This window comes from Endozoicomonas sp. 2B-B (assembly GCF_053470045.1).
In genome coordinates, this window is record NZ_JBLZMU010000001.1 from 2,089,899 (window position 1) to 2,143,378 (window position 53,480).

70 protein-coding genes and 1 tRNA gene (2 of these 71 cut by a window edge) are annotated in these 53,480 nt (G+C 49.0%); 52 read left to right on the forward strand and 19 right to left on the reverse strand.

Annotated elements, in window-relative coordinates; translation table 11 throughout:
- The 3 genes from ACOMHB_RS08345 to ACOMHB_RS08355 form a co-directional block, all read left to right on the forward strand.
- Positions 1 to 5,071, forward strand: partial view of a hypothetical protein gene (locus tag ACOMHB_RS08345; protein ID WP_448216246.1) — the 3' end only. Its footprint begins 6,035 nt before the window's first position; only the last 5,071 of its 11,106 coding nucleotides appear in the window; its start codon lies off the left edge, out of view; it ends in the stop codon at positions 5,069 to 5,071.
- Between the two features lie 35 nt (positions 5,072 to 5,106).
- Positions 5,107 to 5,475, forward strand: coding sequence for a PilZ domain-containing protein (locus ACOMHB_RS08350; RefSeq protein WP_422132897.1), 369 nt, complete (start codon positions 5,107 to 5,109; stop codon positions 5,473 to 5,475).
- Between the two features lie 94 nt (positions 5,476 to 5,569).
- Positions 5,570 to 6,208: a YigZ family protein gene (locus tag ACOMHB_RS08355; RefSeq protein WP_448216247.1), complete on the forward strand. Its 639-nt coding sequence runs from the start codon at positions 5,570 to 5,572 to the stop codon at positions 6,206 to 6,208.
- A gap of 127 nt (positions 6,209 to 6,335) precedes the next feature.
- Here ACOMHB_RS08355 and ACOMHB_RS08360 read toward each other — a convergent pair whose 3' ends face one another.
- The 6 genes from ACOMHB_RS08360 to ACOMHB_RS08385 all read right to left on the reverse strand — a co-directional run bounded on the left by ACOMHB_RS08360 (position 6,336) and on the right by ACOMHB_RS08385 (position 9,045).
- A complete protein-coding gene (locus ACOMHB_RS08360; protein WP_448216248.1) occupies positions 6,336 to 6,509 on the reverse strand; it encodes a helix-turn-helix transcriptional regulator in 174 nt (57 codons plus the stop codon).
- A gap of 99 nt (positions 6,510 to 6,608) precedes the next feature.
- On the reverse strand, positions 6,609 to 6,875 hold the full coding sequence (locus ACOMHB_RS08365) for a hypothetical protein (RefSeq protein WP_448216249.1): 267 nt from the start codon (positions 6,873 to 6,875) through the stop codon (positions 6,609 to 6,611).
- Between the two features lie 10 nt (positions 6,876 to 6,885).
- Positions 6,886 to 7,116 (reverse strand): DNA cytosine methyltransferase, encoded by a 231-nt coding sequence (locus ACOMHB_RS08370; RefSeq protein ID WP_448216250.1) that lies wholly within the window; start codon positions 7,114 to 7,116, stop codon positions 6,886 to 6,888.
- Positions 7,116 to 7,940 carry a hypothetical protein gene (locus tag ACOMHB_RS08375; RefSeq protein WP_448216251.1) on the reverse strand — a complete coding sequence of 275 codons (825 nt, stop codon included), beginning with the start codon at positions 7,938 to 7,940 and terminating at the stop codon, positions 7,116 to 7,118. Before ACOMHB_RS08375 ends, ACOMHB_RS08370 begins: the two co-directional genes overlap by 1 nt.
- 5 nt (positions 7,941 to 7,945) lie before the next feature.
- On the reverse strand, positions 7,946 to 8,131 hold the full coding sequence (locus ACOMHB_RS08380; protein WP_448216252.1) for a hypothetical protein: 186 nt from the start codon (positions 8,129 to 8,131) through the stop codon (positions 7,946 to 7,948).
- Positions 8,128 to 9,045 (reverse strand): BRO family protein, encoded by a 918-nt coding sequence (locus tag ACOMHB_RS08385; protein WP_448216253.1) that lies wholly within the window; start codon positions 9,043 to 9,045, stop codon positions 8,128 to 8,130. The genes ACOMHB_RS08380 and ACOMHB_RS08385 overlap by 4 nt, the downstream gene beginning before the upstream one ends.
- Before the next feature lie 45 nt (positions 9,046 to 9,090).
- On the opposite strand from ACOMHB_RS08385, the gene ACOMHB_RS08390 reads away from it, so the two are divergent.
- Genes ACOMHB_RS08390 through ACOMHB_RS08400 form a run of 3 tightly spaced genes read left to right on the forward strand, consistent with a single transcriptional unit; the run spans position 9,091 to position 10,306 of the window.
- Positions 9,091 to 9,390, forward strand: coding sequence for a type II toxin-antitoxin system RelE/ParE family toxin (locus tag ACOMHB_RS08390; RefSeq protein WP_448216254.1), 300 nt, complete (start codon positions 9,091 to 9,093; stop codon positions 9,388 to 9,390).
- Positions 9,391 to 9,393: 3 nt separating this feature from the next.
- Positions 9,394 to 9,675: an addiction module antidote protein gene (locus tag ACOMHB_RS08395; RefSeq protein WP_448216255.1), complete on the forward strand. Its 282-nt coding sequence runs from the start codon at positions 9,394 to 9,396 to the stop codon at positions 9,673 to 9,675.
- A gap of 55 nt (positions 9,676 to 9,730) precedes the next feature.
- Positions 9,731 to 10,306 (forward strand): BrnA antitoxin family protein, encoded by a 576-nt coding sequence (locus ACOMHB_RS08400; protein ID WP_448216256.1) that lies wholly within the window; start codon positions 9,731 to 9,733, stop codon positions 10,304 to 10,306.
- Between the two features lie 4 nt (positions 10,307 to 10,310).
- Here the strand turns inward: ACOMHB_RS08400 and ACOMHB_RS08405 are convergent, their stop codons facing one another.
- The 5 genes from ACOMHB_RS08405 to ACOMHB_RS08425 all read right to left on the reverse strand — a co-directional run bounded on the left by ACOMHB_RS08405 (position 10,311) and on the right by ACOMHB_RS08425 (position 12,987).
- A complete protein-coding gene (locus ACOMHB_RS08405) occupies positions 10,311 to 11,252 on the reverse strand; it encodes a recombination-associated protein RdgC (protein WP_448216257.1) in 942 nt (313 codons plus the stop codon).
- Between the two features lie 13 nt (positions 11,253 to 11,265).
- A complete protein-coding gene (locus ACOMHB_RS08410; protein WP_448216258.1) occupies positions 11,266 to 11,856 on the reverse strand; it encodes a 3'-5' exonuclease in 591 nt (196 codons plus the stop codon).
- A gap of 9 nt (positions 11,857 to 11,865) precedes the next feature.
- Entirely contained in the window at positions 11,866 to 12,048 is a 183-nt protein-coding gene (locus ACOMHB_RS08415; protein ID WP_448216259.1) for a hypothetical protein, read from the reverse strand.
- A 132-nt stretch (positions 12,049 to 12,180) separates the two neighbouring features.
- Positions 12,181 to 12,615, reverse strand: a complete 435-nt coding sequence (locus ACOMHB_RS08420) for a hypothetical protein (protein ID WP_448216260.1) — start codon at positions 12,613 to 12,615, stop codon at positions 12,181 to 12,183.
- A 9-nt stretch (positions 12,616 to 12,624) separates the two neighbouring features.
- Complete coding sequence (locus ACOMHB_RS08425; protein ID WP_448216261.1) at positions 12,625 to 12,987, reverse strand: response regulator transcription factor; 363 nt, start codon at positions 12,985 to 12,987, stop codon at positions 12,625 to 12,627.
- 198 nt (positions 12,988 to 13,185) lie between these two features.
- Here ACOMHB_RS08425 and ACOMHB_RS08430 point away from each other — a divergent pair, with 198 nt between their 5' ends.
- The 3 genes from ACOMHB_RS08430 (at position 13,186) to ACOMHB_RS08440 (ending at position 14,326) form a co-directional block, all read left to right on the forward strand.
- Entirely contained in the window at positions 13,186 to 13,629 is a 444-nt protein-coding gene (locus ACOMHB_RS08430) for a hypothetical protein (RefSeq protein WP_448216262.1), read from the forward strand.
- Positions 13,630 to 13,739: 110 nt separating this feature from the next.
- A complete protein-coding gene (locus tag ACOMHB_RS08435) occupies positions 13,740 to 14,042 on the forward strand; it encodes a type II toxin-antitoxin system RelE/ParE family toxin (protein ID WP_257282143.1) in 303 nt (100 codons plus the stop codon).
- Complete coding sequence (locus ACOMHB_RS08440) at positions 14,039 to 14,326, forward strand: addiction module antidote protein (protein ID WP_257282142.1); 288 nt, start codon at positions 14,039 to 14,041, stop codon at positions 14,324 to 14,326. The genes ACOMHB_RS08435 and ACOMHB_RS08440 overlap by 4 nt, the downstream gene beginning before the upstream one ends.
- A gap of 66 nt (positions 14,327 to 14,392) precedes the next feature.
- On the opposite strand, the gene ACOMHB_RS08445 is transcribed toward ACOMHB_RS08440, so the two are convergent.
- Positions 14,393 to 14,887: a helix-turn-helix domain-containing protein gene (locus ACOMHB_RS08445; protein WP_448216263.1), complete on the reverse strand. Its 495-nt coding sequence runs from the start codon at positions 14,885 to 14,887 to the stop codon at positions 14,393 to 14,395.
- A gap of 135 nt (positions 14,888 to 15,022) precedes the next feature.
- Between ACOMHB_RS08445 and ACOMHB_RS08450 the strand changes: the two genes are divergently transcribed.
- The 39 genes from ACOMHB_RS08450 (at position 15,023) to ACOMHB_RS08640 (ending at position 41,160) form a co-directional block, all read left to right on the forward strand.
- Entirely contained in the window at positions 15,023 to 15,256 is a 234-nt protein-coding gene (locus tag ACOMHB_RS08450) for a hypothetical protein (RefSeq protein ID WP_448216264.1), read from the forward strand.
- A 123-nt stretch (positions 15,257 to 15,379) separates the two neighbouring features.
- The gene (locus ACOMHB_RS08455; RefSeq protein WP_448216265.1) at positions 15,380 to 16,429 is read left to right on the forward strand and encodes a hypothetical protein; all 1,050 of its coding nucleotides are present in this window, start codon (positions 15,380 to 15,382) and stop codon (positions 16,427 to 16,429) included.
- Between the two features lie 17 nt (positions 16,430 to 16,446).
- Positions 16,447 to 17,148, forward strand: coding sequence for a Rha family transcriptional regulator (locus ACOMHB_RS08460; RefSeq protein WP_448216266.1), 702 nt, complete (start codon positions 16,447 to 16,449; stop codon positions 17,146 to 17,148).
- Positions 17,149 to 17,161: 13 nt separating this feature from the next.
- The gene (locus ACOMHB_RS08465; protein WP_448216267.1) at positions 17,162 to 17,401 is read left to right on the forward strand and encodes a hypothetical protein; all 240 of its coding nucleotides are present in this window, start codon (positions 17,162 to 17,164) and stop codon (positions 17,399 to 17,401) included.
- Complete coding sequence (locus ACOMHB_RS08470) at positions 17,398 to 17,877, forward strand: hypothetical protein (RefSeq protein WP_448216268.1); 480 nt, start codon at positions 17,398 to 17,400, stop codon at positions 17,875 to 17,877. Before ACOMHB_RS08465 ends, ACOMHB_RS08470 begins: the two co-directional genes overlap by 4 nt.
- A complete protein-coding gene (locus tag ACOMHB_RS08475) occupies positions 17,874 to 18,185 on the forward strand; it encodes a hypothetical protein (protein WP_448216269.1) in 312 nt (103 codons plus the stop codon). The genes ACOMHB_RS08470 and ACOMHB_RS08475 overlap by 4 nt, the downstream gene beginning before the upstream one ends.
- A gap of 94 nt (positions 18,186 to 18,279) precedes the next feature.
- Complete coding sequence (locus ACOMHB_RS08480; RefSeq protein WP_448216270.1) at positions 18,280 to 18,903, forward strand: hypothetical protein; 624 nt, start codon at positions 18,280 to 18,282, stop codon at positions 18,901 to 18,903.
- Between the two features lie 106 nt (positions 18,904 to 19,009).
- Positions 19,010 to 19,192: a hypothetical protein gene (locus tag ACOMHB_RS08485; protein ID WP_448216271.1), complete on the forward strand. Its 183-nt coding sequence runs from the start codon at positions 19,010 to 19,012 to the stop codon at positions 19,190 to 19,192.
- A 366-nt stretch (positions 19,193 to 19,558) separates the two neighbouring features.
- Positions 19,559 to 19,634 (forward strand) — tRNA-Met (locus tag ACOMHB_RS08490).
- A gap of 80 nt (positions 19,635 to 19,714) precedes the next feature.
- Positions 19,715 to 20,107 (forward strand): M15 family metallopeptidase, encoded by a 393-nt coding sequence (locus ACOMHB_RS08495; RefSeq protein ID WP_448216272.1) that lies wholly within the window; start codon positions 19,715 to 19,717, stop codon positions 20,105 to 20,107.
- A 2-nt stretch (positions 20,108 to 20,109) separates the two neighbouring features.
- A complete protein-coding gene (locus ACOMHB_RS08500; RefSeq protein ID WP_448216273.1) occupies positions 20,110 to 20,586 on the forward strand; it encodes a hypothetical protein in 477 nt (158 codons plus the stop codon).
- Positions 20,586 to 20,831 carry a hypothetical protein gene (locus tag ACOMHB_RS08505; RefSeq protein WP_448216274.1) on the forward strand — a complete coding sequence of 82 codons (246 nt, stop codon included), beginning with the start codon at positions 20,586 to 20,588 and terminating at the stop codon, positions 20,829 to 20,831. The genes ACOMHB_RS08500 and ACOMHB_RS08505 overlap by 1 nt, the downstream gene beginning before the upstream one ends.
- Entirely contained in the window at positions 20,828 to 21,784 is a 957-nt protein-coding gene (locus ACOMHB_RS08510; RefSeq protein ID WP_448216275.1) for a hypothetical protein, read from the forward strand. Before ACOMHB_RS08505 ends, ACOMHB_RS08510 begins: the two co-directional genes overlap by 4 nt.
- Positions 21,781 to 22,044 carry a hypothetical protein gene (locus ACOMHB_RS08515; protein ID WP_448216276.1) on the forward strand — a complete coding sequence of 88 codons (264 nt, stop codon included), beginning with the start codon at positions 21,781 to 21,783 and terminating at the stop codon, positions 22,042 to 22,044. Before ACOMHB_RS08510 ends, ACOMHB_RS08515 begins: the two co-directional genes overlap by 4 nt.
- On the forward strand, positions 22,041 to 22,298 hold the full coding sequence (locus ACOMHB_RS08520; RefSeq protein WP_448216277.1) for a hypothetical protein: 258 nt from the start codon (positions 22,041 to 22,043) through the stop codon (positions 22,296 to 22,298). Before ACOMHB_RS08515 ends, ACOMHB_RS08520 begins: the two co-directional genes overlap by 4 nt.
- Before the next feature lie 16 nt (positions 22,299 to 22,314).
- Positions 22,315 to 22,686, forward strand: coding sequence for an HNH endonuclease (locus ACOMHB_RS08525; RefSeq protein ID WP_448216278.1), 372 nt, complete (start codon positions 22,315 to 22,317; stop codon positions 22,684 to 22,686).
- A gap of 87 nt (positions 22,687 to 22,773) precedes the next feature.
- Entirely contained in the window at positions 22,774 to 23,277 is a 504-nt protein-coding gene (locus ACOMHB_RS08530; RefSeq protein WP_448216279.1) for a phage terminase small subunit P27 family, read from the forward strand.
- 9 nt (positions 23,278 to 23,286) lie between these two features.
- The gene (locus ACOMHB_RS08535) at positions 23,287 to 24,981 is read left to right on the forward strand and encodes a terminase large subunit (protein WP_448216280.1); all 1,695 of its coding nucleotides are present in this window, start codon (positions 23,287 to 23,289) and stop codon (positions 24,979 to 24,981) included.
- Positions 24,982 to 24,984: 3 nt separating this feature from the next.
- Complete coding sequence (locus ACOMHB_RS08540; RefSeq protein ID WP_448216281.1) at positions 24,985 to 26,199, forward strand: phage portal protein; 1,215 nt, start codon at positions 24,985 to 24,987, stop codon at positions 26,197 to 26,199.
- Positions 26,189 to 26,845, forward strand: a complete 657-nt coding sequence (locus tag ACOMHB_RS08545; protein WP_448216282.1) for an HK97 family phage prohead protease — start codon at positions 26,189 to 26,191, stop codon at positions 26,843 to 26,845. The genes ACOMHB_RS08540 and ACOMHB_RS08545 overlap by 11 nt, the downstream gene beginning before the upstream one ends.
- Before the next feature lie 2 nt (positions 26,846 to 26,847).
- A complete protein-coding gene (locus tag ACOMHB_RS08550) occupies positions 26,848 to 28,062 on the forward strand; it encodes a phage major capsid protein (RefSeq protein WP_448216283.1) in 1,215 nt (404 codons plus the stop codon).
- Positions 28,063 to 28,113: 51 nt separating this feature from the next.
- Positions 28,114 to 28,353, forward strand: a complete 240-nt coding sequence (locus tag ACOMHB_RS08555) for a hypothetical protein (protein WP_448216284.1) — start codon at positions 28,114 to 28,116, stop codon at positions 28,351 to 28,353.
- A complete protein-coding gene (locus tag ACOMHB_RS08560) occupies positions 28,353 to 28,673 on the forward strand; it encodes a head-tail connector protein (protein ID WP_448216285.1) in 321 nt (106 codons plus the stop codon). Before ACOMHB_RS08555 ends, ACOMHB_RS08560 begins: the two co-directional genes overlap by 1 nt.
- Positions 28,670 to 29,008, forward strand: a complete 339-nt coding sequence (locus ACOMHB_RS08565; protein WP_448216286.1) for a phage head closure protein — start codon at positions 28,670 to 28,672, stop codon at positions 29,006 to 29,008. The genes ACOMHB_RS08560 and ACOMHB_RS08565 overlap by 4 nt, the downstream gene beginning before the upstream one ends.
- Positions 29,008 to 29,448, forward strand: coding sequence for an HK97-gp10 family putative phage morphogenesis protein (locus ACOMHB_RS08570; protein WP_448216287.1), 441 nt, complete (start codon positions 29,008 to 29,010; stop codon positions 29,446 to 29,448). The genes ACOMHB_RS08565 and ACOMHB_RS08570 overlap by 1 nt, the downstream gene beginning before the upstream one ends.
- Positions 29,445 to 29,801, forward strand: a complete 357-nt coding sequence (locus ACOMHB_RS08575) for a hypothetical protein (protein ID WP_448216288.1) — start codon at positions 29,445 to 29,447, stop codon at positions 29,799 to 29,801. The genes ACOMHB_RS08570 and ACOMHB_RS08575 overlap by 4 nt, the downstream gene beginning before the upstream one ends.
- Before the next feature lie 32 nt (positions 29,802 to 29,833).
- Entirely contained in the window at positions 29,834 to 30,256 is a 423-nt protein-coding gene (locus ACOMHB_RS08580) for a hypothetical protein (RefSeq protein ID WP_448216289.1), read from the forward strand.
- Positions 30,256 to 30,603, forward strand: a complete 348-nt coding sequence (locus ACOMHB_RS08585; protein ID WP_448216290.1) for a hypothetical protein — start codon at positions 30,256 to 30,258, stop codon at positions 30,601 to 30,603. Before ACOMHB_RS08580 ends, ACOMHB_RS08585 begins: the two co-directional genes overlap by 1 nt.
- Before the next feature lie 44 nt (positions 30,604 to 30,647).
- Complete coding sequence (locus ACOMHB_RS08590; protein ID WP_448216291.1) at positions 30,648 to 30,797, forward strand: hypothetical protein; 150 nt, start codon at positions 30,648 to 30,650, stop codon at positions 30,795 to 30,797.
- A 2-nt stretch (positions 30,798 to 30,799) separates the two neighbouring features.
- The gene (locus tag ACOMHB_RS08595) at positions 30,800 to 32,833 is read left to right on the forward strand and encodes a hypothetical protein (RefSeq protein ID WP_448216292.1); all 2,034 of its coding nucleotides are present in this window, start codon (positions 30,800 to 30,802) and stop codon (positions 32,831 to 32,833) included.
- Positions 32,830 to 33,195: a hypothetical protein gene (locus tag ACOMHB_RS08600; RefSeq protein WP_257282109.1), complete on the forward strand. Its 366-nt coding sequence runs from the start codon at positions 32,830 to 32,832 to the stop codon at positions 33,193 to 33,195. Before ACOMHB_RS08595 ends, ACOMHB_RS08600 begins: the two co-directional genes overlap by 4 nt.
- The gene (locus ACOMHB_RS08605; RefSeq protein WP_448216293.1) at positions 33,188 to 33,751 is read left to right on the forward strand and encodes a hypothetical protein; all 564 of its coding nucleotides are present in this window, start codon (positions 33,188 to 33,190) and stop codon (positions 33,749 to 33,751) included. The genes ACOMHB_RS08600 and ACOMHB_RS08605 overlap by 8 nt, the downstream gene beginning before the upstream one ends.
- The gene (locus ACOMHB_RS08610; RefSeq protein ID WP_448216294.1) at positions 33,748 to 35,298 is read left to right on the forward strand and encodes a phage head spike fiber domain-containing protein; all 1,551 of its coding nucleotides are present in this window, start codon (positions 33,748 to 33,750) and stop codon (positions 35,296 to 35,298) included. The genes ACOMHB_RS08605 and ACOMHB_RS08610 overlap by 4 nt, the downstream gene beginning before the upstream one ends.
- Before the next feature lie 59 nt (positions 35,299 to 35,357).
- On the forward strand, positions 35,358 to 35,714 hold the full coding sequence (locus ACOMHB_RS08615) for a hypothetical protein (RefSeq protein WP_448216295.1): 357 nt from the start codon (positions 35,358 to 35,360) through the stop codon (positions 35,712 to 35,714).
- Positions 35,715 to 35,743: 29 nt separating this feature from the next.
- Entirely contained in the window at positions 35,744 to 36,289 is a 546-nt protein-coding gene (locus ACOMHB_RS08620; protein WP_257282105.1) for a DUF1833 domain-containing protein, read from the forward strand.
- 28 nt (positions 36,290 to 36,317) lie between these two features.
- A complete protein-coding gene (locus ACOMHB_RS08625) occupies positions 36,318 to 36,755 on the forward strand; it encodes a C40 family peptidase (protein WP_448216296.1) in 438 nt (145 codons plus the stop codon).
- A complete protein-coding gene (locus ACOMHB_RS08630) occupies positions 36,718 to 40,134 on the forward strand; it encodes a host specificity factor TipJ family phage tail protein (RefSeq protein WP_448216297.1) in 3,417 nt (1,138 codons plus the stop codon). Before ACOMHB_RS08625 ends, ACOMHB_RS08630 begins: the two co-directional genes overlap by 38 nt.
- A complete protein-coding gene (locus tag ACOMHB_RS08635; RefSeq protein ID WP_448216298.1) occupies positions 40,131 to 40,433 on the forward strand; it encodes a hypothetical protein in 303 nt (100 codons plus the stop codon). The genes ACOMHB_RS08630 and ACOMHB_RS08635 overlap by 4 nt, the downstream gene beginning before the upstream one ends.
- The gene (locus ACOMHB_RS08640) at positions 40,423 to 41,160 is read left to right on the forward strand and encodes a hypothetical protein (RefSeq protein ID WP_448216299.1); all 738 of its coding nucleotides are present in this window, start codon (positions 40,423 to 40,425) and stop codon (positions 41,158 to 41,160) included. The genes ACOMHB_RS08635 and ACOMHB_RS08640 overlap by 11 nt, the downstream gene beginning before the upstream one ends.
- Here ACOMHB_RS08640 and ACOMHB_RS08645 read toward each other — a convergent pair whose 3' ends face one another.
- Positions 41,161 to 41,460 carry a hypothetical protein gene (locus ACOMHB_RS08645; RefSeq protein WP_448216300.1) on the reverse strand — a complete coding sequence of 100 codons (300 nt, stop codon included), beginning with the start codon at positions 41,458 to 41,460 and terminating at the stop codon, positions 41,161 to 41,163.
- A gap of 184 nt (positions 41,461 to 41,644) precedes the next feature.
- Here ACOMHB_RS08645 and ACOMHB_RS08650 point away from each other — a divergent pair, with 184 nt between their 5' ends.
- A complete protein-coding gene (locus tag ACOMHB_RS08650; RefSeq protein ID WP_448216301.1) occupies positions 41,645 to 41,848 on the forward strand; it encodes a hypothetical protein in 204 nt (67 codons plus the stop codon).
- Between the two features lie 33 nt (positions 41,849 to 41,881).
- Here ACOMHB_RS08650 and ACOMHB_RS08655 read toward each other — a convergent pair whose 3' ends face one another.
- Positions 41,882 to 43,069 (reverse strand): tyrosine-type recombinase/integrase, encoded by a 1,188-nt coding sequence (locus tag ACOMHB_RS08655; RefSeq protein ID WP_448216302.1) that lies wholly within the window; start codon positions 43,067 to 43,069, stop codon positions 41,882 to 41,884.
- 209 nt (positions 43,070 to 43,278) lie between these two features.
- On the opposite strand from ACOMHB_RS08655, the gene sbcB reads away from it, so the two are divergent.
- Complete coding sequence (gene sbcB, locus ACOMHB_RS08660; protein WP_448216303.1) at positions 43,279 to 44,703, forward strand: exodeoxyribonuclease I; 1,425 nt, start codon at positions 43,279 to 43,281, stop codon at positions 44,701 to 44,703.
- Between the two features lie 6 nt (positions 44,704 to 44,709).
- On the opposite strand, the gene ACOMHB_RS08665 is transcribed toward sbcB, so the two are convergent.
- The 3 genes from ACOMHB_RS08665 to ACOMHB_RS08675 all read right to left on the reverse strand — a co-directional run bounded on the left by ACOMHB_RS08665 (position 44,710) and on the right by ACOMHB_RS08675 (position 48,383).
- Positions 44,710 to 45,216 (reverse strand): response regulator, encoded by a 507-nt coding sequence (locus ACOMHB_RS08665; RefSeq protein WP_448216304.1) that lies wholly within the window; start codon positions 45,214 to 45,216, stop codon positions 44,710 to 44,712.
- Between the two features lie 450 nt (positions 45,217 to 45,666).
- The gene (locus ACOMHB_RS08670; RefSeq protein WP_317142683.1) at positions 45,667 to 46,320 is read right to left on the reverse strand and encodes a response regulator transcription factor; all 654 of its coding nucleotides are present in this window, start codon (positions 46,318 to 46,320) and stop codon (positions 45,667 to 45,669) included.
- A gap of 626 nt (positions 46,321 to 46,946) precedes the next feature.
- Positions 46,947 to 48,383, reverse strand: coding sequence for an aspartate ammonia-lyase (locus ACOMHB_RS08675; protein WP_448216305.1), 1,437 nt, complete (start codon positions 48,381 to 48,383; stop codon positions 46,947 to 46,949).
- 393 nt (positions 48,384 to 48,776) lie between these two features.
- Here ACOMHB_RS08675 and ACOMHB_RS08680 point away from each other — a divergent pair, with 393 nt between their 5' ends.
- Together ACOMHB_RS08680 and ACOMHB_RS08685 are read left to right on the forward strand one after the other, a co-directional pair.
- A complete protein-coding gene (locus ACOMHB_RS08680) occupies positions 48,777 to 51,104 on the forward strand; it encodes an inositol phosphate phosphatase SopB (RefSeq protein WP_448216306.1) in 2,328 nt (775 codons plus the stop codon).
- Between the two features lie 74 nt (positions 51,105 to 51,178).
- Complete coding sequence (locus tag ACOMHB_RS08685) at positions 51,179 to 51,649, forward strand: outer membrane lipoprotein (RefSeq protein ID WP_448216307.1); 471 nt, start codon at positions 51,179 to 51,181, stop codon at positions 51,647 to 51,649.
- 17 nt (positions 51,650 to 51,666) lie between these two features.
- Here ACOMHB_RS08685 and ACOMHB_RS08690 read toward each other — a convergent pair whose 3' ends face one another.
- A complete protein-coding gene (locus tag ACOMHB_RS08690) occupies positions 51,667 to 53,259 on the reverse strand; it encodes a glycosyltransferase family 39 protein (RefSeq protein WP_448216308.1) in 1,593 nt (530 codons plus the stop codon).
- Positions 53,241 to 53,480, reverse strand: partial view of a ChbG/HpnK family deacetylase gene (locus ACOMHB_RS08695; RefSeq protein WP_448216309.1) — the final stretch only. 567 nt of this gene lie beyond the right edge of the window; 240 of the gene's 807 nt are visible here — the last part of the coding sequence; the start codon falls outside the window, past its right edge; it ends in the stop codon at positions 53,241 to 53,243. Before ACOMHB_RS08695 ends, ACOMHB_RS08690 begins: the two co-directional genes overlap by 19 nt.

Below are 53,480 nucleotides of genomic sequence, written 5' to 3' on the forward strand. Positions count from 1 at the left end.
ACAGCTGGGAGTCGCTCTCAAGCCGCAGGCGGGCCATTCTCTGGAAGAGCAAATGGTCAGGGATCCGCAGATCTGTGACAGACTCTTAACTCTGCTGTCCAGTTTACAGGAGCAGCATGAAGGGATTGTTAAACAACCCGGGTCCGCAAATTTAGCAGCAGGGGCAACGCAATGGGTTGACTTCAGCTATGCCGATGCCTCCTTGGTGGGGCTCAGTCAGATCAGGGATGAATTTGGATTACCCGCGACACCGACCATGACAAAGGTGCTCAGAACCCTTCAAAAGGAGCTGAAAAGACCCGGATCACTGGTTCTCACCATGGCTGTCAGGCAGCACAAAGAGAATTACGAAACCCGAAAAGAGCGAGAGACGCGCAGGCTCAAGCTGGAAAGACAGTGCACAGAGTTGTTGGCTCAGGAAACCAGGCTCGAGCCGAAGCAGAAGTTCAGGGGCCTTACTCATGATGATGACTTTACCCAAGCTGTTGAACACCCTCATCAAGCCGAAATTGCCTGCTTTCAGCCAGATTCACCGGTACCTCTGGCAGAAGCTTCAGGTCATGTTCAGACTCAGGCTGGCTTCAGGGTGAGCGCTCTTACCCAGAACCCTAACTGTCTGATAAACAGTTTCATGAATGGTTTTAATAAGGTTGCTCTTCATAAAACCAGCCTTGTTACCGGTGACCGATACATTGAATTGTCTGAAGGTGCCCAATGCCGACCTTCACTGGTGTTTCACTCCAAAGAGGGTCAGCACTGGCAGATTCAGCTGGATGGACGAACCTGGTCTCTGGATCCTGCTTTTCTTCATGAGCATCCCAATTTCGAAGTTCCCTTTCAGGTCAGCAAGGAAGGAAGAGAAAAAAAGCGGGACTGGATTCCCCTGAAAAGTGCTTCGGGACAAACCGTCCTGCTGGTTGCTCAGAAAACACCTTCAGATCAGCAGTGCTTTATGTATGAACTGGGTTCCAATGATCAACTGATCCCGGTGCCAATCCGGGGGGAAAACCCCAGAAGCGAGCTGATTAAAGCGAACTTACTGAGTAAAGCTTGCTTACTGAAGCCAGACAGTACTTCACCATCAAGATCACGCAAAGATTATCCGCCTGAAGTCCTTGAGCTTGAATCGCTGAAAAATACCTGGCTACCGAGTGCTTCCCTCAAGCAAATTGATGAATGTTACAAGAAAGTTGTTAAGGAAGTGGATCATCAATTACTGAAACCGCCTTTTACCTGCACACCTTGTGATGGACGTGTCAGAAGCCTGCCTGTTGAGCTTCCGGTGGTGAGAAAAGTGGCTCAGGAAAAATCAAGGAAGCCGGAAACCGGTGCCCATCAGGAAACGTTTCATCCAGAACAGTTTTCGCCCTTTACTGTCAATGCCAGTTTCGGCCATGTCAGTGAAGCGTTTCTGAAAGCCAGGAGGGAGTTGCTGGTTGATAGTGCTCATAGTGTCACTAAAAGTGTCACTGAAAGTGTTATTAAAACGCTTGAAGGAGAACAAAAAGCGTTTCAGGAACAGGTATTTAAAAACCTGTCAGTCTACTCTGGTTGCGAGTTGCAAACCCAGGGACCCCGTGGGATACCTGATCCGAAAACGCTAAAAACCAACAGGCAGTCGGTTTTGAGCCATTTTGAAAAGGTCATCGTCAACAACAGAAAGCACTGTGTTCGTACACTTCAGTTAAAAAAAGCTTTGGAAAAAGGTCTGGTCAGCTACATTCGTAATGCTTCTGAAAATGATGTGCAGGGTTTTTCTGATGGCGAGCTTCTGGATCATGCCATTCGTAACTTTGAGAAGGGACTGGCTCCGGGTGGTAATGATGTTGACGGGTTTATCAAACGCATGTCGCAGCTGATGCTGGTGGATATTGACCTTGAGCAGAGCAGCCTGATAGGTCAGCGCCTTGAGGCGCTTAAAAGTGAGTTGGTGGATCTGGACTTTGCCGCCTTTGAGCAGGTGAGTGAGCCCCACGAATACATCAGGCGTTGTCAGGAATGGAATCTGGATATGGCTCTGCTGGCATCCAGACAGAGCAATCTGAATAACCGAATCAGCAGTTACGAGAATACCTTGCTGGATACTAAAAACCTGGCCCTTTTGTCGTTCGAAAGAAGGCATCACATTGTCTTGTCACCCGACCAGGCCGACGAACTGGCTGTTACACTGGACGGTGTCAGCCAATGGGCCGATGGCCATGAAGTTGCCATGATGTCTCATAAGGGCACTGGCTACGGTAAAAGTACACTGCTGCTGGCGCTGACGGATCACGCTTCGGCCCAGTTAGGTGCTGATACGGACCGTTCGATTATTGTCATGGCTCCAAAGACCAATCAGGCAGAACTGGATAAAGGCTTGCGTGAGTACTACGCCCGCAAGGGGCAGGACTATCGCCGATTGGATCTTGAAACCTGCTTTGCACCTCCCTGTGAGTTATCCGTCGCCCGGTTGGTAGAGGTTGAGAATACCCTGCTGGGGTTACCTGCCGGAACTTCGATTAATGACAGAGTATCCCTGCTGGCTCAGGGGCGAGTGCCCGTGGGCGCCTCAATCACAGATGTGCAGATTCTGATGCATCTGAAGCAGGCCTTGCTGGACGCTGAAAGTTTCATTCAGGACAAGCAGGCGATACTGGCAAAATTGGATGACTGTCTTGACTTGCTCAAAAACTCTATGGTGTTTGCCGACGAGTTTGACAGTGAGATGGTGCCTCATACCGAAGCTGAGTCGATATCAGTGGCTCAGACCGTGCAGGCAGTGATCAGAGGGCTTGGCTATGCCTTTGAAGTAGAGCCCCGAAGTATCAATCTGAAACATTCTGAATTTCTGTTTGGATGTAAAGCCCGGCATTTACTCTCAGCAACTTTGGGAACCTTGTACTGTGCAGCTTTGGCCAGTGCTTCAGGCACCGCAGAAGAAGTGCGTCACAAAGCAAGAACAGACCCGGTGACCACCAATCAGCGTTTCTGGCACTTCATTTCTCTGTCGGAACCGGTGTTTTTCAGCTCTTCCGACCCGCAGGGCAGGAACAAGATGCTGACGGATGTTTTGCACAGGGTAGGCCCAGAGCCCCAGATTATTTTCTTTGATGGCGCTGAGTCGGGTGATGAATGTACGACAAAGGCGCATCAGATGAGTCGGACTTTGAATCAGGAACGACTGGCCATGGGGGGCGTTCAGAAGTCTGTTATTTACTATGACCATGATAAGAATCTGCAGATGCAGTATCAGGATGATCCGGTCTATGGGCAAGGAGCTTCAGCTTCCCGGGAAACCATTACCCAGCTCAGACGTATGGGTGGACAGAGTACCGATGGTTACCTGAGCAAAGAGCAGTCTGTGGGCACTGACATGCCCCAGGGGAGTGCCAGTGTAGGTATTTTTCATGGGCTGGTGGGGCAGGCCGGTGGCGAAGCCAATGAAAACTATCTGGTTCAGCAGCTTGGCCGTCTTACCCGTGACAGCAAGGACTTGCACAAGGCACAGAGAGTGTTCATGGCGGTGGATCTGGATGCGGTTAAAGACATCAAAGGTGCCGACGTACAGAAAGAGGCATTTATGGAGGCTTTGAACGCGTTGGATGAGTCCATGCAGGCTGAAGAAAATCTGTTTCCTGAGGGCATTGATAACGCTTCTCCCGCTTTGAAAAAAGTGGTTGAGCAAACAGTTACCTTGCCTGTTCAGAAAACAGAAGAAGGCGAGAGTGGTTATTTGCAGAGCCTGCCACAAATAAGAGCCCAACTGGCTGAGATGGCTAAAAAAGAGTGGGCAGAGCTGGGTCTCTCTCAGGCAGCATTTCAGGAGCTGATTGAACTGAAAGTCCGCCAGTGGGTCTGTAAGAATGCATGGCTTGAACTTGTGGCTGTGGATATTGCCAGTCGTGAGAAAAGTCATCATACCCTGAGCTGTGAGAAAGAGTTGATGCAGGCCAGAACCAACAGTCATCTGGATAAAGTGTATGCTGCGGAGCATCACTGGTTGAATGATGAAGCGGTCAGTTTGGTGAATGGACTGGATATGAAGGCGATGGGAATTCCCACGGAAGCCATTCCTGTTGTGACCAGCAACCTCAAGTCAGAAGTTACAGACTTTCTCAAATCCATTGAGAGGCGTTTTGTTCTGCCGGGAACCTATCAGGAGGATCTGGTCGAAACAGCGGATGCAAAACCCACACGTGAATGCCTCAGTGGTTACTTCAAGCAGTTAAAGAGTGAAGGCATTAAGCTTGATGGCAAAGATATGGTGAGTGAGACCAATAAAAAATTGATCCGTGAGAGCGATGTCGCTTTAGAAGAGGCTCTTACAAGAGTCACTGAACTTCACAATGTAGTGAAGAGTTTAAATGACAAAGCTCTGGGCGCTAAGCTTTTCGAGGACATTATGGCTTCCCTTCAGGCCAGCAGGCGAAAGCTGAGTGGTGCAGGGGGGGCGCGGGAGGCGATGCAAACGGAGGCCACCATTCAGAGAGCGTACAGCGATATGATGAAGGCTGTCATGAAAGTCATAGTTTATCAAATTAAACCAGCAGACCTTGAAGCATTAGAAAAGCGAATAATGGACGTGATCACTCAATGTGTTGAACTTAATCATAACCTGCGGCTGTCTCTGTACAAGAATCCCATTGGTCCTGACGTAATCAAAGCGATGGGTTTCGGTCGACTTAAAGAGTTCGCTGCCAACCCTCAAAAGTTCAGGTGGCGGAGGAAGGGGCCGCAAGGTCAGTGGACGCTGATTGGGAATACCAGTCAGAACGTTATGGATTGCGATAAGGCCGAAGGTCATTTCGAGATTAAAGACGGTTATATCTCCAACAAAGCTCAGTTGAACCGCTTGCAGACCCAGGCTGCTTCCCTTAGTGAGCGGCAGGCTGAGCTGGATCGTGCCGTCAAGTTGTGCCAGCACCCGGTCAAAAACGAGTTCAGGGGCTGTGTGGATGAAGTGGAAAGAGCATTAATGCAGCAGTTTGATGCTTTTACCAGAGAACAGAAAAAGATCACAGAGCGAGAGCAGGAGTTAATGCTGAAACAGAGTGAGTTAAGGCAGAGCAAGTTGTACAAGGTTCTGGTTTAAATTTTTACAGGTTGGGCAGTAAAGGAATACAGATTATGTCTATGGTCCCACGCGGCAAGGAGCGTCGCAGCATCAAGCGTCACCAGTTGAATGATTATTTGACCATTTACAACAGGAACACGCTCAAGGAAATGGGAAGTATTGGCAATATCAGCAGCAATGGTCTGATGCTCATCAGTACGGTACCGGTTCTCATTGGTGCGGTTTACAGCATGAGAATTAAGCTGCCTGGCCCGGATGAAGAGAAAAACTATATTGACTTTGATGCCCGGTGTCACTGGTGCAAGCCCGACGTGGGTCCGGAGTTTTTTGATTCTGGCTACAGTATTGTCAGTGCAGGGCATGATATTATTGATCTGGTTGAAGTGCTCAAGGAGTACTTTTCTTTCACTGAGTGCCCATAGATTTAGCGGAAAATAAGGTCAACGATCACTGGGTTGATTGTTTTCTGCTTTGTCTTGTGCATTCACATCGCCCTGACTGCAACAAGAGAATTGAATGTCCAGCCAGCCCTCCGGCCGCTATCGGGTGCCAGACCTCTTACCCGAAACCTCTTTTGAGCGGGAAACGGAAGTCAAGCGAAGCCGTTTTATTACTTTCCTGTCCAGAGTGGCCTCAAGAGCCGAAGCACTCTCCTTCCAGCAATCTCTGAGAAAACAGTTTCCTGACGCCTCCCATCATTGTCTGGCTTTTATAGCGGGCCCTCCCGAGGGGAATACCGTCATGGGATTTGATGATGACGGTGAGCCCGGTGGCACGGCTGGCAGGCCCATGCTAAATGTTTTGCAGCATAGTCAAATCGGAGAAGTCGCTGCCGTCGTGGTACGCTACTTTGGTGGTACCAGGTTGGGAGCCGGAGGATTGGTTCGGGCTTATGGCTCATCAGTTCAGGCCGCCGTCGAACAGTTACCTGTGGTTGAATGCGTTCCCATGGTTCGGGGAACCGCAGTGCTGGATTATGCCAGCGAACAGGCTTTTCGACACTGGCTCGAATCTTTGTCAGGACAGATCATTGATTGTGACTATACCGACCAGGTTGTTATCCAGGTTAAATTGCCTGAAGCGAACCGGATGGACTTTGCTTCCAGAATTACTGAATCCCTGAAGGGGAAGATTGCATTAAATTGGCAGGAGTGAACATGCTGAGAAGTTTCTACTGGCACGATTACGAAACCTGCATTCTAATCAATTGATTTTAAAGCCTTTAATTTTTTTCTTAAATAAATCTGTACACACATATGTACACAGTTTTGGATTGGCCGAGTTAAACTCGGCCTTGTTCCTCTTCCCATTTTTTAATCTTTTCCAGTGAATAATATCTACCGGAAATAGGATTTGGAAAGCCCTTCTTTTTTCTCCAGTTGTACAGCGTGACGCTGCTGGAAAATCCATAGCGATCTTTCACTTCCTTGACGTTCAAAAATTCTTTGGCTTGCATAGCTTCTACCTTCTCAATAGTTATACCAATAACGGCTGAACAATCCCTTCAGCCAGTATCAAATCCATAGCTTTATCATCACTTCACAAATGACCCTCCTCATGACGCTTTTTCCCTTTCCTGGTGCTTTGCGAAGACATAGCGGACTACTACTTCGTTAGATTCTTTCAAGAGCTCATTTGGGACATGGCAATACGCATAATGACCAAGACAGTGCGCTGTGACCCAGGTTTGAATATTGTTAGGAATAACAGGTTTAAGTTCCTCGTAATGTGGGTATCCACCATCAGCCAATAACTGATCAATATCCGGTGTTATGTCCCGTTGGCTGTCTGCCGCAGTTTCGAAAAAATCACATTGCATCATGGTTCTGTCTCTATGCAGCTTGTTCTTTGGCTGAGCTGATCATGTTGGCCCTGACCAGAGCCTCTGAAAATTGAGGTGGTACTGCATTACCACACCGGGCCACCTGATTGGTTTTTGTCAGTTTTCTACCTGTTGTGTCCCGGTCAATGATGTAGTCCTGAGGAAACCCGTTTGCGTTATAGAGCTCTCTGGGTGTCAGCATCCTCATATTAATTAACTCACCGATTTCTTTAATATCCATCAGCGCCTTTTCCCCATGATCGTTCCATAAACGACCTGATCATTTTCTTTGGCTTTGAATTTCAATATCTGTTTATCGCTGTTGACTGAAACTTCAACTTCATCCAAGCGGTTTAAGAGGTTGAAATAATTTGGGTTCAGTCGCATACCAAGAAACTCTACTGAATGATGTTCTTTGTAAGTCTTTCCTGAACCGTGGCAGTAAAAACAGCTTTCCCCCTGCGCTGGTGCCATGAAACCACCTTCACCAAGACAGGTTTTACACTCTGCTTCATACCCATTGTAATCACTCTCAAAAGACACATAGCCGTGGCCTTTGCACTCCGGGCAATCTTTAGAACCCGATTCAAAACTCTGGCAATAAAAGCACTCATCATGTTTTGGAATAGTGATTTGTTCCGGCAGTGGCACGTAGTGATCGACCGGTTCAAGCAATGTGCTGAAGTGCTCCAGAATTCGATCGTCAACAGGGCCGTCGGACTGGGCTGCGCAGTAATTAGCACGTAGAGGTACTGTAATCGCTACATGACCGTTGCTCGCCACGGTTCTGCCATTGAGATTAAAGGGTTGGTGAAGAAATTCTTTGTGGTGACCAGGGTGGGCGGTCCATTCTTTCAAATTGATTTTATCAGCTGAAGTCTCTTCTTCTGTTCCAGCCGCCATATCTTCAATCACTTCATCCAGAATCGCTTCCGCTTCCGGACTGTTACACTGCTCAATACGCATGCAGTAAGCCTCTGAATAATCATTATTAAGGTGGTCATAGCCGTTCAGTTCGCTGGTGGGCTTTTCGAGTCCAGAGCGGGAGCATTTTGCAGTTTCCATGCTGTTCACCCCCTCAACCAAACATCATACTGACTGACATACCCACTCACAGATCGGTCAGGCCGCTTGGACTCAAAGCCCGGTTGCTGCTTAATAACTCCACCCGCTTTCAAAAACTCATCCACCTGCTTCTGGATGCGGGCTCTCAAGGCGGCCTTCTGCTCAACGGTGCGGTGCTCGTTATTGTTCATATCTTCCTTCTCGCTATCTCGTTAAGGGCTTCGATCTTGCAGATGTGGATCTGCCACGCCTCCATGCTGTCGGAGAAGTGCTCACACAGGGCGTTGTATTCGATAATGGCGCCCTCGATGGGCAGGCCTTGCTGCTGGAGAAAAGCAAACAGCTTTGGCAACAGCCGGATCTGTCGGAAGTGACTGCTGAGAAAGTAGTCGTTGCTGAACTCGGCTTTTTGTGTGGCCGGGTTCCATACGGCCAGGGCCTCACGACCAAAGCTGACGGAATCAAAATCTTTTGCCGGTGTGTCGGTCAGGTGGTCGAGCACATCCAGTACCCATTTTCTGAACGCTTTGGCTTTTGGGGTTCTGGCGAACATGGCGATCAGGTGGCAGCCACGGGGGGAGAAAATCCTTGTTGTGCTTTGAAGATTTCCCGACGTACCCAATTTGACTACGTCGACCATATCGCTTGAAAACTCATCTGAATTACGTTCGTAAATCTTGGTAACTGAATTGCTGGTCTTGTAGCCAAGAGCGTTAGAAAGATCAGAAGAGGTAAGGCATGGACGTCCTTTGTGATCGACAACAGTTAATTCTGTACCTTCAAATTCCAGACGATCAGGCAGGAGAGAGTTAGACATGTGAGATGCCCCCTTTGACGGATTTTTTAAACCGCCTCCCAGAGGTACCAATCTCATAATGGAGGCGAATCGAGCAGGGTTGGTACTACCGGCGCCAAAGGATCCCGGCCAGCCTGAAGGCTGCCCCACTCGACCCACCATAAAGAGGTAAGCACAAGAGTTACGCACAAAAAAAGCCGCAATAGGAAAGGGCGACTTGTGCGCCTTTAGCATAAACGGGGTACCAATCCCGGTGCCGGATTTTGCCAGCACCCCCTGAGAATAGCGGCTGGTGGACGAGGGTGTCAAGAACATCCCTCTGGTTTTAGGTGGCTTGTTGGCTACAATAGCTTTATGAAATACGAAGTGACTCGAACGCGGGAGTTTATCCGCTGGCAAGCCCGCCTGAAGGACCGTCAAGCCCGCAGGGCGGTTACCATGCGATTGGTTCGTGCCCGTGCTGGACACTTGGGCGACACCAAATCGTTGGGTGGTGGTGTCAGTGAAATGAGAATTTTTGTAGGCAAAGGTTACCGGCTTTATTTCACGATCCGTGGGGGGCAGCTGATTGTGTTGCTTTGTGGTGGCGACAAGTCCAGCCAGTCCAGAGACATAGAAAAAGCCAGACAGATCCTGAAAGACCTGGAGGAATAAACAATGAGTTTGAAATTGACACCCTTTGATCCTTTCGACCATGCCCTGACCGATGAAGATATTCCATGGTTTCTGACAGAGGCTTACCTTGATGAGGACCCCGCTGTGTTCATCATTGCCCTTGGGGATGTTGTAAAGCACAAAGGCGTGGCCGAGCTGGCCGAGCAAACAGGACTGAATCGCGAAAGTCTTTACAAGGATTTCAACGGCAAGACTCAGCCGAGCTGGGATACGATTCACCGCATTCTCAAGGCGCTCGGTGTCGTTTTGCAGATGGCGGCCTGAGTTGGTTGAACTTTTGTGCCCTTGATAAAAGCCAATAAACGGTAGATTAAACGTTATGCCGAAGCTTAGACCGGGCACTATATGGCCAACTGATGAAGAAGAGGCCTCCATCAATGAAGGTATTGAGGCCGACCCTGACACGTATGAGCTGACGGGCGAGGAGTTCAAGCAATTCCGACCAGTGGGGCGAACCAGGGCCGGAATCAAGACTAAATCCGGTCGGTGGCTTGAGCTGAACACCGACGAAGAAGAGGCAGCCATCAATGCGGGCATTGCCGCTGATCCTGACACGTACGAACCTACGGACGAGGAGTTCAAGCAATTCCGACCAGTGGGGCGAACCAGGGCCGGAATCAAGACTAAATCCGGTCGGTGGCTTGAGCTGAACACCGACGAAGAAGAGGCAGCCATCAATGCGGGCATTGCCGCTGATCCTGACACGTACGAACCTACGGACGAGGAGTTCAAGCAATTCCGTCCAGTGGGGCGACCCAAGGCCGAAGAGACCAAGGAGCGGATTACTATCCGGCTGTCACCCGAGGTGGTTGAATTTTTCCGAGCCACTGGCAAAGGCTGGCAGACCCGTATGGACGACGCCTTGCGTGAGTACGTGGTCAGGCATTCAGGGTAGCGGTTCATGCTGGCTCACCCTGATGAGACTCCAGCCCGCCAAAGGCGTGGGTCCAATCCTCCAGAAAGCACCTGAAGAAGTAGGTCATCACCTGGTAATCATGGAATGCCTGTTCTTCCGCAGTGTCTGCCTCCCGGCTGTCCTGCTCATCCTGAAAAATTCCGTGATAACGAATCTGGGATACTCTGAAATCTTCTTGCAGCTGGCAACTGAAAGCCTCTTGCCAGTCAACAGACAGTTTGCTGACCATTTTGCCTGCTGCCAGATGTTCACCGATCGCTATACTACCGGTCAGCTCTTCGTTACGTGCCGTGATGGTGGCGGCATCGTCACCGGGCTCACGCAGTGTGCAGTTGTAACTGATCGCAAAGCCATTGGCCGGTGTCTGGTAGCTCAACCACTCAGTCAGAACATGACAAGGCAGGTTCTTCGTGTCGGGTAGTACAATGGGCAGGCTGCCCAGGCATTCACGCAGGGCACTGGTGATCTCTTCTGCTGGCTTGAACGATGAAGCGTCCACCAACAGCCAGCCTTTATCTTTGTCGATGTAGGCCAGTGTTTCCTTCTGGCGGGTGAAAGCTTTGTGCAGAAGCTCCATGATAATGTCGTCTTTCAAAGAGCGACGTTCTTTGCTGTATACCTGGCGAGATTCCAGAGTTTCAATTTCTTCTAAACGCTCTTCAAGTCGGTCCCTGATGACGGAAGAGGGCAGTATCTTCTCTTCCTTGGTGGCACGAATCAGAAGGCAGTTGCCATATTCATGAACCAGAGCTGATGTGCCGTTAGCAAGAGCGGGACTGAAACCGTAAGTACTGAACTCCTGAGAATCACAATTTCTGGCGGTTTTGGCTTTGAGCTTTTCTTCCAGCTCTGTTGCCGACAGATCAAACGGTTGGGTGAAGCGGTAAATCACCAGATTTTTAAACAGGATGTTTTGGTATTTCATGGTGTTCACTTCCTTATGCTGCAGTCAGTGGCTGGTGGCCAGAAAACAAACGCTGCCAGATCACACTGACGTACTGAGCCTGAAAAATGGCGTCGTCGAGGGCGTTGTGGTGCTCACCATCGCGCTTCATATCGTATTTAGGATCGATCCCCAATTCCCTGCCCAGCATCACCATGGTTCTGACACAGGTGTCTTTACTGAAAGACCATGGCTGTTTAATCCAGGTCTTGTTAAAGGCTGTGGATAAAATGGCGTTGTCGTAGGACGGACCATTGCCCCAGACGTGAACTTCACCTTGTTCTGAATGCTGTTCAATGAAACCTTTAAAGTTAATCAGCGCATGTTTAAGGCTTTCACGCTGCTCGTCATTGAACACGGCTCTGGCTGCATCGCTCTGCTTCATCCACCATTCAACGGTGGAGGCGTCAATTTCGCCACCAAAGTACTGAGAGCTGGAGAGCTTGATCGGCTGGTAAAACGACGCCCCGATGTTGCCCGTCCAGGGGTCAAAGAAAACAGCGCCAATACTCACCAGTGCAGCACTGCTTGATTTACCTGCCGCTTCAATATCGACCATCAGGTGTTTGGTGGTTCGGGGTGTCATGGGTATTCCTTATTCTTTCCAGAGTCTCTCAATAACGGCTTGAATCTCGTTGGCTTCCTGTTCTTCAAGCCATTGCATCAAAAAGCGTTCAGCGTTTACCGGGCCAGCAGTGTCGGCAGCAGGTGGGTATCTGTTCCTGACCTGTACCGCCACAATGACGGCAGTGGTCTTTTTTCTGTGGCTGGCCGACACACAGCCCACTAACAGGTTTCTGGTTCTGGCTGGTGGGCCTTGTGTCGGACAAAGCCTGTTGCAACCCAGTCGCTTTCACGCTTTTTGCAGCTCCAGCGGGCAACCATGCCGCAGTCGTGCAATTCCCTGATTTCATCCAGCAAATCCTGAAAGCTCTTGGCTGTTATCTTTCCCATGATCCTGGTCCTTGTTGTTATTGGTTTCGATTAACCACAGCACGTTGTTTCTTAATTCAATGAGTCTTTGCAGGCGATCAATTCTGTCGTGGATATCGCGGTGAGTTTCACTGGTTATGTTGCCGTTCCTGATGTCGTCAAGATCTTTGCCGACTTTCCAGTGAGTCCCATCTGCCAGTGCCGTCAACTCTCTTTCAATCTCGTTCAGAGTGGTGGTGCAGATTGGCTGATTGTCCGAGGTATCGCTGAGCGCTTTAACAAAACTACGATACTTTTCGTATTGGCTTTTAAATAGCTGTGATTTTTCATTAATGATTGTGAATGTATAGGAATTTGATTGAGCCCATTCCTGCAAACGCTGAATCATTTCGCTTCTGTTTTCTGTGGTCATCGTTTTTCCCTATGTCCGGATTCCAGCCAGTTCGTGCAGTTCTCTTGAGCGTCCAGCTCTTGCCATTCTTACGGCCGGTGGACGGGGTGGGCGGCGCAGGGCGTCCATTTTTCCCAGACTCAGCAGGCAGAACAGAATACAGAGCGGTGTGATCCAACCTTGATGAATCGCTATGGCCACCAGCTCGCACCGGTTACGGGCGCCTGTTTTTTCTGTGGCGGTGAGCCAGAAGCGCTTCACTGTCGTGGGTGCGCAGTTCATCTCCCTGGCTGCTTCTTTGTGGCTGTCGCCTTCTGCAGCTCTGGCCACCGACTCGGTTTCTCTTTTGGTGAGTTGGTGGTTGGGGTTGTGTTGCCAGTGAATCCTTTTCATAAGCTTGTCTGTCAATGTTTTATAACTTTATTTGGTAATAATATATTTACATTTATAGCGAGTTCAGGATTCAAAAGCAAGCATAAAAGTTAACAATATATTTCTTTTTTTTATTCGAAAGCAGGCTCGCAGGCAATTTATGCTCTATCTTTCCAGGCTCACTGATCAAAAAAAGATTTACGAGCAGGTGTATACTCAATGCGGATAAAGTTACCGATACTGACCGAAGCCCTTGAGCAAGCAGGTACAGAACAGGAGCTGGCTATTAGGGCCAGTTGTGAGGTGTGCGCTATGGTAGACGGCTACCGACGGGAGATGACACGAATGTTTGAGCATTTCGAACAGCGTTTAAACCGCCATATTAATGACGTCGTCGGTCAGGCGTTGAGCCGGATTGATGAGCACATTATTCATATCGGCAATGTTCAGATGGAGCAGCACAGGCAGATTCAGGGGATGATGAATGGCATGTCCTTTCTGAATCAGCGGCAGGATCGGATGGAAGGGCGACAGGATCGGATGGAGGCTCGGCAGGATAGAATGGAAGTGGATATCAAGGATTTAAAACAGGGCCAGGCACGGATCGAGAAAAAAGTAGAGTATATGGACAGCAAGCTGGATGAAATTCTGAAAAGGGTTTAATGCTCTTGGTAGTGGCCGCCCAGAGCGACAATTTAGATATGGATATCGTAAAATTTATAAATCAACCGATCCTTCTGGGTGAGAGGACGTGACCAGAGACCGTTAGGACCATGCTTAAAGTTCAGAAGACGAAACAGTTTGCAAAATGGATGACAGGGCTCAAAGATCAGCGTGCAAGGTCCGCCATAGCTGCCCGAATTGACCGGCTTGCCTTCGGTCAGTCGGGTGATGCTAAGCCGGTCGGCATGGGTGTTAGTGAGTTGCGGATCCACATTGGAAAAGGTTACCGGGTTTACTACAAACAGCAGGGCAAGTATTTGTTCATCTTGCTTTGCGGGGGTGATAAAGCCACCCAGCAACGAGACATAAAGATGGCGAAAGAATTGGTGAAGCTAATAGAGGAACAGTCATGAAGAAAGTAGAACTCTACGATTATGACCCGGCAGACGACCTAACTACTCCTGAGGCGGTTGAATATTTTATGGCTGAAGCGTTTAAGACAAATGACGCCGCCTATATAGCTCATGCTTTTGGTGTGGCTGCCAGAGCCAGGGGAATGACGGCCATTGCAGAGCAGACTGGCCTTTCCAGAGAACAGCTATGCAAAAGCTTTAGTGAGCAGGGGAACCCTACCCTCAAGACTATTATTGCCCTCACACAAGCACTGGGGCTTACACTGACACCTAAAGCTACCTGACCTCTCTAACCGGCTGGTGGCCTTTGCATAGACCACAAACGCCCAATGAGTCAGCAATTTACCTTCTCAAGCTTGTGATTGCTGCAGGTATTCCGTAATCGCCTGTTCAAGCATCGACAGCAGGGTTTTATTGTTTCGGCCGCAGTCAGCATTTTTCAGGATCTGGCCCGTCAGTGCATGAATGGCAGAAATCTGGCCGATCAGATCGGAGTCGTTCTTTACCTCATAGGCGCTGCTGTGTTGGGAGATATGTTTGTTTGCCAATTCGAGCGCTTCTGAGATGACGGCTTCATCCGCTTCAGTCATGCTGCCCTTTCCAGTGATAAGCCATATAGGGTTAACGTTTAGAAATGTAGCAATCTTCTCCAGCTTTTCATTAGAAGTGCCGTTAACGTTCTTCTCTATTCTGACTATGCCTTGCCTGGTCATACCCACAACGTTAGCAACATCGCCTTGTGTCACCTTGCTCGCTTTACATGGCGTACCTCTCTCTTTAGCTGTGGCTCTGGCGTGAGATAGTCGTTCTCCAAGTGTTTCCAAGGTGTATACCAGCAATTTCAATCCCTAGATTCTGCCTAAATGGTAACTAATCGTCACCGAAATAATAAATTACTTCTATACTTCTTTCGGCGTAGTTATTGATCTTTCGGTAAATAAAATATTAACATTTAAGCAAATGGAGACTAAGAAGCAGCTATGACAGTCACGGTAGACCAGATTATTAAGCACTTTGGAGGTAAAGGGCGGGGGGCTATCAGTAGAACGGCTGAAGCGCTTGGCTGTTGTCGGCAATACGTAACCATCTGGAAAAAACGCGGCTACGTTTCAGGCCCGATGGCAGATGTAATTGAGCTGAAAAGCAACGGTAAGTTCAAGGCGATTGTGCTTCGAGAACAGGCCCGGGAGAGCAAAGGCAAGCGGGTTCATTGAGGCATTAGAGCGGAATAAGAAGACGAATAGGGAAGATGAAAACCCCGGTCAATTAGCTGTGGAGGCTAACCGAGGCTTTCATGCAGGAGATTCAATTATGGGAAGAAAAGCGTTGGAATGCAAATGGGGGGTTGTCTGATGCCAGACAGGGACATGAACATTGCATTGCCGGATCTCAGTCAGTTATTAAGCAGGCCCATTGCCTTCCAGCGTCCTTACGCTGTGATTGCCGGGTCTGCTGCTGGTGGACTGTTTCTGAGTCAGGCGGTGTATTGGTCCGATCGTTCACAACATGAAGGAGGGTGGTTTTATACGTCACAGGATGAGTGGCACGAGCAAACCATGCTCAAACGTTCAGAGCAGGAAAGAGCCCGAAAAGAGTTAAAAAAGGCGGGTGTACTGGAAGAGATCAGGAAGGGGAATCCTGCCCGATTGTGGTACCGGGTGAACAAAAATCAGTTGAATCTGCTTTTATATAAAACCATTGAAAAACAACAGTTTGCAGAATCCGACAAACAAGAATGCAGGATTCAACAAACAAGAATGCAGGATTCAACAAACTGCCCTGAGAGCAGTCTTTCAGAGCCTGCTTTAGAACACGAAAAAAACCAAGTAAATCAACAGATTGCAGAATCCGACAATCAAGACTTTTTGCAGGAAAAACAGCAGTTTGCAGAATCCGACAATCAAGATTGCAGGATTCGACAAACAAGATTGCAGGATCCAGCAGACTCTCTTACAGAGAATACAACAGAGAGTAATACAGATATTTCTGATACTGATTCTGATGACGCGCACGAGTCGCCCGACGGTGTGCCTGGTGTTTTTGGTTCTCACCTGATTCTCGATTGCCACCCGTACCTTTACTGGTTCCTGAGATTCATGGAAGACAAACACAGCAAAGGGTCGGCCAGCACCCAAACATTCGCTGAACGATTGGGCCAGTTTGGTCTGGAGGGTGGGTATTGCCAGGAGACCCTGAGTAATTTTCTCACTGCCCAGCGGGCCAGTGTTGACCGTTTCCTGATGCAAACGGATCACTCAGCGGATGAGGTCTCGGTATGGCATGAGCTGATTCAGGACTGGGATGACAACGCCCATGGGTTTATTCAGGAAGCGGACAGCTGTCTTGAATCTCATCGGGAAAGCTTACTGGCCCGCTGGGCTGCTTGAGCTGAACACGGAGCAGGATGATGACCAGCGCACTGAGTATCCATTCACTGAACGACGCCAGCCAAACCATGAGCAGCCGCGAGATTGCCCAGCTGTGCGGCATGAGACACGACAATGTGCTGAGAACGGCACGGCAGCTGGTGGAAATGGGGGTTACTCAATCTGAGGAGACCCAGGAACAACACCCGCAGAACCAGCAGCTTTACCCGGTTCATCGTTTGAACTTCAGGGATTCCGTCATTCTGGTGGCCAGATTGACACCGCAGTTTACTGCGCAGCTGGTGGATCGTTGGATGGATCTGGAGAAAGGGAGCGATCAGCCTGCACTGCTTGAACTGCAAGAACAAATGGCTCGACTGGCTCAACAGGTTGAGCAGCAGAAGCAGTCGATCAAGGCATTGGAAAGCTCTGGTCGTGTCATTCGTCAGGTTCAGCATCAGCCTGTGGTCAAGCCCTATCGCTCTGATCTGAAAAGTACGACACAGGTTGCCAAATCTCTGGGGATAACTGCTGTAGCTCTGAATCAGTTTCTGAGGGAATCGGGGGTCAAGATGAAGTGTCAGGACCTGCCCACCGTGAAATACATGGACTGGTTTGAGTGCTATGCCGGTACCAACACCATGAATGGTTACACCTATGAGCAATGCAAGATCAAGCCAGAAGGGGTTCTGGGCATTACTCAACTTTGGAATGAAGTTCAGGCTGAGTTAGCCAGCTGAGGGAGTGAAGACTATGGCAGGTTGCAGAAAGCTGGATAAAAAGCGCCAGCAGAAAAAGGACCTTATCAAGAAGCTGTATTTGCAGGAGGGCTTCTCCAGTTCTCAGATTTCGGAGATTACTGGCATACATCGCAGAACGGTCAATGGTTACCTGGGGAAAATTCGAAAAGAACATGAGCAAAGATCTGTTCTGGAGCAGGTCGGTGAAGATCGGGTTAATCAGGTGTTGATGATGTCGTGGGGGGCTGCATGACGAAATATCCGTTAGTGGTGGGCATCGATCCGGATCTGGTTAAGAGTGGGGTCGCTGTTGTTAAGGATGGAGTCCTTACCGAGCTGAAGAACCTGAATTTTTCAGAACTCAGGGGCTTTATAAAAGCGCATCCTCAAGCCGTGTTCGTTCTTGAAGATGTGGAAATCAATAAACCCGTCTTTGACCGGAAGGTGAACGCTCAGGCAAATCTCAGGATCGCTCAGAATGTTGGCATGGTGAAAGGCGTCGCCCGACTGATTGCTGAGTATCTAACCGAACAGGATTGCTTGTTCACCATGATGAAACCTCTCACGGGTCACGCCAAGCATGCCAAGAAAAACGCTGACTACTTCAATCGCCTGACAGGCTGGGAGGGAGGAAGAAGCAACGAAGATAACCGCGACGCTGCCATGCTGGCAATATACGGTGTCTTGCAGGGAAAGTTGATCATCCGGCCATCAGAGGTGCCCCATTGATCGAGCGGGGCAAAAGCCATCGTATTCAAAAACGACTGCTCAAGAAGTGCAATTCTCCTTTTTGTGATCAGGGGCAGGTAAAGGGGATATGTGGCTCTTTCAACACTTGTGTTCAGTGTGATGGTGCCGGGCTGGTGGATGCTGAGACAGGTAAGGCTCTGCCAAGTAATGAAATCATCAGACAGTTGATGATAAAGCTCATAGAAGAAAAGCGACTTAACGAGTTTCTCAGAAAAAAGAACAGCGAACTCTGGAAGCAGATACCGGAAGAGCGAAGAGTGTATCCAGAGAAGTCGAGAAAAGATTGAATCATCGGGATTGGGGGGAAGGGAGCATGCAGTTCATCGCCAATAGCAAGCAAATAATCATAAAAATGATTGAGGGGCACAGGAGGGACGCATATTGAGCATGTATCCAAGCGTTGGGGGCGCTCTGATTAATGCTTTTAATCCCTCATTGTTCGATAGTTACAAAAGTGCAGGCTGGCAAAAACTGGCTTCTGCACTGGCTGACAAATACCCGGAACTGGACACTTCAGTACCAACCAATAAAAGCTTTGAAGAAGACCGGTTAAACCGCACTGACTGGGCCACCCAAGCGGGTATGACAGCAGGATTACTGAGACAACATCTAAACCCTGCTGATTATCACCTGTTGAAAATGCGCTACACCCATGACGGCAAAGATATAGAAACGGGCAGTGATGCCTTGTTGCTGAAGATGACGGATAACCTTCAGCTTGCCTTGGTCGAGGGCTGGCCAGTACTGAGACACGAGCTGATCAGACAAAGAATGATTCGCGCCAGTGTCTTGAAGAATGAGATCCGGCTGCAGTACATGGCGCTCAGGGCTTTAAGGCCGGATGTGGTGGAGAAGGCATTCCGGGCTGAAGGGAGCGAGCGGCAGGCGACGGTAAACCTACAGCAGTATGAAGTGAAAAAGTCAGTAAAAAACATCGTAGAACAATCTCTTGTAAATGCCGAGAAGGTGCTTGAAGACTCTGGTCTGATAACCATGTGTTATTGAGCTTGAAGTGGCAGGTCAGAGTCATTGCGCTAGTTGGTTTGGTTGTATACATTTCTTTATATGGTGGTCGACTTGGGCTGAAATAAAGAGGCAGGATCGGCACGGTTTGGGTTTTGAGAAAATTCCCAAACACCAGATCAGGGCGACTATTCCGGCATTTATCACTGAGGAAGTAACCAATCTGCTGGCATTCCGTTATCACGGTAAACATCCTATGGTGGGATACCGGGTTAGGGATGTGTTTTATGTTCTCTGGTTTGACCATAATTTCTCACTCTATCCGCATTGAATGTCAGGGGTTGCCTTTTCATATATCCATATATATCCTAAGAGTCAGAATACGGTTATTTGCGCCCTGATTGCTTTGCAGTCGGGGCGTTTTGCTTTCGCGAGTTCGAAAAATTATGGCTCCCGTCAGGCTCAGGCTTGCTCGGGAGTTTTTTTATACCTGAAAACTCACCGGCTGGTGGCTCTTATGTAATTACTGATTTTATCTGACTGACTAAAAATCAGTCCGCAGTGCTTCCTGCAGCTGTGTAATCAACATAGCAGGCATGACAAGGCGACTTTCCTTTCATGTACCCTTAACGGGATAGGATAGATCGGGATTGGCGACCCGTTAACGCATCAAGCAGCCTTACGAATAAGGATTTATGGCGGGATAGAGCAGTGGTTAGCTTACTGGTCTCATAAGCCAGTGGTCGCTGGTTCGAATCCAGCTCCCGCCCCCAATTTCAGCAAGTTCCTTGCTCAGGCCTTACCCGGTATCCCCCACTGGGTAAGGTCTTCTATTTTCTACCTGAACAAACTTATGCCTTCATTCTCAAAAACATCAAAAGCCAGACTGGAAACTTGCCATCCTGATCTACAGCGTCTGATGAACAAGGTGGTAGAGCGCTTCGATTGTTCGATTATCTGTGGTCATCGTGGCAAGGAAGAACAAGAGAAGGCGTTCAGGGAAGGCAAAAGTCAGGCTCGCTTTGGTCAAAGCAAGCACAACACTATTCCATCTATTGCAGTAGACGTTGCTCCTTATCCCATTGATTGGGAAGACCGCGAATACTTTGCACACTTTGCAGGCTATGTAAGAGCGGTGGCTGATGATCTGGGCATAAAAATCCGCTGGGGTGGTGATTGGAATATGGACAACCGCTCCAGCGATGAAACCTTTTCTGATATGCCTCATTTTGAGTTAATGGACTGATTATGCTCGCTGCTATCTCTACACTTATATCAACAGGCATTAATGCCTGGTCAGCGCATTCAAAACAGAAAGCCAGCCTGAAGAGTATTGAGATCAGTGCTCAGCATCGATTGAAACAGGCCCGTATTGAAAGTCAGATTCGCAGGGCAGAACAGGGCGATGGTTCGGCGATCAGTCTTGACCAACTCAGCTTTCAGCATCGAGGTATTAAAGATGATTACCTGTTGATCATCACCACTATGCCCTTACTGCTTCTATTCACAGCACCCTTGTTTGAACTGGTTTTTCTTCAATCCGTTTATGTGGCCGGTGATCTGACTAACGCTGTAATGTCTGGATTCAATGCGTTGCAAATAGCACCTGACTGGTATCTGGTGGCTCTGGCTTTGATCTATGTCGATACATTCGGGTTTCGTCGTATGCTGCGCAGTGTCATTGAAAGTCGGCTGGGGCAATGGGCAGGCCAGAGTAAAAAATAATGACAGAACCACACACTATCACCGCAATTACTGGCGGCGCTGTCGGCACAGGTATTTCATTGCAGAACTCTGCAACTGCCAGAAGCTTTAGCGATGCAACATTGGTGCAGATGATGGATGGATCGTTTCAGTTGTATGTGTCGGATATTCTGGCAGTAGTCGGCGTGGTCGGGCTGGTGATTAATATCTCTCTTGGCATTATTCGGGAGCGCAGGCAGCGGGCGAGAAATAAGGATCATTTATGACCTCTGTTTTATCTGCTGTCCGGGCTTTTCCTGTTTCCGTTAAGAGTGTGTCGGCGTCTGCGGTTGCTGTGAAACCTGTTTTTGTTGGGGGTTATGCTTGGACGCCGAATTTTAATGGGATTAATAGTTACGTTGAGATTCCAGAGTGGAAGCCGGAAGGTGCTTTTGAGATTGAGATAGGTATAAAAGGGCAGTCTGTTAATCGGAATACGACTTTGATAAACGATATCGGTAACTCCATAGCTGTTTACTGGGATGCGCGGGATGGCGACGTTAGTGTTAAACGATTACCGTCGCCGTCACCGCTTTTTTTGCCGATAGGTGAAAAGGGCACCATACGTGTTACTGGGGAATCTTGGTCAAATTATTCTGGATTTGTCGTTATAGGAAAGACTGAAAACAATGAGAGTGGTTTTTTCAAAGGCCAGATATCCAATATCAAACTAACAGACCATTCGAACCTGTCCAATTCCCGTTTCTACGAGTGCATCATCTGTTCAGAAAAGATGCCGACTACGACGCTTTTAGAAGATAAGAGCAATCCAAGCATTGATAAGTGGGCCGAGTCCACGGTTGGGACAACTTTCATAGCAAAAGATGTTAATTCGTGGAAAACCATTCATGATGGAGGAACAGGAATCGTAGCCCTCGAGCCTAACTCCCGCTACCTTTGGGAAGTCATTATTGCTGACTCACCTGATGACACTGAATTTCGACTGCGCCTGTCCGAAATTGTGGGTTATATAAAAAGTGATGGCCCACATAAATTGTTTTTAGAGACCGGAGACGCTCCCATAACCCAGCGTTGCTATATCCAGAATGGCGGTGCTCCCGGAGCGGGAGCAGGGGCAAAAGTTACATCCTATTTATATAAGCTCTCGTCAACAGCCGGAATAATGACGAACTTCGGCACAGATCAGCCCTATGTAATCTTGGAAGACGATAACGTATGAGTGAAGTAGAAGATCCAAAACTGTACACAGTTTTCTCTTATTACCACTCCAACTTCGTCCACGGAGCAGAAGACAGGGAAGGCAACATCGAGTCACTGCCTTGGATGGAAATGCCCAACTCACCCCGGCGTTCACTGGATGGGAATCTGGGTCTTGTCACCGGTATCTATGACTTTCCCACCGCAGAGCATCTGACGCAGTCAGAGGCTGAAGCCCTAATGAAGACCGAACATTGGTCAGCAACGGATTCATTACCATGATCTACCGACAAGTTCTGCAGTTGAAAGCTAATACCCCACAGCGTGTTGATGACAACAATTTCACTGTTCCAAGGCAGCACTTTCTGGAGGTCGAAACCGGCACAGTCACCATCAAAGGAACGCTTGACGCCAGCCTGACACCCAAGGAACTGGGAACCGCAACAGGACCAACGATTGTTGAGATCCCCACTCCGGTGGTGCACCTGGAATTAACTTCCGATGCAGATACCACTGTTGTGGTATGTGGTGCCTGAGTCTTGATATTACTCTATGCCTGCACGACTAAAGAGAGCCTGCCGCAAGCCCGGTTGTCCGGGTACCACCACAGACCGATCCGGCTACTGTGAGAAACACCAGAAAACAGATGGAACCTGGCAACAGTGGCAAAAGAAGAAAGGCAACACAACGCAGCGCGGCTACGGTGCAGACTGGCGCAAGATTCGAAAAAGAATACTCGAACGTGACAGCTACCTATGCCAGTCCTGCATGAGAAAAGGCATTCTCACTGCAGCAAACATCGTCGATCACATCAAAGCTAGGGCGCATGGAGGCGACAACAGCGACTCAAACCTTGAGGCGATCTGCCCCCAATGTCACACACAAAAGACCGCCACAGAGCGCAGCAGGCAAGGGAGGGGGTAGGCAAATCCCTACACCCTTTCCCACAGTGACCGCCGCCCCAGGTAAATTTTTATGTGTACAAAATTAAAAAATCCGATTTGGTGATTTGTGGCTGGAAATCGAGCGCCCGGGCAAGGTCGAAAACCGAAACCCAATGCCCAGAAAAAAGCATCAGGCAGTCGTCATGTAAAGCAGGATGAGCCGCAGTTCACCAGTATCAACAACGCCGAAGCTCCGGAATGGCTGGATGATATGGCGGTGGGAATGTGGAATACAGTCTGCCCTGAACTGTGTGGTCAGAAAATTCTTTCTGCCACCGATCTGCATAATCTGGAAATGTTCTGCATTGCTTACTCGAACTGGCGTCAGGCTCAGATTGAAATAGCGGAATTAGGCGTCACCCTCGTTGATACCATGATGGATCCGGAAGGCAACATCAAAGAAAAACGCTACAAAAACCCAGCCTGTACCGTAGCCAACGAAACCATGAAACAGGTTTCCAGTTTTGGTGCCTTGCTTGGTTTAGATCCTGCCAGCCGTCAAAGACTGATCGGAGCAGGCCCAGAGAAAAAAGAGAATCCATTTTCCAAGTTGCTTCAGGCGAAAAAATAGACTTATGCAATGGCGTATCCCCATGTTAATGCGGCTAGTAAATACGCCAGAGACGTTGTTTCCGGGCGCATTCCAGCCTGTAAGTGGGTAAAGCTTGCCTGTCAGCGTCATCTGGATGACCTGAATAAACAAGGTAAGGATTGGCCTTATAAGTTTGATAAAGATAAAGCTGAAAATGCCTGTCGGTTCATAGAGTTACTACCCCATGTTAAAGCGAAGTGGGGACAGAGAAAGGAATTAATCAAGCTCGAGCCCTGGCAGGCATTCAACTTTTGCTGTGTCTTTGGCTGGGTCAAAAAGAAAGACAGCTCTCGTCGATTCAAGGAAGTCTATGATGAGATTCCTCGTAAGAACGGCAAATCAGTTATGGCAGCGGGTACTGGTTTGCTGTGTTTTGCTGCTGATGGTGAATACGGCGCGGAAGTCTACAGTGGTGCTACCACCGAGAAGCAAGCGCTGGAAGTTTTCAGCCCTGCGAAAAAGATGGTGCAAAAAACACCAGAGCTGAAAGAAGCTGCTGGTATAGAAGTGAACGCCAAGAACCTGGCCATTCTTGAAGATGGTTCCAAGTTTGAGCCTGTAATAGGAAACCCGGGTGATGGTAGTTCGCCAAGCTGTGCCATCGTTGACGAATACCACGAACACAAAAGCTCTGATCTGTACGACACCATGCGTACCGGTATGGGTGCTCGAAGTCAGCCATTGTTGTATGTCATTACGACGGCGGGCTTTAATATTTCCGGTCCCTGTTTTGAAAAGCGCAAAGAAGTTGAGGCGATGCTGGAGGGCACTCTGCCCAATGAAGAGCTCTTTGGCATTATCTACACCATTGACCCGGACGACGACTGGACTGATCCGGCCTCACTGAGAAAAGCCAACCCAAATATGGGGGTCTCAGTGAGTGAAGACTTTCTGCTGAGTGAACTGCAGAACGCTATCAACATCACCAGTCGGCAGAATAAGTTTAAAACCAAGCATCTGAACATCTGGTGTAATGCCAAAGATGCCTGGCTCAACCTGCAGCAGTGGGAGAAATGCCGTCGCAAGATGAGCATTGAAGACTTCCGGGGCGTGGATTGCTGGGATGGTCTGGATTTGGCCTCAAGGCTGGATATCTGTTCGCACGTCAAACTGTTTAAAAAGCATATTGATGGCAAAGACCACTACTACTGTTTTGGTCGCCATTACCTGCCAGAAAACACTATTAACGCCAGTGACAACAATAAGAACCGTGACGCCTATCAGAATTGGGTTAACCTGGGCGCACTGACAGCGACAGATGGTGATGAAATTGACTTCAACCAGATCAAAGACGAAGTGTTGGAGCAGGCAGAAGATTGTCCACCCAATGAAATCGCCTATGACCAGTGGCGAGCCACCCAGCTCGCGCACCAACTGGAAGAAGAAGGCGCTTCAACGATCGAAGTTAAGCAGGGTTATGCCCTGTCTCCTGCTATGCGGGAACTGGAAGCCGCTATTCAGTCCGGCCGATTTCACCATGATGGTAACCCGGTAATGACCTGGATGGCGTCAAATGTTGTTACCCGGGAACTGAAAGGCAACCTCTGTCCGATGAAAGAATCCAATGACCGGAAAATAGACGGCATGGTGGCGCTGTTAATGGCTATGGACCGGGCAATGAGCAACGAAGTCAAAGAAGATCTTTCCAACCACATCGAAAACGTAGGCATCCGGTCACTTTAATTTATGGGCATTTTTTCAAAACTATTCAGCCGTAAAAGCGCCGAAGTAGCAGCCACGCCTGAAGAATTGGCGGCCATGCTCGGCGGCTGGTCTGTGGATAGCTACAGTGGCCGAACTATTAATCGTAGAACCGCCATGCAGCTGACAGCCGTTTTTGGTTGTATCCGGGTGTTGACCGAATCCGTTGGCATGTTGCCCTGTCATCTGTTTGAACAGAAAGGACGCATGAAAGAAAAGGCGGTTGATCATGCTGTCTATAAACTGCTGGCGGTCAAGCCTAACGACTATATGACACCTCAGGAGTTCTGGGAGTTGTTGATAGCCTGCCTCTGCCTGAAAGGAAATTTCTACGGTTACAAAAACAAGGTTTATGGCAAGGTCAGTGAAATACTCCCTCTTGATCCAGACTGCGTAGAGCCAAAACTCGACAGCAACTGGAACCCGGTTTACGAAGTCACCTTTAAAGATGGCTCCAAGGATGTTCTGACACAGGATCAAATCTGGCACGTTCGCATTTTCACCCTTGATGGGCTGACCGGATTAAGCCCGATCTCTTACGCAAGACAAGCGATCAGTCTGGGTCTGGATACTGAACAGTTTGGCAGTCAGTTATTCAAGAACGGTGCGGTCGGTTCCGGCTCTCTGGAAACCGATCAACAGTTATCTGATGACGCCTATAAACGACTGAAAGAGGATTTTCAGGAACGGCATCAGGGCATGGAAAACATGCACAAGCCGTTCATTCTTGAGATGGGCCTGAAGTGGAACCAAATCACCATGAAGGCTGAAGATACTCAATTTCTGGAAACCCGAAAATTCCAGAAGGATGAGATTTGCGCCATCTTCCGTGTTCCGCCCCACATGATTGCCAATCTGGAAAAAGCCACCTTCAGTAACATCGAACATCAGGCCCAGAGCTTTGTGAATTACAGCCTGATGCCTTATCTCACCCGCATAGAGCAGCGCATCAACATAGGTTTGCTTGATGGGCAAGATCAGGGTCGTTATTACGCCAAGTTCAACGCTGGTGCGCTTCTGCGTGGTGATATGAAAAGCCGGTTTGAAGCTTATGCCAAAGGCATTCAATGGAGCATCTACAGCCCGAACGATTGTCGGGAGCTGGAAGACCTCAACCCAAGAGAAGGCGGTGACATTTACCTGAGCCCTCTGAATATGACCACTAATCCAGACGACACGGAGAACAGCAATGCTGACTAAAAAACGGCTTGATGCCCCACTGAAAATCAAGTCGGTCAGCGAGTCCGGCGAGTTCAGCGGTTACGGTTCTGTCTTTGGTGTCAAAGACAGTTATTCCGACATTGTTTTACCGGGTGCGTTCAAAGAGTCCCTGAACCACTGGCAGGAAAAAGCCCAGCTCCCAGCCATGCTCTGGCAACACCGCATGGATGAACCCATCGGGGTTTACACCAAAATGGAAGAAGACGACGAAGGCTTATATGTCGAAGGTCGTCTGTTGATTGATGATGATTCGCTTGCCAAGCGGGCACATGCCCACATGAAAGCCGGTTCACTGTCAGGCCTGTCTATTGGTTACAGCCTGAATGATTACGAATGGGACAAAGACAAGGGTGCATGGCTGCTGAAGGATATTGACCTCTGGGAAGTTTCCCTGGTCACTTTCCCCGCTAATGATGAAGCCCGTATCTCTGATGTCAAAACTGCCCTGTCACGGGGTGAGGAAGTCTCACCCAAACAAATTGAGAGAGTCCTGCGCGACGTAGGCCTGTCAAGAACTCAGGCAAAAGCCTTTATGTCTGAGGGATATTCCGCACTGAACCAGCGAGACGCTGACGACGAGGCGGCACTGGAAGCACTCAAGTCATTTAAAACCATCTGGAGCTAATTATGGCTATCGATAAAAAGGACATTGAAAACGTCGCGACCGAACTCAAGAGTTCCTTCGACGAATTCAAAAAGAAAAACGACAAGCGACTGGAAGCGGTCGAGCAGGAAAAGAGTAAGCTGGCTGAACAGGTAGAAGATCTGAACGGCAAGCTGTCTGATCTGGACCAAATCAAGCAAGATCTGGAAGCAGAACTGAAAGAAGCCAAGCGCCCGGGCACGACCAGCAAGAATGAGCGCAAAGAGGTCAAGGAGCATAAAGAAGCCTTTGACCGTTTCATTCGCAAAGGGGATGAAGACGGGCTCAAGGATCTGGAGCAAAAAGCCCTGAATACAGGCTCCGACTCTGATGGCGGTTACGCAGTACCGGAAGAACTGGACCGTATGCTGCTGGATCTCCAGCGTGATTCAGTGGTTATGCGTCAGGAAGCTTCTGTTATTACCGTCGGCTCCAGTGATTACAAAAAGCTGGTAAACCTCCATGGTGCCGGTTCTGGCTGGGTCGATGAGAGCCAAGCACGGCCAGAAACCAACACGCCAAAGCTGGCCCAGATTTCTTCTATTAATGGAGAGCTCTACGGCAACCCACAGGCTACCCAGACCATGCTGGATGATGCCTTCTTCAATGTTGAGCAGTGGCTCACCAATGAACTGCAGATCGAGTTTGCAGAGCGGGAAGAAGCCGCCTTCACCTCTGGTGATGGTACCAAGAAACCCAAAGGTTTCCTGGCTTATGACATGACCGAAGAAGTGGACAGTGATCGTGATTTCGGCAAGCTTCAGTACATCCGTTCTGGCGGTGCAGCAAATATCACGGCGGATTCTCTGCTCAAGCTGGTATACAGCCTGCGCAAGGTCCACCGCATGGGAGCCAAGTTCATGATGAACAACAGCTCATTGTTTGAAGTGCGTATTCTGAAGGATTCCGAGGGTAACTACCTCTGGCGCCCGGGTCTGGATGCTGGTCAGCCTTCAACGCTGTTGGGTTACGCTATTGCTGAAAACGAAATGATGCCAGACGTTGCCGCCGATGCGCTGCCTATCGCCTTCGGTAACTTTATGCGTGGTTACACCATTGTTGACCGCATGGGTACCCGTGTCCTGCGTGATCCTTACACCAACAAGCCGTTTGTTGGTTTCTACACCACCAAACGCACTGGTGGCATGTTGACCGATTCAGAAGCGATCAAGCTGATGAGGGTTCAGGCCAACGCCTGATGAGTCGCAGGGGTTCGCCCCTGCTCCCATTCAACCGGACAGGTACGCAGGATGATTACCATAACCAAATCATTTAAGTGGTCACCCAATGGCTATGATGTTGAAACTGTAGCAGCGGGTGAGCATGAAGAACTGCCCGAAAGGGCTCAGTTAATTGCCAAAGAGTTGGGTGTACTTGGGGATTCTGAAGCAGATTCCAAAGCCAAGGCAGAACAGAAAGCAAAAAAAGAAGCTGAAAAGAAAGATCAGCAGAACAATCGTGAGTCAGCCAGCCAAAATACCAGTCAATAATGAACTACCTCACCCTCGAAGAAATCAAAGCCCAGTGCGTCATCGATCAGGATGAAACAGAAGACGAAGAGTACCTTCAAATGCTGGCATCAGCAGCAGAGGATCAGGTTCAGTCCGACCTGAATCGCAATCTCTACGCTGATTTTGTCCCTGATGAAGATAGCAGCGGTTTGGTTGTGGGGGCGAGGATCAAAATGGCTATGCTGCTTCTGGTTGCTCACTGGTATAGAAATCGGGAAGCGACCAGTGAATTGACTATTAAAGAAGTGCCCCTGGCTTATGACGCCATTATCCGTCCACATCGGTTGATTCCTCTATGAGAGCCGGAGTACTTAGCCACAGCGTCCGCTTTCAAAAGCCGGTAGATACTTCCGATGGTTACACTGATAACGCCTCTACCAGTTGGGAAAACGCCACTAAAAGCCCAACCCGCGCAGAAATCAAACCAGTATCAGCCAAAGAGATCGAGGCCGCTGCAGGCAAAATCGTCAGCACTGATCTGACCGTTAACATCCGTTTCAACAAAACCCTTGCCCAGATGGACAACCAGTGGCGTATGGTTCACCGGGACATCACCTATGAAGTGCTGGCTGCTTATGATCCGGATATGCGTCGGCGGCAGCTGAAAGTCCATTGTCGCCGACTGGTGATTTAATGACCGACAAAATAAAAGTCACTGGACTGAAAGAGCTGGAAGCTCAGCTTCGCAAATTGGAAACCGAAGTGGGGGCAAAAGCGGTTCGTGGTGCGTTAATGACCGCCAGTAAACCCATGGCTGACCAGATGAAGGCCGATGTTCCGGTTGATAAAGGCAATCTGAAGAAGACTATTGGCCGACGTTCTGGGTTTTACAAGGGCGATAAAACCACCCGCAAGTTTCAGGAAACCTTTGCAGGTAATAATGCCATAGCGGCTGTGCAGGTGGGCGCCATTAAAAAAGGCGCGTGGAAGGCCCATTTTGTCGAATTTGGGACCGAGAAAAGCGCAGCCCAGCCGTTTATCAGACCTGCCGCTTACGCACTCTGGCAACAGACCGTGAGCCGCTTTAAGGACAGTCTGGCCCGCAGAATCAAGAGACTCCAAAAGAAAGCATGATTGAAAAGGCACTCTACAGGGCATTGAAAAAGCTTGATGTTGGCGGGGTATTTGCCAGTGTGCGGGGTGATGATCTGCCCGCTGTTGTCTATGCCCTGGTGTCATCGCCTCGTACAGTCACCATCACACGGCAACCCCAGATAACGGAATCCCGTTTTCAGGTGGACTGCTACGGCCAAAGCTATTCATCGGTAAAGGCGATGGCTGCAGACATTATCTCAGCCTTGCATAACCAGATAATGCTGGACAATGTGCCTGTTCAGCTTGTGCTGCTGGAAGACCAGCGTGACCAATACGAGCAATCGGCGGAAATACACCGCCAGTTGCTGCAGTTTGTTGTCTATCACCACTAACCCATCACACACTACTAACCAAGGAGAAATCAATGGCTGGCTCAACTGTAGCAGTTATTGGCGCTGGTACCACACTGGCGTATGAAAGCGCACCCAGCACCTTTACCGATCTGGTCAATGCCGTATCGGTGGGCTCTACGGGTGAAAAGGGCGAGTTTGTAGAAACAACCCCCATCAATGCAACCACCCAGACCTTTGTCTCCGGTATGCTGACACCCCCCGATAAAGAAATCACTCTGAACGATGTGCCTGGTGATGCTGATCAGGAAGATTTTCTCACTAAAGCCAAAAATCGTGAAACGGTGAAGATGAAAGTCACTTTCACCAATGGCCGAAGTGGAGAATTTGATCTGGTTCTGGCGGGTTATGTCGTTAATGAACCCGAAAACGGATCGACGGTTACCGTTACTGTCACTGGCAAACAGTCTGGCGAAACCACATGGAGTGTCGTCTGATGGCTGCGCTCACCTTTGACGAGTTGTTAAACAAACCGCCTGAGCTGAAAAAGCATATCCGACAGCTGCCGGATGGTCGTGATTATCAACTGCATCAGCTACCACTGGGCGCACTGGATAAAATCGGCAAAATCAGTCGTATTGCTGAAGACAGCAATCGTGATCTGGAATGGTCAGAGTTTGGTGATATTGCAGCTCAGGCAATGCTAGGGCGCAAACCAGAGCCTGAAGAAGTAGCCGCATTGATTGAAAAGCTGGGTTTCGATGTGGTCTTGCATATTTATAAGGATGCGATTGCCTGCAGCCAGTTGGGTTCGGAGGCCATCGACGAGGCAAAAAAAGACTAAAGGCCAACCCGTACCGTCGGCATTTGTTTGCCCTGGCCTCCCATTTGGGCAAAACCGTTTATGAGCTCTCTTTCACCCTGAGTATTGAAGAACTCACAGAATGGCTGGCTTACTTTGAGCTGCAACAAAACCCCGAACCTCCTGAAATCACTTCTGAGCAGCAGTACGCTCAATTTCGCAATGTTTTGGATTAACCATGACAACACTGGCAACACTGACTGTTGATCTGCTGGCAGAGTCGGCACAGTTCCGTTCTGAGCTGAAAAAAGCCAACAAATCAGCTGAAGATTGGTCAAAAAAAGTGAGAGCCTCTGCAGCAACTGCGGCAAAATCCATGGTTGCTGTGGGTGCTGCTGCGGCTACTGGTCTGGCTGTCATGTATAAAAACACGGCAGAAAGCATCGATCAGCAAGCCAAGTTTGCAGACAAGATCGGCATCAGTACGGAAGCTCTGGCGGGTTTGCAGTATGCGGGTGAGTTGACAGGTGTCAGCACTGAAAAGCTGAACATGGGTTTACAGCGGATGACCCGGCGTGTTGCTGAAGCAGCACAGGGTACCGGTGAGGCCGTCGGGGCTCTCGATGAACTGGGGCTGTCTGCCGAGGCTATGGCAGAGATGTCACCTGATCAGCAGTTTCAGGCTATCGCTGCGGCCATGGGAGAAGTGGAAAGTCAGTCTGATAAGGTGCGGTTGGCCTTCAAGCTTTTTGACTCAGAGGGTGTTGGTCTTTTAAACACTCTTGATGCCGGTGTAGATGGTCTGCAGGCCATGCAGGATGAGGCAGAAAACTTCGGTATTGCTCTGTCCAGAGTGGATGCGGCAAAAATAGAACAGGCGAACGACGCCTTCTATAAAACCTCACTGACAACCAAAGGGTTTACCCAGGCGCTCACTGCTGAACTGGCCCCCATTATTCAGGGGATTTCTGAAGAGTTGGTTAATGCCAGTAATGCAGCGGGTGGGTTTGGTGAAGTTGCCACCGAAGTTGTTAACAGCCTGATGAAAGGCTTTGGTTTAGTGGGTGATGTGATTCGTGGTTGGGAATTTATCTTTGAAGGACTGGCGCTAACATGGAAAGAAGCGGTCTACGCCCTTGTTTATGATGTCACGTACCTGGACAAGGCCGTTACCGATCTGATCAACAAGCTGCCTGGTGTCAATGCTGAGTATAACCAGACTCTCCAGACTATGACTCAGGAGCTGGGCGTCGAAATTAATAAAGCCCGGAACGATTATATTGATCTTGTCAGTAAACCACTGCCTAGTGATCAGCTCGAAGTCTATGTTCACAAATGGCGAGAACTGGCACAGGTCCAAGCAGAAGCCAAAGCCGCAGCAGTTGCGCCTGCTCTACCACCTGCCGATATCGTCGCAGCCACTTCAGCCAGCAATGCCCCGGCATTTTCCGACAAAGAAATACAAGGTATGGAGGCGGAACTTCAGCGGCTGCAAGAATCACTGATGACTGAAGCCGAACTGATTGATCTCCATGAGCAACAGAAGCTGGAAAAACTTCAGCAATGGCGTGACGCCGATGTCGTCAACCTTCAGAACTATCAAAACCTGAAAACCTCCATTGTCGGTAAGGCAGAAGAAGATCGTCAGCTATTGCTGGCTCAGAGTCTCAGTGTTCAGCTTCAGAACAGCGGCAAGCTGTTTGGTGAGCTGGCGGATCTGAGTAAAACCTTTGCGGGTGAGCAATCCGGCATTTATCAGGCCATGTTTGCTGTATCCAAAGCCTTTGCTATTGCAGACTCCATCGTGAAAATTCAAACCGGTATCGCTAACGCTGCCGCTCTGCCATTTCCTGCCAATATTCCTGCAATGGCGACGGTAGCTGCTCAAACCGCCAGCATTGTCACCACCATCAGCGGCACTGAGATGCAGGGTATGGCGCACGATGGCATTGACTACATCCCGAAAGAAGGTACCTGGTTGCTGGATAAAGGTGAGCGGGTGGTTGATTCGAGGACCAATGCGGACCTGAAGGCTTATCTTGATCAGAATAATAAGTCGGGTATGGCTTCCGGAAGTTCTGATGTGAATTGGAGCATTCAAATTAATGAAGCGCCACAGGGAACTACCGCAACGGTTGACCCTGTAGCACAAGTCGTCAGTATTGCCGTTGGCCAGTCTCGACAGGCATTGCTTACCGACCTTAAGAATGGCGGTGAAGTCAGAAGAACGTTGGAAGGCATTTATCCACTCAACCCGGGCAGCAGGCTATGACCGAAGCAGTGATTGTCTGGCCCGATGTTCTCCCTGTGTGGAAGATGCAAGGTTATAGCCACAATCCAAACCTTCAGCGGGTAACAGTCGATGAAAAGCTGGGCTTTTCTCCTGGTGCTCGTATTCGTCAAAAGGTGCCTGTTCAGATTATCAAGGCCAGTCTGGAGCTGGACGACCTGCAAAAATCACTCTTTGACTGGTGGTGGCTAAGAAAGGTGTATAAGGGCGCGGTCTGGTTTCGTGCTCCGGTGAGTGTATCCGGAACCATGGCAGTGAAACGCATGAGAATTATTGATCTGAATACAGGCTCTTACACGAACAACAGCTGGCCCATCAGTTTGCAGGCAGAGGTTTATGACTGATCTGCGCTGGCCAGACTCCTTAGGGCAACCCAAAAAAAACGGATACAGCTACACTCTGCCCATGGCTCGAAACGTTAGCAAAATCAACGGACCTTCGGGCGGTATCAATCCCCAGCATCAAACCATTGAAACCTTTACCGTCGAATACCTGTGGAATGACGACCAGCTTATCAGGTTCCAGCAGTTTCGTGAGCAAGAGTCAGGCTATGGCGAAAGCTGGTTTAATCAGACGCTCAAGATCGGTTTTGATTTTTCTGACCATCAGGTTCGCCTGCTCTCTGTTGAGGAGTATCAGACAGATAGCGTCTACTGGAGAGTAAAAGTCGAGCTGGAATGCTTTCGTCTAAACATCATCGACGACGCAACCGCAGAATTCCTTCTGCAATACGGTTCACAGGAAACGCTGGCGATTCTGGCAGCGGCTGACCGTTACCATGAAACCATTAACTGGCTGGTACCTTTCGGTGCCACTGAGCTTGAGCGTATTTTGAGCCAGAGTCACGAATATTATCAGACCATTAATTACACCCTCCCCGAACAGTGGAGCAAGCAATGAGCACAACGATCAGCGACCGTCTGGAAGCCGCCACCCAAAAAGCTGAATCAGCATCGGATACACTCCAACAGGTGACTGAGGGTGATGATCAAGCCTGGATTCCAACGGAAAGTGGCAATCCCATTCCCAGCATCAGGAACGTGCAGCGTCAGTGGAATGATCAGGTGGAGGGTGATCTGACTCTTTCCAAGCAGTATCGTGATGAATCCGGGTCCAATGCCGTTCGTGCTGAAGCGGCGGCTGATCGGGCGGATCAGATTGCGGATTTGGAGACGGTGCGTGATGCGTTGAGATTGGCGGCGGTGCCTGCTCCTGATTTTCATTTGCCGTTGATTTCGGATTTGCGGATTGAGGAAGGGTTTGGGCCAGCGGATCAGGTTGATGTTTCGGCGGCTCAGGATGGGTCTGTGATGGTGGATTTGCCGAGTCGGTCGGCCAGTTTCTCACGCTCCAGTAATGCTACCGGTACCAACAAATCCGGTGTAGTGACAGCAGCTGGAATTAATGTGCCCAGGTTTGAAGCAGAAGGGCTTCGGCATGAGGAAGATCAAACTAATCTAATGATTCTTTCAAACTCGGTTGATCTTTGGGGTGAAGTCAATGGCAACACTATTACCGACTTTATTGACGGTGGCTTTAATGCCAGGAGGTTTGAGTTTGAAGGGGTTATGGGGGACGAGAGTGCTTATGGTCTGGTTCCTGTAACCGCATTACAGGCTACCAATAATGGCGACAAGTTTACCTACAGTGTACTGGTTCGGCATTTGTCTGGGAAACACAGGATTAGGATTCGTTTTTCTAACCCAGAGTTTCTGGGGGATGCTAGTTTGTACGTCGATACCAAGGAAGTTTCTGTTTTTGGTTCAGTTGTTGCGGAAGTAAAGGAAGAAGGTGATGGCTGGTATCTGTTTTCAGCAACCATATTGATCGGGGCGGATACCACAGAAATAAGGGCTTCAGTTACTCAATTGTCCAGCGGAACAGAAAATGGATCGAAAATTGAGCTAAAGCTTCCACAATTCGAAAAAAGCGCCCATGCAAGTTCCAGAATTCCGACAACAGGGGCAGCTGCTACCCGAGCCGGTGATCTGATCCTGGTCGATGGGGCCGAAAATTTCAGTCAAAAAGGAATGACAGTGTTTCTTTCTTGTCGATCCGATGATGTTGAGAATGGTGGGATAAGGCTTTTTGAGTTTTATGACGGTGGTATAAGGACCTTGTTTGCAGACTGGAGAAGCGATAAGGCTATTAACTTTGGGATAACTGGTGTCGCTAGTAAGATAGCGCGTACCAAAGTTGAGGATATTGGCTCAAGAAAAGACCGTGTGAATGTCTGTCTTCAATTCTTACCTGATCAGATCAAGGGTTTTATCAACGGTGAGGAGTCGGTGATGCTTAATGATGCAACGCCTTTGCCCAGCAGTACAAGTATGTGCATTGGTTCTACAAAAAATGGATCCTACTCAATAAACGGGCATATTCAAGATTTTAGAATATGGCATAAAGCTCTGACTTTAGAGCAGATAGCTGCTCTGGGCAGTGCCTAATATTGTCTTGTAGTGTTGTTTGTCATTAACCAAGGAAGTTCTGCATGAATCTAAGATTTATGGACCTATTAACATACACATCAAACTTGCCTGCACTCAAGCAGGAACTGATTGATAAAGGCCATAGCGACGAAGACGGTAATCCGGTTCTGAATATCTGTATGACGCTCGTTCAGCACGGCGGTGAATTGCACAGCGTTACGTTATGCAGAACCAGCACCAACGAAGAAAGAGAAATGCTGAACAGCTTCACCCATCTTGAAGTACTGGGCACCAAAGAAGAAGTGGATGCAGACCCTGCAAAGACAGCCAAGTATGAAAAAGCCTACAGCCGAGCATCGGTAACCATGACCGATCCGGACACACAGGAGCAAGTGACCTACACTCCACCCCACTGGCACGGCGAATTCGCCTGACCCTCAACCCATAAGGACAACCCCATCCCATGAGCGAGGCACTAAAAACAGCCTACGCTTCCGCACCGGTCAATAAAATCGTACTCGATACTTTCGAATTCCATCACCAAGGCTTTACTGACGATCAAGGCATTGTCAGACCATGGCGTTTTGTATCGACACTGACCAGTACAGAAGCGATAGAAGCGACACTGGAAGCCACGGCGCCGGTTGATGCGGGTAAGGTGGTGCGTTTTGAACCGGCTCCAATTTCGGCCAAACATCCGGAACGGAACGATCAGGGCTATACCGATTTCCCGATCAGCCTGGGCGATGTCACCATGGCTCTGGAAGAAGAGCTGGACAAGGCGCTGTTGCACCCGGGTGAGCTGAAAGTATACCGACGACTCTACCTGCAGAATCTTGATACTGGTGAAATTACCGGTCCCGAAAATGTGCCTTTCGAATGGACTCTGGAAGGCATCAGTAATAAAGACGGCCAAATGAATGCAACGGCCACTCTGGTCGATGTCGTTAACCGACCGTTCCCTTATCTCCTGTATACGCCCGACTTTGCGCCGGGTCTGGTCCGCTGATTCCAGCCATCTAACAGAGTCTTATTTTATGCATTGGGTTCATGACTATCTGGGTAAGCCTTGGGTGGCCTATGCCCGGGGTCCAGACACCTACGATTGTTGGGGGCTGGTAATGGCGGTGCTGTCACAGCAGTTCCGTTGTGAAGACTTGCCCGGATTAAATGACGTTACCACAGACAACACCCAAGAAATTCACCAGGCGTTTTCTGATCAGATCCGTTCGGGTGACTGGCAGCATTCACCGGTGCCGGTTCATGGTTCAGTAGCGGTGTGTTTTATCCGTGGCCAGTCGGCAAAGCTGGTGGTTCGTCATCTCGGCATCTATCTCGACATTGATGGCGGCGGGGTGCTCCATTGCCATGAAGGCGCTCTTTCGAAGTTTGAGCCGGTAACCCGTATTAAACGACTCTTTCCAAAAGTAGAATTCTATGTCCGCACGCATTCACGTTTCCCCGAACATTCTTAACCTTCGCCACAACGAAGAAGTGATTGAAGCGGCTACAGGTCAGACCCTTCATGAATGGATGCTGGCCAATGTGCCGGGATATTCTCAGGATCGTGAGACCCAGCCGGTTGAGTGTCTGGTAAATGGTCAGAGGGTGGCGCCGGAAGACTGGCCTTGTCTGATACTTGCTCAGGGTCAGAATTATGATCTGGCGGTCAGGCCCTTCGGCTTTGATCCCTTTACTATTGTCCTGGCGGTTTCTCTGGCAGTCAGCGCAGTGGCTCTGGCTTCTATCGAACCACCACCCACACAGCAGGCATTGCCAGACGCCAGCCCCACGTATGACGCTACCGCTCAGGGCAACAATGCCCGTTTAATGGAGCCTGTCCCTTTTGCCTGTGGGCGTAACCGCCATAATATGGATTGGCTGTCGGAGCCCTGGCGGGAGAATACCGGCAATACTCAAAACCTCTATCAGCTGTTTTGTGTCGGGTATGGTGAGTTCGATCTTGAAACCCTGATGATCGGCGATACCCCGGCTGATGAGTTCCCCGGTGTTCAGGTAGAGGTCTGTGGTCCCGATGATCCGGTCACGCTCTTTCCTGATAATGTGGATACCAGTGATGAGGTGGCTGGTATTGAATTGTTCGGTCCCAATGAAGACGAATACACGGGCCCGACCGGATATATTGTGCTGGTCACCGAAGGTCAGAAGGCCAACTTTATCGGTCTGGACTTTGCCTGCCGTGCAGGGCTTTATGGTCTGGATGATGATGGTGATATGTACAGCCGTTCTGTCACTCTGGATGTTATGTATCAGCAGATTGATGATGAAGGTAATGCCATCGGGACAGCCCAGACTAAAACCTATTCATATACCGCTTCAACCAATACTCCACAGCGCTGGAGTGAGCGCATTGAACTGACGACAACAGGCCGTTATCAGGTGGCGCTGGTTCGGACTAACAGCGCCGGTACGGATAGCAGGGTGGTCGACAGTATTCACTGGGAAGGGGCTCGGGCTTACTATCCCAGTGTTGAGAGTTACCCGGGCGTGACCAAGATTGCGGTGATTGCTCAAGGTAGCAACAGTCTGTCTGCCGTGTCAGAGCGTAAATTTAATCTTTTTGCTACTGCGAAAATGCCGGTATGGCAGGGTGACAGCTGGAGCGATATAAGACCGTCCCGGGAAATCGCCTGGAACTTCTGCAACGCCATTCGCAGTGATCACGGTGGCAGGCTGGATGAATCCCTGATCGATCTGGATAACATTCTGGGTAATCATCAGATCTGGGCCAGTCGTGAAGAAACGACAAACCGTGTCTTTGATACCCGTGGTACCTTGCTGTCGGCCCTTCAGGAAATAGCGGCTTGTGGTCGTGGCAACGTGCTGACCCACAACGGCAAATTCTATGTTGTGATAGACATGCAGCGGATGATCCGCAACAGCATGTACACGCCCTTTGATATGCTTAGCGCACCGACGGTAGAGCGAAGCTTTCCGAAGTCGGGCGACAATGACAGTATTATTGTCGAATTCTGGAATGCGTCGCTGTCGGCCATGGACGAAGTGCTGTGTCAGCTGCCTAACCACACCGCTAACAACCCCAAACGCATCAAACTGCCAGCGGTGGATAATCTGGAGCAGGCTTTCAATATTGGCATCTATGAAGCGGCCAAGATGGTTTATCGACGGATGCAGCTCAAGTTCTCCGTCAGCAACAAAGGTCTGAACAGTATCTGGGGTGACCGGGCAGGCATCAGCTATTGGCTGAAAGGGTGGGGCAGTAGCGGTGAAGTGATCAGCCATGAAGGCGCCCGGGTGCGCTTGACCGATCCGGTCATTTTGCACGACACCAAACAGAATTATATTGCCCTGTGCCGACCGGACGGCAGCTTTGCCGGACCTTACCCGGTTGAAGCAGGTGCCAATGCTCAGGAATTGATATTGCAGGAGCAGCCGGACTTTCAGCTTTATACCGGAGATCGTCAGCAACGCACTCAGTACCAAGTTGGTGTTGATGGCGCCTTCTGCCGTGACTTCATTATTACCAAGGTGTCACCCGCCGGTGATGATCAGGTAGATATTACTGCGCTTTGGGATAATCCCGTGGTGTATACCTTCGACGATGTGCCGGTACCCGAAAAAGATGGTGGCGGCAGTACCCTGCCGAACCCATCACTGCCTTCTATTACCAGCTTCCTGATTGTTCAATCGGTAGAAGATCCTCAAACAGCGATCCTCAGCTGGCAATCGTCCGGTGTGGCTCAGCTGTATTTGATAGATCACAGTCTTGACGGTGGCAACTGGGCCAGAGTTCAGGAACAACAACACAACACATGGGAAACCCGTCTCTACAACGGTATCAATTACTTCAGAGTGGCGGCTGTGGGGGACGGTCAAGGAGAGTGGGCCTATGAAACCATTGAGTTAAAAGGTCCGGATTTTGATATACCGCCCTCCACTACGGTTGCTTTACGTGAGCCCTTCACGGGTCCGGTGTTGAAAGTAAAGTGGGATGAGGTGCTCAGTGCGGTGCATTACCAGGTGGAAGTGGTTAAAGACGAGGTGGTTCTTCATACCGAGAAAAACATTCCCGTGATCGAGTGGGACTACTCAGCAGAGCAGGCCCGCAATCACGGAGCCGGTCGTGAATTTGCGGTCAGGGTGACACCTTTCAATGCCAAGGGGCGCCCCGGTGAACCGGCTTCACTGGACGTTCGCAACGAACCGCCAGCAGCACCCAATAACATTATCGTTTCCGGACTGATTGACGGTATCACCATTAGCTGTGATCCCAACACCGCTGAGGACATTCGTTCGCTGAGAGTCTGGGGGGCGCAGAGCTCGGACTTTACCCCGTCGCCTGATAACCTGCTTGCTGATTCGACAACCAGCTTTATTAACCTGACTCTCTCCGGGCAATGGTATTTCCGGCTTGGCTGGGTTGACCAATGGGGTGATGACAGCGTGTTGTCGTCCGTTCACCAGGCCAGTACTTTGCAAGTCGACGAGACGGTGATAGGCGACGATTCCATTTCAACACCCAAGCTGAAAGCCAACGCGGTTACTGCGGATAAATGTTCTATCCAGAGTCTTTCTGCTGTGTCTGCGTATATGGGTACGGTGACTGGTGGAACCTTTAAGACCGATGCAGCGGCAGGTGTGCGGGTGGAGATCTCCAGCGCAGGCAATTACCCGTTCTGGATCGGGACTGGTGATAAGACGTACAACAATGCACAGCTGGTGTATGACAAGACTCAGAACAAGTTGACGTTTAAGGGACAGCTCTCAATCAAGTCTGCAGAGACTGGCGGCCGTCTTGAAATCAATAACAATATTATCAAGGTGTTTGATGCCAGTAATGTTCTGCGGGTTGAGATAGGTCAGTTGTTATGAGTGCTGGTATACGGGTTTATTCGGCAGATGGAACGCTGTCGATGGATACTTCAAGGCGCAATGCCAAGCCGATTTATGAGGCTCAGGCGGTCATTGGTTCGAATGATTTTTCTATCTCCCTGCCGTTTCCTGTGTCTCCAAATATGTACGTTACATCTCTGGTCGTTAACTCAACCACTGCTACGCAGGCGATTGTCTGGCTTGAGTCAGGCGTCGTTCGTGTTAAATGCCGGAGTATGACTGATTTCGAGGGCGATAAGCCGAATGGGTATTTGAGGTTTATTGTTTATGACTACTGACTATGGTTTCAGGGTTAAAAATGATCATGGCAGCTATGTTGTTGACGGTGTTCACTTTAACTCGCATCTTGTAAAAGAAGTCTGGCTTGGAAAGGGGTTTCATACTGTCTCAGTAGGTAGAAAGAATATGCCGACTGTCGCGGTAAGAGATGGATGTGCCAGGATTACCAGCGCACAATTCAGTGGTGATGTTTGTGTCAGTGTTACATTGTACGTGATTCCTAATGGCGGCTCGGCTCGCATCAGAGTATTCAGTGTTCCGTTGACCAAAGATCAATTCGGCATGGCTGTTTATAATGCTCAGGGGCAGATGGTTTACAGCAGTGCTGAAAAGATTTTAAGCATTCATTCTGTTGTTTTTGAGCAGTCTATGGCTGGGGTTATAGGACAATCTGAAAACCCACCGCATTACACCAGTCACTGGGCCGCCGACACTCCAAAGGGTAATAAGCTTTATCGCTATGTCAGGAATCAGTCTGTTTTAGGAGACTGGTTAGTTTTAAACTCTATGACTGCGCTGGGTGGCACAAGAACTGAAATAGGTGATTACCAGCAAGCGTGGTCGAGTTGTTACGGCCTTTGTGCTGGTCTTGTTAATGGTTACGTCAATCTAAAAGCTGATAATGATCTATTGGCATATGATGAAACCTACAGCCCGGGGCACCTCTTCAGGATTTTTGATAAGCTCCTGGCTGTGGGAAGCTACATCATCACCTTATACGATTGATCAGGATGTTTTGGGTTTGAACAGCCTGCAGCTAATGTCGTATACGTGCCAGTACCTTCCCTTGAAATGCAGCGGCATGCGATCCTGAATGAAACGGGTTTTTACCGTATCTATCTCATTTTTCTGGTTGTCGAACAGAGTGCATTCAGCACTCACATCGCCGTACTTGGCACGCTCCTCAGAGACGAATATCTCTATCATTTGAGTGCTGGAGCTGATGACCTTTCCTTTCCCAATTTCTAATGCCTGAACAGTATGAAGGGGTAGGGACAGAACAAGAAGGGTGAGTAATTTTTTCACTTCGTTTCCTTGTGTTGTTGTTCTCCTGCTGATCAGGTTATCAGATTTTCTGCTTTGCGCAAAAAAGCTCCCAGCCCAAAAATGACGGTTCTGGGGTCTTTGTCTGCAATGAAACTATTTGGATAACCTAATAAAATACTGTATATATGAACAGTGTATTTTAGGCGATACAGGAGTAGACGGGATGGAGGAACATGATCTATACAGCGGAGATCCAGCAACAACGGTAAACAGGGTTCTAAAGGTACTATCTGAACTGGCCTCCAAAGATGAAAAAATTGTGCAGTGCATCAGGGCCTTATCGCAGTCAGAAGTGGATCTGGAAGAGAAGGAAGAGCTGCGAAGAGAGCTTTTAGAGAAGTTGCTGGCATTGGATGAAGCTGAATGATGCTTGGGTTGGTGCTCCCAGAGCACCGAAAGCTTAGCCGATTGCGGCCAGGATTTTACTGTTCCAAAGCTCGTAGGCATTGCGTTGATCCTCAAGCCAGTCATGTTTGTTATAAACCGCCATTACTCCAGTAAGCACATGGCCAAGCATTTTTTCTGTGACATGTGGCATGATTCCTTCTTCAGAAAGTCTGGTTGATATCGTTCTCCTGAAATCGTGACAACGCCATGACTCAATGACCTTTTTGTCATTTCTCAGACGCTGGCGAATGGCTCTTACCGTCTTATTGATGACACTGTAATGACAGGGCCTGTCTTGCTTTTGCTCTGCCGGCAGAAGGTAACCTGCTTCACCATAGAATGACCATGCCATCCTGATCAATTTCTCAGTTTCACTGGTTATGGGGCGTCTAATCGGTTTATTGGTTTTGCTCAGCTCTTTGGGCACTGTCCAAACCATCTCTTGCATGTCGAAATGATCCCTATGGGACTCTCTAATCTCGCTTTGACGACATCCGTATAGCATGCAGAGCTTAATGCAGATCTGTGTTGATGCTGCGGCTCGTGATCTGTCGAGAGCTTTCCAGATTTCGCCACATTCGTTCAGTGTCAGAACTCGCTCTCCCGTGTCTGACGGAAGACCGACATCACCAGGCTTCAGAATCATCATTGCTGGTGGATTGATCATCCGTCGACGACTGCACCAGTTGAAAAGCGTTTTGGCAGATTTCAGCAGGCTTGATGCGATCTTTGGATTATCTTCAGCCATCTCATCGAACCAGTCCAACCATTCATCGAGCGGGACAGAATCAATAGCACGACCGGGGAATAGTGTTTTGAAGTGACGGTTGAATACGCTCTTGTAGAGCACTTGAGACTTTTCTTTTAATTTGGGTACTCTAATTTTTAAGAACTTTTTGACGCAATCCTCAGCAGTGATCACATCAGAGGTAGACTGCTTCCATGCTTTTCTTGGATCGATATTATTTGCTAAAAGGTTCCTGATGTCAGGCAGGGTCTCTCTGGCTTCTTTGAGTGATAGGTCAGGATATCTGCCAACTGTTAGGCGGGCGGCCTTTCCCTGAAACCTAAAACGGTATTGCCAGCTAATAGTTCCGGATCCGGAAATCCGAACACTCAGACCGTCACGGTCAGCCAACTCAGGCTTGCCGCTGTAAGGCTTACCGGCAATGTTTCGAAGCTTTGTATCGGATAGAGGCATATTATAGGTGTGTACATATTTGAAACCGAGTGTGTATATTGGTGGAAAATTCAGGTGCTGGCAAATCTGTACACAGATATGTACACACTATGTCATGATGCAAGCTAAAATAAGACGAAAGTACTTGATTAAAAATGAATGATTTTGTCTTTTAAGTTTTTGTTTTTAATGGATTTTTTGTAATTATATTTATTTGGGTGAATTTGGTTATGTTATCTAGTTTCTACTGGCACGATTACGAAACCTTTGGCACCGATCCCGCGACGGATTGGCCTTGCCAGTTCGCGGGTATCAGAACTGATGCCGAGTTGAATGAAATCGGGGAGCCTCTCAATATCTTCTGCAAGCTACCCCCAGATCATCTGGCTCATCCCATGGCCTGTCTGGTCACCGGTTTGACACCTCAGGTTGTCAACGAAAGAGGGGTGGCTGAGCCGGAGTTTATTCGTCGGATTCATGCCGAGCTGGTGGAGCCCGGAACCTGTGCCGCAGGTTACAACTCGATTCGCTTTGATGATGAAGTGACTCGTAACAGCCTTTATCGAAACTTTTATGATCCCTATGCCAGGGAGTGGCAGAACGGAAACAGTCGCTGGGATCTCATTGATCTGGTGAGGCTGACCGCTGCTCTGAGGCCCGAAGGTATTGCCTGGCCCAAAAGAGAAGATGGTTTTAACAGTTACAGGCTGGAAGAACTGACCCAGGCAAACGGGATTGATCATGGCGATGCTCATGATGCTTTGTCTGATGTGAGAGCCACCATAGCGATGGCACGTCTGATACGTGACCGACAACCCCGAGTCTTCAACTTTATCTTGAACCTTCGCAATAAGAGAGACGTTTCCCGGCAGTTGAATCTGATGAAAAAAGAGGCTGTTGTCCATGTCTCCGGTATGTTTGGTGCCCAGAGGCATTGTCTTGCCATCGTGATGCCTGTTGCCATGCATCCAGTTAATCGCAATGGGGTGGTGGTTTACGACTTGTCTGTTGACCCTGAAGTTCTGATGGACCTGTCGGTGGAAGAGTTACAGGCGCGATTATTCTCACCTGCCAGAGAAGGGCAGGAAAGGATTGCTCTGAAAGTGGTGCATATCAATAAATGCCCGGTGGTAGCTCCCCTGAAGGTACTGAGGTCAGAGGACCAGCAGCGACTGGGGATAGATCTGAATGCGTGCTCAAGGAACAGGGAATGGCTGCTGCAACATCCACAAGTGATGCAGAAGGTTCAGCAGGTATTTGACTCTGCGCCAGAAAACACTTCCAGCGATCCGGATCAGATGATCTATACCGGTGGTTTTTTCTCTGATGAAGATAAAGAGCGAATGCAGGTGATCAGATCTTCGGAGCCTTCCTGTCTGGCCAGACTGGGCTTTTCTTTCGATGATGCGCGATTGGATGACATGTTATTTCGTTACCGGGCACGACATTACCCGGAGACACTGGATGTCGAAGAGTTGGAAGCCTGGGAATCTTATCGAAAGCTGAGAATGTCTGACGGTGACGACCGGATTCTCGGCTTTGGCTCATTCTGGCAGGCTATGGATGAAGCACAGGGGATGGCTTCCGTTGCACAGCAGGCTCTGCTTGATGAGCTGGCTGGTTACGTCAGGGGGCTGGAATCATCTGTGAGTTGAAATGAATCAAACCGCAGCAGCACCCCCTCCGCCGATCACCTGGTTAAAGTGTTCAGCCAGTCGGCCATAAATAACGGGCTTTTCGATGTAGTCGACTGCGCCTGCCTTAATGGCCGCGACGGCAGTGTGGACATCGTTATGGTGTCCAAGAACGATCACAGGAATATCATATTCAGCTTCGTTCAGGGTCTCTAACAGCTGTATAGCTTCTTTACTTTCTTTTTCATTCTCAGCAATGATGCAGTCAGGCTTTATGGCCTGCATCGCCATCAACAGTTCACTGCTGTTGCTGAAACATTCGAGTAGCATAGACTTCTCATCACACAGGCTGCGGATGGTGTCGGTAACATTTGTATCCTGTTCCAGAAGATACACAGTAGCTTTTGTTGCCAAGCTCATAGGGGCAGCCTTGATGGTCAATTCAATAACAATACTTGTGTCTTTTGCCGAGCCGCCAGCTTCTGCAGGGTAACCGGGTATCCTGCCAGAAAATGGAAACTCTGTTGTACTCATGCTCTGAAAGAATGACCTGCTCTCTTAACACAGGGCATCTACATCCAGCAGAGCGTTATCTGCAATGAAAGAAAAACTTTAGTTGCAATAAAGTAGATGATTTTTCTGAAATGATCGATTTTTTTATTAATAAAGTATTCAGTTACCGCTAGGTAGCCAAAAATAGTCCCAAAAATAGTCTCGTTCATTTAAGAAAAATCGACTTCTGCCCTCAGCTCTCTCATAGCGTATTAGGAGTTTAGGATTAGTCTCAGAATTGCTGAATGGAGGGATGTACTAGACGTTGTACGGGGACTACTTAAAAGGTGGCGCAAGGCTTCGCAGGGAATCCAGAGATAATTGTGAGGAGCAGGGCTGGCGTGTTATGGACTGACAAGACTGTGTGCTGACCACTACCAGGGAGAGATTAATGAACCGGGGCGTCATTCATAAAGGCGCCCCGGATAGAGATCAGACCTTGAAGTAAAATTCACCTTCCAGGTGCTCTTTAACCTGCATAACCTGGCGAACCAGATGGGCCAGGGATTTGGTGCCCATTTTTTCCATCACACGAGAGCGATGGATTTCTACCGTTCTCTGGCTCAGATTGATGTCAGCAGCGATCACCTTGTTCGCCTTACCTTCAACGACATGGTGTAGAACTTCACGCTCACGGTCAGTCAGCGTAGAAAGACGACGAAGGATTTCTTTGTGCTCGAGCAGCTCACGACGTTGTTGCGCATCAAGTTTCAAGGCGTCATTAATCAGATCCAGAAGCTCCTGATCGCGGAACGGTTTCTGGATAAAGTTCATTGCACCATCCTTGATAGCCTGAACGGCCATAGGTACATCGCCGTGTCCGGTAATAAAAATGATAGGCAGAATGCAGTGCATTTCGTTGAGTTTGCTCTGTAGCTCAAGCCCACTCATTCCCGGCATACGAATGTCCAGTACGATACATCCCGGACGGTTTTCATCGTAGACTTCCAGAAATTCGGCTGGGGAAAAGAAAGCTTCTACTGTCTGTCCAACAGATTTCATCAGCATTTTCAGCGAATCACGAACAGCCTCGTCATCGTCGATGATGAAAACGGTGGGCTCCTGCTTCATATCCTGTTGCTGCATAACGACTCCACTGTAACTGTATAAAAGTTGCCGTAGACGGATTTAATAATCAAACGCCGTCAGGCCGGAGAAAATTTGCGAAGGTAGAACCACGTCATTCATTTTTTTACATGCTTAACGGCTGTGGAATTCGATCTCAGTGTAGCAGAGGTTTGTAACAATGCACTGAAGTAACAACACCTCGAAGTAGCTATGCTCCGCGCAGGCTGTTTCTTGTAACGCCTGTTGTCTCTTTTACAACTTACACTGAGTGGGCTGTTCTGCCTGGATTTTGCTGGACAGCTTTTTGCAAACTACAACCCAGTATACTGAGCTTGGTTATTCGATGTCCGATATTTCCAAGTCGTAATTACGTTTGAATGGTCCAGATAATTTCGCTTTCTACTGGTCGCCTAACGGAATGCGCAATGTTAATGAAAAAATTATACATTCCAAGTGGTATAACTACTGTAAATGTTTATTAAATGTGGGTAAGTAAGCAGAAGGGCAGGTTTTGGGCGGTAAAATCCTTGTTGGTCTTGATTTTTCAACGGATTCCGGGGACAAAGGGCTGATAAAGGAACCGCACCTGCAATAGCGCGGTTCTTCATACACCGGATGTCACTATATACGACTGATTTTAACGATCAGTGTACCTTATTGCTCAGGTCCAGTGGCGCGATCATGTTTTCTGGCTTGAGGATTTCCGCCAGTTGCTCGTCTGTCAGCAAGCCTTCTTCCTTAACCAGATCTACTACACGACGACCGGTCTTCAAGGCAGTTTTGGCAATGCGGCTGGAATTTTCGTAACCCAGGTATGGGTTCAGAGCGGTTACCAGGCCAACAGAGTTGTAGACATAATCCGTACAGACGTCCCTGTTAGCCGTAATGCCTTTAACGCAGCGATCAGACAGCATGAACATACCGTTGGTGAGCTGCTGGATGGATTCCAGAATCTTGTAAACCAGTACCGGCTCAGCGTAGTTAAGCTGCAGCTGGGCTGCTTCTGAAGCCATGGTAACGACCAGATCGTTTCCGATAACGTGGAAAGCGATCTGGCTCATGGCCTCAGGAATAACCGGGTTAACTTTGCCCGGCATGATGGAGGAACCTGGCTGCATTTCAGGCAGGTTGATGTCATTAAAGCCACACAGGGGACCAGAGGAGAGCAGACGCAGATCATTACTCATCTTGGACAGTTTGACGGCCATACGCTTCAGGGCGCTGGAGAAGATGACAAAAGCGCCCATGTCCGAGGTGGCTTCTACCAGATCACTGGCCAGGATCATATTCTGGCCGGAAATTTCAGACAGGTATCTAACCGCCAGAGGGGCGTAACGGCTGTCTGCAGTGATACCCGTTCCGATGGCAGTACCACCCAGATTGATTTCACACAGCAGTTTGGCCATATCCTTGATACGGTCGATGTCTTCACCAATGGTGGTTGAGAAAGCACGGAATTCCTGACCGAGAGTCATAGGAACAGCATCCTGCAGCTGGGTACGGCCCATTTTCAGAACGTCTTTGAACTCTTCTGCTTTAACATCACAGGCATTCTTCAGGCTCATGGCAGCTACAACCAGTTCGTCGTGCTTCAACACCATGGACAGACGCATAGCCGTTGGATAAACGTCATTGGTAGACTGTGCCATGTTAACGTGTGTGTTTGGGTGCAGGTGCTCATATTGACCACGACGGTAACCCATCAGCTCCAGTGCGCGGTTGGCAATCACTTCGTTGGCATTCATATTGGTGGAGGTTCCGGCCCCGCCCTGAATCATGTCAACGGTGAACTGGTCATGCAGCTTACCGGCAATAATTTCATCACAGGCATCTGCAATGGCATCGGCCTTGGCTGCATCCAGCATTCCCAGATCACGGTTAGCCAGTGCACAGGATTTCTTAACCATGGCCAAGGCTATCGGAATGTTTGAGAAGTGGTTCAGAGTGACACCGGAAATGTTGAAGTTTTCCATGGCTCGCTGAGTCTGGATGCCATAGTAAACGTCCCGGGGTACAGGGGCTTCACCCAGCAGATCATGTTCGATTCGGTATTCGTTCAGATCAGTATTATCCAGTGCCATTGATGTATCACCATTAATAAGGAATATCGGCAACAAGAGATGGAGAGTCTGGTTAACTGCCACCTCAAAATATCGGAGCTAGTCTGTTCCTGCTTAGAGCTTCCGGCAATATGAAATTCTACCTATCAAACTATTACAATTGTCATCATTCAGGGTGTTAATAGCTACCGATGACAAGTCACAGGCTCTGCCTTTGGCTATTCTTCTAATAGGATGTCAAAGGCTTATTGCTAATGCTACTAAATCATATTCCAGGTCTGTTCTTTAATCCCAGACATGAGTGGACACAGATTTGCTCCCGGTATGATCAGACAACCCCTGTGGCGGTGCCCAGTGATTTACTGATTCTTTCTGCACTGCCCGGAATTTATCCCTGACTGAGGAATCATAGCTATGGATGGCAGCAAACTTCCATCGGGCATCCAGCCAGCATCGGTTAACCCTCAAGCGGCAACTCCGGATATCGGGGAAACGCAGGAGGCGAGGCACAGCAGCCGCCAGAACAGGTTCATCAAAGCCATTAAAAATGTTCTCAAAAAGTTGCCGGGACGAGGTAACCCGGCACCTCGCAATATCCCTATAGAGCAGAGACAAATTACTGCATTCAGTCAGCCTGTGCCGAAGATAATGTCTGACAATATTCGATCTCAGGTTCAGGCAAACAGTATTTTCGGAGAGGTTGGGGATGTCTTTGCCAAGGTAAAAATGGGGGAGGGTGACAGTCCTGAAGTTCAGAGGGCTTATCGGCAGGCCAGAAATCAATTCGAAAGTGCAGCTATTTCCGTAGCCAAGGATGTTCTCATTGAAGCCCGGCTTCAGTCTGATGGTGGCGAGCTTATTCTGGCAATGAAAGAGTTCATTGAGCAGCATGAGCAAAAGATTCATCAGAACTATGAACCCGTGACAGAAAAGATGGTGGAAGATCTGCGCAAGCTTCCAGGTATGCTCCTCAATGAATTATCTCTGAGGAATGTAGACAGGGAGGTTGCCAGAGAAGTGTTAGAGGTGCATCTGAATGAAAGCAGGGAGTCCCAGACCGTCTCAGATCACAACCAGATACCTCTATCAGATGCTGAAGTGGTCGTTCCCGGAAGTACTCACGATCACAAAGAGTTGTTCAAGTTACAGAAGCTGCAGTTTGATTCAGCCAGAGAAGTTCTGAAGAATGAATCACATTCGGCTCAGAGAGAGGGACGTACAGAGGATGTTGAACGTCTGACCAAGCTCGATCGTCAGCTATTGAATGAGTTGAGAAGACTCCAGCAAACCGTTCAGCTTAAGGGCGATGAACCTGTCAACAGGGAAGAGATGCGCAAGGCCAAAGTGTACTATCCGAAAATTCTGCAGGACGCCCTGGTTTCGGCTGGCGTCGATAAGCAAACCGTGGCCAGAGATTTCGAAGAGGCTTTTATCGATCAGTTAAATTTTCGTCCCTGGAAAACGATAGAAAAATCTTTTTCTCAGGCTGGAGTTGAGTTTGCTTCCAGACAGCAACCTGCGGCTGAAATCAAGGTGCCAGAGTCCTTAAGGGGAGAGGTTTCCCGTCTGTATGAAACTGACTATGCAGGGTATGGAGTCAGCGGTATCGATTCGACCAACACGTATCATGCTACTAACCTGAGTCGCAGTGATTTTTCTATTAACAACAGTAATGTCTACACAGGCATAAGACATGGCATTGCCGATCCTTATGGTGTTGACTGGGATCCCGATCTAAAGGCTGAAGGTGGAAAAGTCAAGGCCAGAGAAATCTTACTTTCGGCTCTGGCAACCCGGCCTGATATTTTTGAGCAAGCACTGATAGCGTCACAGGGAGGGCCAGTCCCAACACTTGCTATGACATCCACCTCCATGGTCACGACAGGCCTGGGTTCCGGAAAAGAGAGAAAAATGCAGAAAGCTCAGAATGAAGCTTTCAAATACTTTACTGACCCTGCTAAACAGCCTGTCACGATGGAACTTCCGGGATCTGATGGACAGACCCGGACAATCAAACTTAATTTCAAACAGGCACGCTTTAATATTCCTGTGAACTGGGGTGGGGTTGGAAGCGCCTCTCTGGTAACAGGTGGAAGATCTTTCCAGAAAAAAATGAACGATCCGGCTATGGAAATGCTGGTAGGAAAGCCGGGCAAGGACGGCATCCCGGGCGGTATGGCGGGTGAATTTCTCAGCGGTACCTCAAAGAAAGGTGAGGAAATCAGGGCGCAGATCAGGGACGCCGAAGAAGCCGGCAACGGGGAAAAAGTTTCTGAATTGAATGCCCAGCTGGACCAGTTAACCAGGGATGATCGAACAGTAAAGGACCTTACCACTCAGATTAAAGCAATCTATAAAAAAGGCAGCCATTATCACCATCATCATGATGCCTATAAGCTGGCTACCAGAGTGGCCCTATTGACTCATATGGTAGGTGCTGTGCCATTATCCAATTGCAAAAGCGGCAAAGACAGAGCCGGAATGCTGGATGCCGAAATCAAGTTTCTGGCGGCCAGGATCAACCCGGAAACCGGAGAGGTACCCGAACCGGGACCTATTGTGGATCCTGCTGACAGAGCCTTGTTCCAGAAGATTCTTCAGGAAAGCGGTAATCTGGAAGTCCAGGAGCAGAACGTCGGTGTTCGCGGTTATAAAACAGAATGGGTCGATTCGATCAACGAGAGAGTGGGTGATCCTGCCATTCGCGAAGAAATCAGAGGGCTTTCCAAATCAGTGGATTAGTGGGGAATTTTGTCGCCATAGCACAGTCTAAACTGGACAGGAAACTGGAATTAAACCTAACAGGAGGCATATTTATGAACAATAGGATCAAACAGGCAGGGACCGTCTTGCTGCTTTCTCTCTCTGTGGTTGGCTGTACGACTGATCAGACAGGGACTACTTATTCTGCTTCTGAAGCCCGTCAAATGCAGACAGTCCGGTTTGGTACGGTCGCTGAATCCAGGCTGGTCAAACTGGAAGGCAGCCAGGGTGAGGTCGGCACTCTGGCAGGGGCAGCGGCAGGAGGCATTGCAGCTTCCAGTATTGGTGGTCAGCGCGAAAGCGCCATTGCAGCAATAGCTGGAGCTGTTGCCGGTGGTGTTTTGGGCAATATGGCCGAGAAGAAAATCACCTCCAGGCAGGGTGTTGAACTGACAGTCAGACTGGATGACGGCTCTTATGTTTCTGTTGTTCAACAGGCTGATCCGGCCGTTAGCTTTGCTGCGGGCGATAAAGTAAAAATCCTTACCCAGGGCACTGCCAGCCGGGTTGTCAAGGTTCAGTGAGAAAAAGGCGGATCGGCTTAATCAATGCCCTCCGCCAGATTACCTGGGGTCATTTGCGGTCTTAAGAGGTAATACTCCACAAACAGTTTAGGCTTATTATCCACCTTCACTTTAGTTACGGGCTCGAATTCAAAGAGCCCTAGAAATTCAGCCTGAGGATAGTTCTTTTCAAGCCTTTGTCTGACTTCCTTTGAATATCGCTTGCCATCCGTCATGACAATGATTCCGCCTTTTTTGCGGAAATCTTCTTCTTTCATCCAGAGGCTTTCTGCCGGATTAAGACCAAAAAATGGAATGGTTTTGTGATTCTGGCTATACGCCAGCAGCTCAGCAACGTGGTAGTGAAGCCCGCCCAGATAAGGGATATAACCTTCGTTTTCAGGGCGATCTTCCTGGTGAAATGCCCACAACTCTTCAGCTTTTAGCATTTGGGCCCTGAGAGGCACGAACTCCACTGAATCCGAGTAATCTTCATCAAAGACAGGTTTGAACAGCAAGTAGCTGCATCTCAATAAAACAAACAATACCCCGGTGAATAAACACCAGAACACCACTTTCTTGAAACGCGGGTAATCGATCAATGGACGAGTCCAGACCAGCACCAGCAGCGGCAGCCAGACAAAGTAGGGGGTAGCCCAGCGGGGTACGAGCTTCTCGCCGGTTACCAGTCCAAACAAGAGTGTACAGGCAAATGGACCTGTCGCTATGGCGATTAGAAAAACTTTTTTGAAACGATCATAAAGGATAGGGAGCCTGGGAGCTCTGAAAAGGGGGATCATCAAAAGAAAGAATACCAGGACATTGCCCAGATTATTCTTGATAAAGTTCAGAGGAAATATCAGATGATCCCAGTGTGTACCGGTTCCATAACGCTCACTTTCAACGTAGTTTTCTCCCAGATAGCTCACTGCTGCAAAGTTGTTGTCCCATAGCCAGTAAAGATGGGGGGAGGCGATAGCCAGTGCGAGAAGCCCACCCAACCATGGGCCAACGGAGGAAAGTGCGAGTCTGCCTTCGTGGGTGATTAAAAGAACAATAAACAGGGGCGCAAACAAAACGGCCACCTGATATTTAGTCAGAATGGCCAGCCCTGAAATGACTCCGCTCAGCAGCCAATAAGCCGGGGATTGACGAGTCACTGCAAAATAAAAAGTCAGGGCAAGTAAGGCCCAAATTGGATGCTGAAGCGTGTCCGGTGTCAGTCTTTCTACCCGGTTACTGTAGAAGAGAATGCCTTGTAACAAAAAGACTGCCAGCAGGGCACCAGCCTCGGTCAAATATTCTCTGGCCAGACGCCAGACAGCAACAAAAGCAATCACCACAGTAACCTGGGCAAAGAGATAGACAGGCCAGTCGCTGGTATCACTTAAGTTTGAAAAAAAAGCGGCAGTCCAGGCTGCCAGCGGTGGGTGTTTTTCATACCCCCACTGCCAGAGGTTACCCCAGGCGATGCCTTCAAGTGTGTCAGAGTGCAGCGTGTTCCTGACCAACCAGGGGCCCAGGGTCCAGAAAAACAGCTGAAAAAGGCAGATCAGACCGAGCCAGCGAAAAGGGTGCTTAATGACCATGGAAGAGGGTGAAGACTCGGCAATCATTGCTTCATTCTGCACAGATCAACTCCTGTTTGTTGACAGTCGGCTAGAAATTGTTGGCTCGATAAATAATCAAACTCTAACTGTCTGGCTTGAGAATGATCCAGATTGATGTGGCCGGCAGTTTTACCCGGGTGACACATAATCAGCCCTTTGTCGTATGAATCAGAGAGCCATGCTTTCATCAGGGTGGAATAGTTTTCTTGCGGTTTCAGTGAATAGACGCCAGCAAAGGAAGT

Excerpts from the sequence above, each read along its gene's own strand:
- ACOMHB_RS08350 (WP_422132897.1), top strand. The coding sequence starts at position 5,107 with ATGTCTATGGTCCCACGCGGCAAGGAGCGTCGCAGCATCAAGCGTCAC.
- ACOMHB_RS08355 (WP_448216247.1), top strand. The coding sequence starts at position 5,570 with ATGTCCAGCCAGCCCTCCGGCCGCTATCGGGTGCCAGACCTCTTACCC.
- ACOMHB_RS08360 (WP_448216248.1), bottom strand. The coding sequence starts at position 6,509 with ATGCAAGCCAAAGAATTTTTGAACGTCAAGGAAGTGAAAGATCGCTAT.
- ACOMHB_RS08365 (WP_448216249.1), bottom strand. The coding sequence starts at position 6,875 with ATGATGCAATGTGATTTTTTCGAAACTGCGGCAGACAGCCAACGGGAC.
- ACOMHB_RS08370 (WP_448216250.1), bottom strand. The coding sequence starts at position 7,116 with ATGGATATTAAAGAAATCGGTGAGTTAATTAATATGAGGATGCTGACA.
- ACOMHB_RS08375 (WP_448216251.1), bottom strand. The coding sequence starts at position 7,940 with ATGGAAACTGCAAAATGCTCCCGCTCTGGACTCGAAAAGCCCACCAGC.
- ACOMHB_RS08380 (WP_448216252.1), bottom strand. The coding sequence starts at position 8,131 with ATGAACAATAACGAGCACCGCACCGTTGAGCAGAAGGCCGCCTTGAGA.
- ACOMHB_RS08390 (WP_448216254.1), top strand. The coding sequence starts at position 9,091 with ATGAAATACGAAGTGACTCGAACGCGGGAGTTTATCCGCTGGCAAGCC.
- ACOMHB_RS08395 (WP_448216255.1), top strand. The coding sequence starts at position 9,394 with ATGAGTTTGAAATTGACACCCTTTGATCCTTTCGACCATGCCCTGACC.
- ACOMHB_RS08400 (WP_448216256.1), top strand. The coding sequence starts at position 9,731 with ATGCCGAAGCTTAGACCGGGCACTATATGGCCAACTGATGAAGAAGAG.
- ACOMHB_RS08405 (WP_448216257.1), bottom strand. The coding sequence starts at position 11,252 with ATGAAATACCAAAACATCCTGTTTAAAAATCTGGTGATTTACCGCTTC.
- ACOMHB_RS08410 (WP_448216258.1), bottom strand. The coding sequence starts at position 11,856 with ATGACACCCCGAACCACCAAACACCTGATGGTCGATATTGAAGCGGCA.
- ACOMHB_RS08420 (WP_448216260.1), bottom strand. The coding sequence starts at position 12,615 with ATGACCACAGAAAACAGAAGCGAAATGATTCAGCGTTTGCAGGAATGG.
- ACOMHB_RS08425 (WP_448216261.1), bottom strand. The coding sequence starts at position 12,987 with ATGAAAAGGATTCACTGGCAACACAACCCCAACCACCAACTCACCAAA.
- ACOMHB_RS08430 (WP_448216262.1), top strand. The coding sequence starts at position 13,186 with ATGCGGATAAAGTTACCGATACTGACCGAAGCCCTTGAGCAAGCAGGT.
- ACOMHB_RS08435 (WP_257282143.1), top strand. The coding sequence starts at position 13,740 with ATGCTTAAAGTTCAGAAGACGAAACAGTTTGCAAAATGGATGACAGGG.
- ACOMHB_RS08440 (WP_257282142.1), top strand. The coding sequence starts at position 14,039 with ATGAAGAAAGTAGAACTCTACGATTATGACCCGGCAGACGACCTAACT.
- ACOMHB_RS08450 (WP_448216264.1), top strand. The coding sequence starts at position 15,023 with ATGACAGTCACGGTAGACCAGATTATTAAGCACTTTGGAGGTAAAGGG.
- ACOMHB_RS08455 (WP_448216265.1), top strand. The coding sequence starts at position 15,380 with ATGGGGGGTTGTCTGATGCCAGACAGGGACATGAACATTGCATTGCCG.
- ACOMHB_RS08460 (WP_448216266.1), top strand. The coding sequence starts at position 16,447 with ATGATGACCAGCGCACTGAGTATCCATTCACTGAACGACGCCAGCCAA.
- ACOMHB_RS08465 (WP_448216267.1), top strand. The coding sequence starts at position 17,162 with ATGGCAGGTTGCAGAAAGCTGGATAAAAAGCGCCAGCAGAAAAAGGAC.
- ACOMHB_RS08470 (WP_448216268.1), top strand. The coding sequence starts at position 17,398 with ATGACGAAATATCCGTTAGTGGTGGGCATCGATCCGGATCTGGTTAAG.
- ACOMHB_RS08495 (WP_448216272.1), top strand. The coding sequence starts at position 19,715 with ATGCCTTCATTCTCAAAAACATCAAAAGCCAGACTGGAAACTTGCCAT.
- ACOMHB_RS08500 (WP_448216273.1), top strand. The coding sequence starts at position 20,110 with ATGCTCGCTGCTATCTCTACACTTATATCAACAGGCATTAATGCCTGG.
- ACOMHB_RS08505 (WP_448216274.1), top strand. The coding sequence starts at position 20,586 with ATGACAGAACCACACACTATCACCGCAATTACTGGCGGCGCTGTCGGC.
- ACOMHB_RS08510 (WP_448216275.1), top strand. The coding sequence starts at position 20,828 with ATGACCTCTGTTTTATCTGCTGTCCGGGCTTTTCCTGTTTCCGTTAAG.
- ACOMHB_RS08515 (WP_448216276.1), top strand. The coding sequence starts at position 21,781 with ATGAGTGAAGTAGAAGATCCAAAACTGTACACAGTTTTCTCTTATTAC.
- ACOMHB_RS08520 (WP_448216277.1), top strand. The coding sequence starts at position 22,041 with ATGATCTACCGACAAGTTCTGCAGTTGAAAGCTAATACCCCACAGCGT.
- ACOMHB_RS08525 (WP_448216278.1), top strand. The coding sequence starts at position 22,315 with ATGCCTGCACGACTAAAGAGAGCCTGCCGCAAGCCCGGTTGTCCGGGT.
- ACOMHB_RS08535 (WP_448216280.1), top strand. The coding sequence starts at position 23,287 with ATGGCGTATCCCCATGTTAATGCGGCTAGTAAATACGCCAGAGACGTT.
- ACOMHB_RS08540 (WP_448216281.1), top strand. The coding sequence starts at position 24,985 with ATGGGCATTTTTTCAAAACTATTCAGCCGTAAAAGCGCCGAAGTAGCA.
- ACOMHB_RS08545 (WP_448216282.1), top strand. The coding sequence starts at position 26,189 with ATGCTGACTAAAAAACGGCTTGATGCCCCACTGAAAATCAAGTCGGTC.
- ACOMHB_RS08550 (WP_448216283.1), top strand. The coding sequence starts at position 26,848 with ATGGCTATCGATAAAAAGGACATTGAAAACGTCGCGACCGAACTCAAG.
- ACOMHB_RS08555 (WP_448216284.1), top strand. The coding sequence starts at position 28,114 with ATGATTACCATAACCAAATCATTTAAGTGGTCACCCAATGGCTATGAT.
- ACOMHB_RS08560 (WP_448216285.1), top strand. The coding sequence starts at position 28,353 with ATGAACTACCTCACCCTCGAAGAAATCAAAGCCCAGTGCGTCATCGAT.
- ACOMHB_RS08565 (WP_448216286.1), top strand. The coding sequence starts at position 28,670 with ATGAGAGCCGGAGTACTTAGCCACAGCGTCCGCTTTCAAAAGCCGGTA.
- ACOMHB_RS08570 (WP_448216287.1), top strand. The coding sequence starts at position 29,008 with ATGACCGACAAAATAAAAGTCACTGGACTGAAAGAGCTGGAAGCTCAG.
- ACOMHB_RS08575 (WP_448216288.1), top strand. The coding sequence starts at position 29,445 with ATGATTGAAAAGGCACTCTACAGGGCATTGAAAAAGCTTGATGTTGGC.
- ACOMHB_RS08580 (WP_448216289.1), top strand. The coding sequence starts at position 29,834 with ATGGCTGGCTCAACTGTAGCAGTTATTGGCGCTGGTACCACACTGGCG.
- ACOMHB_RS08585 (WP_448216290.1), top strand. The coding sequence starts at position 30,256 with ATGGCTGCGCTCACCTTTGACGAGTTGTTAAACAAACCGCCTGAGCTG.
- ACOMHB_RS08595 (WP_448216292.1), top strand. The coding sequence starts at position 30,800 with ATGACAACACTGGCAACACTGACTGTTGATCTGCTGGCAGAGTCGGCA.
- ACOMHB_RS08600 (WP_257282109.1), top strand. The coding sequence starts at position 32,830 with ATGACCGAAGCAGTGATTGTCTGGCCCGATGTTCTCCCTGTGTGGAAG.
- ACOMHB_RS08605 (WP_448216293.1), top strand. The coding sequence starts at position 33,188 with ATGACTGATCTGCGCTGGCCAGACTCCTTAGGGCAACCCAAAAAAAAC.
- ACOMHB_RS08610 (WP_448216294.1), top strand. The coding sequence starts at position 33,748 with ATGAGCACAACGATCAGCGACCGTCTGGAAGCCGCCACCCAAAAAGCT.
- ACOMHB_RS08615 (WP_448216295.1), top strand. The coding sequence starts at position 35,358 with ATGGACCTATTAACATACACATCAAACTTGCCTGCACTCAAGCAGGAA.
- ACOMHB_RS08620 (WP_257282105.1), top strand. The coding sequence starts at position 35,744 with ATGAGCGAGGCACTAAAAACAGCCTACGCTTCCGCACCGGTCAATAAA.
- ACOMHB_RS08625 (WP_448216296.1), top strand. The coding sequence starts at position 36,318 with ATGCATTGGGTTCATGACTATCTGGGTAAGCCTTGGGTGGCCTATGCC.
- ACOMHB_RS08630 (WP_448216297.1), top strand. The coding sequence starts at position 36,718 with ATGTCCGCACGCATTCACGTTTCCCCGAACATTCTTAACCTTCGCCAC.
- ACOMHB_RS08635 (WP_448216298.1), top strand. The coding sequence starts at position 40,131 with ATGAGTGCTGGTATACGGGTTTATTCGGCAGATGGAACGCTGTCGATG.
- ACOMHB_RS08640 (WP_448216299.1), top strand. The coding sequence starts at position 40,423 with ATGACTACTGACTATGGTTTCAGGGTTAAAAATGATCATGGCAGCTAT.
- ACOMHB_RS08650 (WP_448216301.1), top strand. The coding sequence starts at position 41,645 with ATGGAGGAACATGATCTATACAGCGGAGATCCAGCAACAACGGTAAAC.
- ACOMHB_RS08655 (WP_448216302.1), bottom strand. The coding sequence starts at position 43,069 with ATGCCTCTATCCGATACAAAGCTTCGAAACATTGCCGGTAAGCCTTAC.
- sbcB (WP_448216303.1), top strand. The coding sequence starts at position 43,279 with ATGTTATCTAGTTTCTACTGGCACGATTACGAAACCTTTGGCACCGAT.
- ACOMHB_RS08665 (WP_448216304.1), bottom strand. The coding sequence starts at position 45,216 with ATGAGTACAACAGAGTTTCCATTTTCTGGCAGGATACCCGGTTACCCT.
- ACOMHB_RS08670 (WP_317142683.1), bottom strand. The coding sequence starts at position 46,320 with ATGCAGCAACAGGATATGAAGCAGGAGCCCACCGTTTTCATCATCGAC.
- ACOMHB_RS08675 (WP_448216305.1), bottom strand. The coding sequence starts at position 48,383 with ATGGCACTGGATAATACTGATCTGAACGAATACCGAATCGAACATGAT.
- ACOMHB_RS08680 (WP_448216306.1), top strand. The coding sequence starts at position 48,777 with ATGGATGGCAGCAAACTTCCATCGGGCATCCAGCCAGCATCGGTTAAC.
- ACOMHB_RS08685 (WP_448216307.1), top strand. The coding sequence starts at position 51,179 with ATGAACAATAGGATCAAACAGGCAGGGACCGTCTTGCTGCTTTCTCTC.